Here is a 57,671-nt window from a genome sequence, read left to right on the forward strand (position 1 = left end):
CCGTTACTCGTTAGAGTTAGCCCCCTTTTGGAAAACTGGATTGATAACTAGGTTATAGTAATTTGAAAAAAGAATGCAACACAAGTAAAGACCCCTCGTTAACCCTCCCCATTCATGGGGAGGGTGCCCTCTTGGCGGGTGGGGTATCTGTCGCAAACATTTTTTGAATCGGTATTACTTCATTATGCTTGAGTTTAAGCAAGGCAATTCGCAAAGCTTGGCAGCGCTTGCATGAGCAAAACTGGCTGACTTTGAGGTAAATGTTATAACAGCATTGGAATCAAGTTAATAAGTGAGCGATTACCCTTTATATAGGTACATCGCTATCAACTGCTGTGACTTTCCTCAAAAACTGCCACCATGTCTAAACAAACTCCTGAGTATATCCATGTAGAACTGCCCACTATTCAACAACTCAGTGACATGGGTTGGCAGCATATCGAAGGTCATCAATTCGACTTGCGAGTCACCGAACGCGAAAACTTCAAGCAAGTTCTGCTCATCCAACGCTTGAAAACCGTCATCAAACGCATCAACCTAGATGACAATGGTAATCCTTGGCTCGATGATACCCAAGTCAACGCAGTGGTGAGTCAACTTGAGCGTTTAGCAGCACCAAGACTCATGGAAGCAAATAAAGCTGCTACAGAATTACTGCTTTCTGGCACAACCATTTTAGGAAAAGACGGCAAACAGCACACCGTCCACTATATTGATTTTGAGCATCCTGAAAATAACGACTTTCTGGCAATCAATACCGAGTAGATCCCGTTTGGATAACAGGCGATCGCGGTTTTATCGTTCCTGATATTGTGCTATTGGTCAACGGTATCCCCCTGGTTGTGATTGAGTGCAAAAGTCCCAACCTAGATAATCCCATCACCGCAGCAATTAATGACCTATTGCAATACTCGAACCAACGCAATAGCAGTCAACCAGAAGGCGCAGAAAAACTATTTCACTACAACCTGTTAATGATAGCCGCTTCTAGGGGACGGGCGGTAGCTGGTGCAGTGGGTGCAAACCATGAGTATTACGTTGAGTGGAAGACTGACCTCACCCCCCTAACCCCCCTCTCCCTCCGGGTATCTCCTGCGGAGACGCTACGCGTTAGCGAAGCTCCTCCGCAGGAGGCACGCCAGTCGCCTACGGCAGGAAACCCGCCTACAGCGCTGGACTCACCGCAAGCTAGAGAGGGGGAAAAGATTCCCCTCCCCGCTAGCGGGGAGGGGCTGGGGGTGGGGTTCCCCGCCAACGGGGAGAGGTCAAATACCCGACAAATGCTGATCGCCGGAATGCTTAACCCTACCAACCTCCTCGATATCCTGCGGAACTTTACCTTATATGAAACCAGTGGCGGACGCACAATTAAAATTGTCCCCCGTTACCAACAATATCGAGCAGTCCAAGAAGCAATTGATCGACTGCTACACAATCAAACCCGTTTGCAACACGGTACAGATGACCAACGCGGTGGTATTATCTGGCATACTCAAGGTGCTGGCAAAAGCCTAACAATGGTTTACCTAATTCGGAAAATCCGCACGATTCCGGAATTACGCCGCTTTAAAATAGTCGTCGTGACTGATCGCACCGACTTAGAAAAGCAACTTTCCGATACTGCTGTTCTCACAGGCGAACCGTTGCAGATAGCAAAAAAAGTCAAAAAGCTAGAACAATACCTACAACAACCAGGTGCAGGCTTAGTTTTCGGGATGATTCAGAAATGATAATGAAGAAACGCGCTTTTTAGCCCAAGCACTTTCTTATTTGGAAACCATCCGCCGCTTAGAATTTGGCGTTATCATCTCTGCGGACAAAAACGACGACCCCAGTTGGGAAGAGTGGACGAATAAAAGTAAACAAGAAGCACGCATTGAACGCTTCAAAAAATCTTTAGTACATCCAGACTCCACAAAACAGGATGGTCTAGCTTTCTTAATTGTCAAAAGTATGTTGCTGGTTGGTTTTAACGCTCCAAATGAACAAGTTTTATATTTAGACCGGGAGATGAAAGAATATGAATTGTTGCAGGCGTTAAGCGAAGCTCTGCCGAAGGCAATCGCCCGTGTCAACCGCGTTTATAACGACACGAAAAAATATGGCTAAGTCGTCGATTATTACGGTGTCAACCTTGCAGAAGCTTTAGCAATTTACGAAGAAGTAGACACAGAATCAGCCTGGTTTGATATCGCGGACGAAATACCAAAATTACGCGATCGCCATCAGCGAGTTATCAATTTATTCACTCAAAACGGCTGCACAATAGACAACGTAGATGCTTGTGTAGACATACTCAGAGATGAACGCCTGAGAGTAGAATTCAACGAATCCTTGAAAGACTTCATCGATACCCTTGATACCATTCTGCCACGACCAGAAGCACGTCATCCCTATAATTTTGTTAAGGATGCTAAAAAACTCGGCTTCATTAAAAAATCTGTTGCAGACCTCTATCGAGATGAAAAACTTAACATAGTTACAGCCAAAGAGAAGGTTAGAGCATTAATTGACCAATACATTGAAGCACAGGGAATTGACCTGAAAGTTCCACCAATTGATATTCTGTCCTTAGACTTCAAAATCCACGTTCAACGCCATCGCTCAACTAAAGCGCAAGCCGCAGAAATGGAATTCGCTGCCCGTCATCACATTAGCGTACATTACGATGAAGACCCAGTTTATTACAAAAACTTAAGCGATAAATTAACAGAGATTCTCAAATCTTTTGCCGATAATTGGCAAGAAAAAGTTCATGTTTTGTGGCAATATATCCAAGAAATTCAAGCTGGTCGTTCTACAGATGAAACCGGACTCGACCCGAAAACTCAACTTCCATTTCTCAATATTTTAGCCGAACATTCCACCAAAGAATTAACCCAACTTGCCCAAGTGACACAAGAAATTGTCGAACACATCCGCCAAGATATTCGTCGAGTCAATTGGGACAGTCTTGTCAGCCAAGAAGACTTGCGAAAGTGGATAGCAGGTTACTTGGATGATCATGATGTCGTGAGTTACGACGAATTAGAAATAGTAGCAGATAAACTTGTGCAACTAGCTCGCCGAAATCGTGATAGTTTAATTGTATGACAACAATCACCTTTGGCGACCTCAGTTTTGAAATACGCCACAGTGCAAAACGTCGTACCGTAGGTATTACCGTCGAACGTGACGGTCAATTAATCTTAGCTTCACCTCCAGAAGTGCCAATAGAAACTCTGGAGAAGATAGTCAATGATAAACGCTACTGGATTTACAGCAAACTGTTAAAAAAAGAGTCATTAAATCCACCAGTAGGTGTTAAACAATACGTTTGCGGTGAAGAATTTTACTACTTAGGACGCAGCTATCGCCTCAAATTAGTAGATGGAGTGAAAGGACAACCGCCACTCAAGTTTTACCAAAGCCGTTTTGAATTACACCGCGAAGAACAGCTACGAGGAAGAGAATGTTTTGTGAAATGGTATGGCGATCGCCTGCGTCCAATTTTAGATACACATATTGCTATGATTGTCAAGTACGTTGGGGCTTCTCCCCGCTCGGTTCAGGTACGCGAGTTAGGCTATCGTTGGGGTTCTTGTGGACACAAGGGAGATTTATATTTCCACTGGCGAGTGGCGATGCTACCACGCAGGATGATTGAGTATGTGGTGGTTCATGAAATGGTGCATCTGATTGAACCGAATCACACCAATGCGTTTTGGGATAGCGTGGAGCGGATTGTGAGTGATTGGGGCCATCGTAAGCAGTGGTTAGCTGAGAATGGAGCAAGTTATAACCTTTAGGGATGGGTGAGACGTGGCGGCGATCGCACCCTCAGAAAGCTTGTAATCAAACTCCAGTACCAACTTTTCGTTGGCGAAACCGGAATGCAAATTCTTGTGGAATAGTGGCACTGTTATTATTTGGCTTTTATTTGCTATGCTTTTTGAGAACGATTATTAATGTATCCGGCAATTAGGTTACACTTGACCATTGGACTCAACAAAGGAAAGATAAATGTCACTAAATGCCAGTGAAGAACTGATGGAGCAGAAGACAGCAAGTAAGGTAAACGAAGCAGATATGTCCGCCACCATCAGAAATTCGTTACCTTTTGGAGAAGATGTATGCCTCATAGAAGGTGAACAGGCAAAACCTGTGAGTCACCTACCTCAGTCTTGGCAAAACATTTATGCAGGGAAATCTAACACAAAGCTTTCCGATCCACAAGCATATGTGAAGATGGCACAACTTTTTCTTCAAAAAATGTCTCATGGTGATGTTGACTTATTCAATGAATCGGAAAAATTCCAACACCGCAAGCCAGCTTTTTGTGAAATATTAGGCAATCTTGGCTGGGAAACTCTTGAGTTTTATGGCGAAGATTTCCAGGTCAATAAGTATCCTAATTTTGACTTGATTGAGAAGGAACTTTCTCTGGAACAAGATGACGCTGAACGTAAGAAAATTATAGAAATTGGGAAAGCTCTGTTTGAGGAATTTGGATATGACCTTCCTGCTTCTTTTTACCACGTACACCTTGCTCCTATCTACAGAGAAGAAGTTTCTGAAGTTCGCCCATTAAGATTCAGTGAAGAGGACAGAAAGAACGCTCGCGCTTGGGATGCTTCTTTGCATGGACAAAAAGTATTTCCTATCCAACTCATGGTGCAAAGCATTTCTTCTAAGCACGGATTTTTCCAAGAGCATGGCTGTGGTTGTAACCATGCAATGGCGAGAGTTGGCGCTACTGATACCTCTTTTGATTATCAAATTCGTCCCAAAATGCGGACTACCTGGATTAGGGATTTTATTTGGACTGTATGGTATGAGTACGCCTTCTATAAATTCGTGCCAGTTACCCGTTTCTTAGTAGGTTAAGAAGCTGTATAATTACCATTTTTGAGAGACGATCATTTCAGTACTTGAAGAAGAGTATTTCTTCAGGTACTTTTTCCTAGATTGAGAATTATACAATAAAGTTATACATATCTATAGGAATCCTAAATCATTTATGAAAAATCTTGAGTAGTGTAGGGTGGGCACTGCCACTAAAACCCGAATATAGTGGGCAGGTTCTGACTGGCAGTGCCCACCTAAGTGTGTTTCAAAAATCAAATAAGATTCTTATAACTACATTTCTGTTAATAGCTAAAGGTCGAATTCCTGATTGGACAGTATTTCTTGCACTAGTCAACATCAGGAGCTATATCTATTATGGAAAATCAGTCTAAAAGAAGAAAAATATATTTTTTCTTTACAAAATATTATTGCTCATATTTGTTTGGTATTTTTTTAGTATTTATTTTAAATATCTAACATTTTTGTTAATTTATCATGTTATGCTATTACCTTGAAAAATGAAAATAAAGAATTAGGAGATAACAAATGGTAAAGCCTTCGCCACCTAGCTATCCAAGCCATTATCAAATGCTGAAAAACCTCCTTGTCGAGGCATATGAAACTGCTAATCAGGGGTTATGTGGTGATAGAGTTATCGCCTCCAGGAGCAGCGTTAAAGAAAGGCTGGAAATATGCGCAACTTGCGATAAATTTGATGCGGCAGCAAAGCGTTGTACCGTCTGTGGATGTTTTATGATGGTGAAGGCAAATCTTGAGGCTTCTACCTGCCCAGATGGCAAATGGTAAGATAATATTCCTCTTTTGTAACTACTACCAATAAACTCATGCTTAAAAGGTGAGTGGAGGTAGTACAAATATGATACCTAGATTCTTTCTTACTTTTGAATATTTGTATGGCAGTCAAACCTATTATCTCTCATCCGAATTCTTTATTAAGACAACGTTCAACTCTGGTAGAAAAATTTGATCAAGAGTTTCAAACTTTGGTTGATGATTTGGTCGATACAATGCTCGAACACGAATCGATGGCGTTAGCGGCTCCTCAGATTGGAGAGTTCAAAAGAGTTTTTGTTGTTAATAAAAAACGCATTTTAGGTGATAAGACAAGGGAGATAGAACCTAAGGATATCTTGTGCATCATTAACCCGGAAATAGTATACCAAGAATTTGTTATTGATTCAGAAGAGGGATGCCTCAGCATTCAAGGGCAGCGTGGGGTTGTCAAGCGATTTCATCAAGTCGTTCTTTCAGCATTAGACCGAGAAAATCGTGCTTTTTCCCTCACTGCTGATGAAATGTTATCCATTGTCATCCAACACGAAATTGACCATCTGGATGGGATTCTGTTTATTGATCTTCTGCCTTTACCTTGTAGTGAAGCTTCCCTCTCCTAGCCTGAGTTAGGGCATAAATAAATCTAGAGTTAGTAGATACTTCAAGCTAAGAAACTAAACGGCTGAGTTTTCATTAACTCCCGTTGTCGCTGCAAGCGGTCTTGCCACCTTAAGACTCTTGCCCACCGTTCCTCAGGAGAACTCAATTTTAGAGAAAGAATCCTGTCTAGGATGTGGTTGGAGATTCCTTCGACTTGGTCAAAGACATCAAGAGGATTCCTGCCGTAAATAGAGGGCATAAAAGGAATTTTTCCAACTATCCTGTTTGAGTATTTAGACTCGAATGCCTCAACTTCTGGGAAGTGATTGAGACACTTATTCAAAACATACACTACTGGAATTCCCAACTCTTCATCAATGGCGCGGATATCTTCTGAAATTGCCACAGAGTCGGGTGTTGCCTCAACGACTACAATTACGACATGGGTTCCTATAGGCAGACCAAATCGTCCTGAGTCCTCTCCACCGCCGCAGTCGAGAACCACAACCCCATTTGTACACAGCGCTAACCAAGCTTTTAGTGGGTTAAGTGTCGCATGAGAACAACGGGTAGAATAAAGTTCTTCTATCCGCAGCGCACTGGTTCCGACTGAGATGAGAGCAAGTTTGTCACTGAGGGTTCTTGCATATTTCTTGGTAAATGAGTCTTTTGGAGTGATGGAGAATTTTTTGACTTGATCAAACCCAGTGCTGTAGAACTCCCGATAAGTTTGCTCTGGACGGAGTCCATGAAACTCATAAAAGTCCTTCTCAGCTAAAGTGATTAGAGGAAGTTCCTGAAGTTCCTCTTCTTTATATCCAAGATAGTGGGAAGTAAGATACCGTGACAGCGACCTGTTAGGGTCTGCATCTGCAACAATCATGGCTTCTCCCAATCTCTTCAAAGATTGGATCAAACTCAGTGAGATAAATGTCTTACCTGTCCCCCCTTTGCCCATAAGAGCAATGACAAGTTCACGTTTGTGCGGTACATGAAGCTCAAGAACTGCCATTTCAATTAAATCTCGATGTATAAAAATTGTCTTTGCTAGCATAATAATAATCATTATTAAACATTAGTGTCACACCACTCTTGTTAGAGAAATCCAATAAAAAAATGTCCAACCGTCGCAAACCCCCAAAGGTGGGAGCGTAGAAACGAATGCTCGTGGAGGTGACTCGATACCGTATACGGCTAGAAATTTTTTTTCGGGCGATCGCGCTTTATATCAAGTCCGCTTAATCACCTACGATATGTCATTGCGAGTGGAACGCAGTGGAACGACGCATAAGCCCTGAGTCCTTACGGACACGCTACGCGTTCACGTTCGCGTAGCGTGCGCTCTGCGCTCAGTGTGCGCTTTGCGCTTACGGGCACGGGCACGCTACGCGAACGCAAGAACTCTGTGATTACTTCACAGAGCTATCGCTGCGTAAAGCCCTGGACAAGTATTTAGCCGGACATGATATTACTGTAACTTGTGAAGGCGGCGCTTCTGCGAGTGGGAATTTTGGATTTGCGCGATTGCGCGGAGCGCAGTGCAATCATGCAATCGCACTCGTAGCGCAGCGCCCGCGCATGGCGATCGCCATCTGCTTTTCTCCGTACTTCTCGCTTCAGCAAAGAAGAACAGCAAAAATCTGTTATGGCGTTTTTCACGCGTCCACAACAATGTCGGCTAAAACCGAATGTGTTTGTAATATTTGATTTGTAATATATTGATGTGAATTCTGATTGCAGTACCCTGGAGTTTTCCACTTCTAACAGGATGGTTTGAGCCTCCCGGGAAGCCACGGCGATTCCGTTTAACCGTTTCGAGGAACAACTGCTATATCCATCTTTGATAGTTAAAAGCCAGATGGAATAAATCAGATTTTATTTGTCTATTATAACAAAATAAAAAAAATATGAAACTATCAAACGATACATAAATTTTAATTACATAAGTTTAAGATAGCTAACAGTGGTAAACAGCCCAGGGGAAGAATTTACCACAAAAATGCAAATTTCTTGGGCATGGGGCTGCGATTGAATCAGGTTTTTACTGAAAACCTGTATCTATTTCATTATGTCATGATTGAGCATCTGAGCCTCAAAGTAGGTGTGGAATCATTGCGCGTGTTTATTGTGTGTCATATTGCTCAAAATTCAGCCTATTAATACAGTAGGTTTCAATTAAAACAGTGAACAGTGACCAGCCGCAGTGACGCCTGCGATGGTGGGGGATTTAAACCCGCCCTCCGGGTATCTCCTGAGCCCTGAGTCCTTACGGACACGCTGCGCGAACGGGCACGGCTTGAGGCCGAACGGAGACGCTGAGCGCAAAGCGCACGCTCCGCGAACGCGTTCTCCCTTAGGCGTGCGCTTGCGCTACGCCACTTGCTCTACTTGGGGAAACCCCAAGACCGCAGTGGCTCACCACCAACGCTTTCGGTGCACAGGAGTGTGGTGTTTCCCCCAACGATGAAACTGATAACTGATAACTGGTAACTGTTAAACACTCTCCACAGCGGCTTACAGAAAAAGTTATTCTGTTACAAATTGACAGAGATGAAATGTTGTAGAAGTTGCACTTTATTTAGACTGATAAACTTCAGTATAAACAGTATTTGCTGAATACATGATTTGCTGTATTCAAATAGCAAATGGTTCAGAAAATATGTCTAGGAGAACACCATGTTTGAGTATCTTCCGGCTTTGAACGACCACAATTTACCGTATCCCGATACGATTCATCCCATCGTTGTACACTTCGTAATTGCGATGGTGTTGTTTGCCTTTGTTTGTGATGTCATTGGCTTTTTCACAGGGAAATACCGTCTTTTTGAAGCAAGTTGGTGGAATATGTTTTTCGCCACAATTTCCATCTTCATCGCCATCATTTTTGGTCAGTTTGAAGCAGGCTTGGCAGAACCTTACGATGCTGTTGAGTCAGTGCTGAATTTCCATACACTGCTTGGCTGGTCGCTTTCAGGAATCCTTGCAGCCATTACAGCTTGGCGCTATGTCATTCGTATCCGCACTCCATATAAAGTACCGTTTTCGTATCTTGCAATCGGATTTATTTTGACAGTTCTAGTTGGTATACAAGTGTATCTCGGAGACAAACTTGTTTGGGTGTATGGACTGCATACAGTGCCAGTTGTTGAAGCACTAAAAGAGGGGTTGTTGCAATGAATGCTGAAGTTATTGACCAATTAAAAACGCATCTTGGCGCAAACGGATTGCCCTACGCAATACCAATTCATCCAAACTTGGTTCATCTTACCCTAGGTTTGTTCATTATTGGCATTGCCTTTGATTTTGTTGGTGTACTGTTCCACCTGCAAACTCCAGTCTTCAAATTTTTGGCAATTCCTGTCGTTCGCTCCAATTTCTTTGATGTTGGCTGGTTCAATATGCTGGCTTCAGCCATCATCACCTTTTTTACTGTAGCAGCAGGCTTTTACGAAATCATGCTGGCAGAAGCACCATCTGATCTCAAGAGTGCTTGGGGATTGCACCCGCTGGAAACAATGCTTTGGCATGGTGTCGGTGGTGTCTTCTTATTAGCGCTGATTGTTGGTATGACTGTCTGGAGAGGATTACAGCGCTACGTTTGGTGCAAGAACGAAAGCCAACAAGTGCAGTGGAGTTATCTGCTCTCTGGGGTAGCAATCATGTTGCTGATGTATCTACATGGAACACTAGGAGCGCAATTAGCTGCGGAGTTTGGCGTACATAATACCGCCGATATGTTGTTGCGATTGGGTCTTGACCCCAACACCTTGCTGAAGTAAATGATTTTAGTCCTTAGTCATTTGTACGAGTGCTAGTGACTACTAACCAATGACTAATGACTAATGACTAATGACTAGTGACTAATAACTTTTGTTGCTATGAAAATCTGGAATGTTTTGATACTAATTGTAAGTGCGATCGCTCTCACGGCTGCTAGTCTGTGGATAGGGCAGCAAGCTTATTCCTGGCTTCCTCCACAAGCGGCAGCAGAATCGCAACTGATAGATGATTTGTTTAGCTTTCTAGTCACACTGGGCGCATTCATCTTCCTGGGAGTGACTGCAACTTTGATGTATTCTGTGACTTTCCATCGCGCAGGCAAGTATGACTTTAGAGATGGTCCCCCGATTGAAGGGAATGTCACACTAGAAGTTGTCTGGACAGCTATCCCGATTTTGCTAGTGTTTTGGATTGCAGGGTATAGCTACCAAGTCTACGAGCAAATGGCAATTCGCGGTCCGATGGAGGTTGTTCACCTACATATGCCAATCGGAATGGAATCAGCGTATGCTGCGCCAGTAAACTCCCCAACTCAACCTGTAGAAAACATTGAGGTCAATGCCAAACAGTGGGCTTGGGTGTTCCGTTATCCAAATCAAGGTGTCACCAGTACCGAATTGCACTTACCCGTCAATCACCGCGTTCGGTTGGCGCTGCAATCAGAAGACGTTCTCCACGGCTTTTATATTCCTGCTTTCCGACTCAAGCAAGACATTATTCCCAAACGCAAGATTGACTTTGAATTCACTCCCGTCCGCATTGGCAAATATCAATTGACCGATTCCCAATTCAGCGGTACTTACTTCGCGACGATGCAGGCGAATGTGGTTGTTGATTCTCCTGAAGATTACGATAAGTGGCTTGCTGAAATAGCAACACACAAGCCATCCCCTGCACCTAATCAGGCAGTTGCCGAGTATACCCAGGAAACTAAGGGACTGATCAAAACTGGCTGGGCTACGGTTGAGCCTGCACAGCCTCCTGTAGTCAATTACAGCAATTAGTTAGTAGTTAGTGGTCAACAAAACAACTAAGTACAGCTTTGCATTAATTCGTAGCGTTTTGAAACGCAGAGGGACGCGGAGTCAGCGCAGAGTAACGCAGAGCCTTTCTGAAATTAATTCGTTACGAACTTGTGAAATCCTGTACTAACAACGAACAATCAACACCAAACAAAAGATAAATGACCAATATTTCTGTAAAGACTAGCAGGGTGCTGAACCGACCACGAAACTGCAGACAGGCTGGAAGCACTACTTCAGCTTTAGCACCGACCATAAGGTGATTGGCGTTCAGTATTTAGTCACCGCATTCATCTTCTTCCTGATTGGCGGTTTATTCGCCATGATTGTTCGAGCCGAACTGCTCACCCCGCAATTAGATGTCGTCGATCGCTCGCTTTACAACGGACTGTTCACGATGCACGGCACAATTATGATTTTTCTGTTGGATCATTCCGGCAAATGTGGGATTGGCGAACTATCTGGTGCCACTGATGATTGGGGCGCGAGAGACTGCGTTTCCGGTGCTGAATGCGATCGCCTTTTGGCTGATCCCGGTTGTGGGGGTCTTGCTGTTGTTCAGCTTTTTCTTACCCAGCGGCACGGCTCAAGCTGGTTGGTGGTCTTATCCTCCTGTTAGCATCCAAAATCCGTCTGGTCACTTAATCAACGGGGAATTCATCTGGTTAGTGGCAATAGCAATCTCTGGGGTATCGTCGATCATGGGCGGTGTGAACTTAATCACGACGATTGTTCAAATGCGGGCACCAGGAATGACCTTCCTTCGGATGCCGATGTATGTTTGGCCAGTTTGAGTGCTCAAATGCTGCAATTATTTTGCTTGCCAGCCTTCAGCGGGTGCAGTTATGTTTCTGTTCGACCTCTCCTTTGGCACAGCTTTTTTCACCCTTCAAGCAGGGTAATGCAATTCTTTTCCAACACTTGTTCTGGTTTTACTCTCACCCCGCCGTGTACGTCATGGCATTGCCTGTCTTTGGGATTTTCTCAGAAGTTATTCCTGCCTTTGCTCGCAAACCGTTGTTTGGCTATAAAATCGTCGCAATTTCCTCACTCTTCATAGCTTTTGTCAGCACTCTCGTTTGGGTACATCATTTGTTTGCCAGCGCCACACCCGACTGGATGCGAATGTTTTTCATGGCAACGTCAATGCTCGTGGCAGTACCAACAGGAATTAAAGTGTTTGCTTGGATGGCGACCATTTGGGGAGGTAAGTTGCGACTGAATACACCAATGCTGTTTGCTTTAGGTGGATCGCTATTGTTTGTCTTTGCAGGTATTACTGGCATCACACTCTCCTCTGTTCCGGTTGATGTTCACGTCAACAATACGTACTATGTGGTAGGTCATTTCCACTACGTCCTCTACGGCACGGTCACGATGGGAGTGTACGCTGCTATTTACCACTGGTTTCCCAAGATGACTGGGCGTATGTACCCCGAGAGCTGGGGCAAGTTGCACTTTTGGCTGGCATTTATTGGCACTAACCTCAACTTCTTTCCAATGCACCCATTAGGATTGCAAGGAATGTTGCGTCGGGTTTCTTCTTACGCTCCTGAGTATGAATTCTGGAACATTATTGCCAGTCTCGGAGCGTTTTTGCTGGGGATGTCCACTTTACCCTTCATTGTCAACATGATTGCTTCCTGGATGCATGGAAAGCAAGCTCCTAATAATCCTTGGCGAGCAATTGGACTAGAGTGGATGGTTTCTTCGCCACCTCCTGTAGAGAATTTTGAGGAAATTCCTGTCGTTGTCTCTGAACCTTACGGGTACGGCAAGTCTGAACCGTTAGTAGCTAGTGAAGCGAATGGTCATAAATAGAGGATGTGGGGTGTTGGGTGCAGTCATTTATATCGAGTCCGTCTCATTACTCACAAGACGAAGACCCCACCCCCAGCCCCTCCCCGCAAGCGAGGAGGGGGGCCGCAGGCGCAGAGGGGTTCTCAGAGAGTAATTATCGCGGTTTTCAATTGAGTGCAATACATCAAGAAATAAGAACCACAGATGAACACAGATAAATACAGATAGATTTGTACTTCCTTGAAATGAGCAGCGCTATATATAGGAGAATTCAATCAATGGACAGTTCTATCATTGCAGAACAGTTAGAGCAACCTGTGCATGAGCATAGTCACGACGAAGAAGGCAACAAGATGTTCGGCTTTGTTGTGTTCTTGCTCTCTGAGAGTGTGATTTTCTTAAGTTTTTTCGCGGGATATATTGTCTACAAGACAACGACTCCCGACTGGTTACCGACTGGTGTTTCTGGACTGGAAATTAAAGAACCTGGTATTAACACAGTGGTTCTTGTTGCAAGTAGCTTTGTGATTTACTTGGCAGAACGCGCCCTAGCACGCCACGACTTGAATAAATTTCGCCTGTTTCTTTTAGCAACGATCGCTATGGGAACTTACTTCCTAGTTGGACAGGCGATTGAATGGAGCAATCTTGCTTTTGGCTTTACCAGTGGTGTCTTCGGTGGGATGTTCTATTTGCTGACTGGTTTCCACGGTTTACACGTTCTCAGCGGCATTATATTGCAATTGATTATTTTTGCTCGCTCGTTCATTCCGGGCAATTATGACTCAGGTCACTTTGGTGTGAATGCAACATCGTTGTTCTGGCACTTTGTTGATGTGATCTGGATTATTCTGTTTGTCCTCATCTACATCTGGCAATGAATATAACGGTTCTCGTTTCGATGCAGTACGCTTTGACCCCACCCCTTACCCCTCCCCGCAAGCGAGGAGGGGCGAATGTTCCCCCTCTCTGCTTGCGGAGAGGGGGGTAGGGGGTGAGGTTCCGAGTGTCATGCAATGAACAGAGAATTGCTATATCTCCCCTACACCCGTAGGACGCCATACCTTCTTGCGCTCCTACATCCCTACATCCCTACACCCTTAAGAGAGGAGAATTCCTATGATTATTGATGACCAGCACTATGACTTGATTATCGTTGGTACAGGTGCAGGTGGAGGTACATTATTACACAAACTTGCACCCACAGGTAAAAAGATTCTCGTCTTGGAGCGAGGAAATTTCTTGCCCAAAGAGAATGAAAACTGGAATGCCGTCGAGGTGTTTGGAAAAGGACGCTATAACGCTCAGGAACAATGGTACGACATTTCAGGAGAGCCTTTTCGTCCCCAAACTAATTATTGGGTTGGTGGTAACACTAAGGTTTATGGTGCGGCTTTGCTGCGGATGCGGGAAAAGGATTTTGAGAAGGTTCAACATCAAGATGGCACCTCTCCAGAGTGGTGTGTCAAATACCAGGAATTTGAACCATACTACACAGAAGCAGAGAAGCTTTACTCTGTCCACGGTAAACAAGGAGACGATCCAACAGAACCTCCTCGCAGCGAAGATTACCCTTGTCCTCCGGTCAGTCACGAACCCCGGATGCAGCAAATTTGCGATGCTATCTCTAAGCAGGGGCTGCATCCATCACATCTGCCTCTGGGCTTAAAGCTGAATGAAAGCGATGCCGATGAGAGTTTTTGTATCCGTTGTAAAACTTGTGATGGGTTTCCCTGTAAGGTTGATGGCAAAGGTGATGCTGAGGTAACAGGAATTGTTCCAGCCCTGGAGTTTCCCAATGTCACACTAAAGACAGATGCTAAAGTCGTACGTTTACACACTACTCCGTCTGGTCGAGAAGTCAAAGCTGTCGAAGCGGAAATTAATGGACACTCTTATCTGTTCTTTGGTGATATTGTCGTGCTGGCGTGTGGGGCTGTGAACTCGGCGGCGTTGTTGTTGCGATCGCCAAATGAACAACATCCCACCGGACTTGCCAATAGTTCTGATCAGGTGGGACGCAACTTCATGAAACACCTGATGACAGCACTGGTGCAACTCAGTCCTAAACCTAACCATACTGTGTTCCAAAAGACGATTTGCGTCCACGATTTTTACTGGGGATACTCGGATTTTGAATATCCGATGGGTCATATCCAGAATACGGGTAATCTTCTTCAAGAGATGATTCTAACTGAAGCACCGCCGTTGTTGGCTCTTTTGTCAAGATTAATGCCAGGGCTTGGACTGCGGCAGTTGGCATCGCGTACAATTGGTTGGTGGTTGCAGACGGAAGATTTACCCGACCCCAACAATAGAGTGCGCGTGGATGGTTCTAAGCTGCATTTGGATTACACGCCGAATAATCTTGAGGCTCATGACCGCCTGATTTATCATTGGACAGAGGTACTTAAAGCAGTAGACAAAGATACAAACAGCCCAGTGGGCATTTATCCTTATAGCAATACGACGATTCGAGTGGTGGCACATCAGTGTGGTACTCTCCGTTTTGGAGAAGACCCTACAACATCTGTTCTCGACCTCAATTGTCGCACCCATGATGTCGATAATCTCTACGTTGTGGATGGTAGTTTCTTCCCATCGAGTGCTGCGGTTAGTCCGACGCTGACGATTATGGCTAATGCGCTGCGCGTTGGCGAACACTTGATTTCACGGTTGAATTAGGGGCAAAGTATGGGTGTGATACCAAATTCTCGTTGAATTTCAATTGAGTGTAATACAGGAGGCAGTGCGTTGCGGCACAGCATTGCTTATTGGTGTCAACTTAAGGTTCAACTGTTTATTCCACGTTAATTTACCCCACCCCCGTAAAGCTACGCTTCACGTCCCCTCCCCTTAGCAAGGGGAGGGGAGGTTTTGGCGTTAGACAAAACCGGGGTGGGGTAGAGCGAGAATTGTGAGCAAGTATAGCGCTTCTCGTTTGAATGAAGTACAAATTTATCTGTGTCCATCTGTGTCCATCTGTGGTTCTTATTTCTTGATGTATTGCACTCAACTAAGAACCGCTATATAAAGGCGTGATATGGCGTAACTACAAAGTTTTCAGCTTTGACACGTATGAGCAAAACTCTGTGCCCCTACGCGTGGTGTACGCAACAAAGCTTGCGTTGGCGGGCTGGCTATAAAATTAAAGTACTTGATGATTGTCATGACTGTAAGAAGTTGACAATTCAAGCTGGTAGGATTTACTGTTAAGTAGTGTGTTTATTGATGCATTCAGAACCTTGAAAAGTGAATACAGCGCACAAATTTTGTGGGATACGCTCGTGGGCTGAAACCCTGATTCTTTCGTTGTATCCCGCAAATAGCTTACACTATAAGCGTTTGAGGCGGTTGTTCTGGTTGGTTATTGCCAGTCATTTCTAATAATTGATAGAAAAAGTGATATCCCACAAAATTGTCGTTTGAAAGCCAGTTTTGGTAAGGGTTCTAGAAGGTAGGGTTTTCATTTCATTTCCCCGCAAGGGGACGGAAACAAAAGAATGAAGAACTTCCAGCAACTGCAATACCAATTGTTTTCATTTCATTTCCCCGCAAGGGGACGGAAACAAAAGACTACTTGCCCATGAGACACTGTATTCTTTGTTTTCATTTCATCTGTAGTTTGTAGTAAGCGCTTTAGCGCTAAAGCGCTTACTACGAAGCCGTTAAATCAAAATTGACAGGCTACTACTTATCAACCTTGCTGAAACAATTCAGACACAACTCGTGCGAATTCCTCAGTCATCCAGTCAGAACCAGTCTCTTGATACACCTGCACCAAGGACTTATAAAACCAGAATGTATCCTCCCTGCTACCGTTAAACTGACTCCAGATAACATCGCCTTGTTGTTGCCATTCTGCTAATAAGGAACGAGCATTGTGAAGTTTATCAGCAAGCGACACTCGTCGCACTGATGATGAAGCATAGCGCAGATGTTCTATGTAGCGGGTTTTGCGTTCTAGCCAAGGGGGTTTGGGTGTGGTGTCTGTTTCTGTGCAACCATCCACAATTTCCACAACTTGTTCGCCAAATAGCTGCCGAATTTCCTCACGAGTCGCTTTGCCTCCTTGGTCTTCTACGGCATCATGTAAAAGGGCGGCGATCGCCTCATCTTCATTTCCTCCTGCTTCGAGTACCAAAGCCGCCACACTTAACAGGTGTGCGATGTAAGGAACGTCGCCAAGTTTGCGAGTTTGGGTTGCGTGCAAGCGAGTGGCGTATATCAATGCTGCTTCAAATCTTTCTGTCAATTTTGTTGTATTCATTAATCGAAAATCTAAAATCATATATTATATACTTGGGATTCTTGTTGCACTTCTTTGGCAATGCTTTGTCGCAGTTCCCAAGGAAGCAAAACTTCGCCTTTTGGTCGCCAAGCGCGTAGTCGCAAACCAACATTTGTATCCCCATCTCTGTAGTAGACTTGATAGTAGGCATCATGGGGAGAACGAGAGTGGAGAACTTGTAATAACTTCTGCACTTGAGTATTTTGTTTAATTAATTTCTCTGCTTGGTGATAAGTGACTCTTTGAAAAGTTTCATGACGAAATGTTCCTTGAATGTAGCGATCATCAAATTCTCGGTCAAAGCGCAGTAACATTAATTTGGGTTGCAAGTAAAAATCAAAGCCCCAAGCTTTAGCCATTTGTTCTTCTACGTAATCGGGTTTGGGTAGGTGATGCGGGTAATGGTTGCGTAGGAGTTGCGGTAAACTAGAGTCTTTCCAATTCAGGGGTAGCATTTGGGAGATGCGATCTAGGCGGTAGTTGTACCACTCCCCTTTGTTGATGGGCGTTTGACCAAAAGCACACAGGTAGACTGCTCGTTGAACGTAGTAGACGCAGACAGGATAAACTATACATTGAACTTTTTGTCCAACTCTGGCACTTTTGTAGGTTAGTTTAACTGGAGGGACGGGTGTTTGCTCCCACAGATGTCTTAATTGGTATTGCCAATCATCTACTCTATCTAGTGTGCTTTTGGGAATGACGTAATCAACATGCAAGTTAAACCGCTGTTCCCCTACTTGCTGCGAAAGATTCTGAGCAATATTTGCCAAATCTGGATGCAGGAAATTGAAGTTGTAGGTACTGATTCTGGTAGTATCTTCTATATTTTTGTCCATCGGTCGCTCAGGAAACTGAGAAACTCGATAGTATTTTTGTCCACGACGTTTGAGCCACCCAAGTTCAGTTAAGATTTGCAAATCACCAGATAGCGATCGCCTGGTAACAGCAAACAATCGTCGTTGCAAAAGTTCATCCAAGGTTGCGTCGGGTATATCATCATGAGATTGAAGTACGCTTCGCCATTCTGTTTCTGACACTCCTGTTTTAGCAGCAAAAATCCACTCAGCTATGGTTTTGCTACATATACAATTGCGGTCGTGTAAATCGGGAATTGCATCCTCCTTGGGGTGAGTGAAGGTAAAAAAGGTTTTCCGCAAATCCACAAACGAGAAGGGTTCGCTTAAGTTCCAGCAATCATCCCTGTATAAATAGCATAGCCACGCCCATAGACGAATTGATCTGTGCAGGTTCTGCTTGAGAGAACCTCGGGCTAGCCATTGCAACAAAGGGATGTGGGGGCGATCGCTAAAAATTAGCATTCCTACTTATCGCTACTCGTTTTGAAACCTAACTTTAGCTTAACTCTATTTGGAAGATGCCCCTTCCAGCGGTGTGTAAGATAGATATATTCGCAAAACGTAGTAGAAATAATGACAACATACACAATCGAGTTAGATGGAGAAGTTTTGAAAGTTGGTTTTGGAGAACCAGCCCAAAATAACCAAATCGTCCGCGATGCTGCACGACGTTTGGAAGAAATGACAGCAACAGGAGAACTTAAAGGCGGTCCCTTACTGAAAATCAACGGGCCAGCATCTTTACCTGTAGCTTGCGTGTTAGTACATAAAGTAGCTCACTTATATGGAGCCATTGGAGTTTTTGATCCCAAATTGGGGAAGTATGTGATCTCGGTTACACACAATCCAGCATACAAATTGGGCGACTTAGTTGATTGAGGTACTGCATGGGAAAGCAATCAGTGAAAGTAGTGCTTTGTGGACCACCGCATTCGGGGAAGTCTTGCTTGAGAGAAGGTTTGAAGCAAGCGATTCGCCGCATTCCCGGCGCACCCTATCCTTATGTAATTACAGCAAACCCAGATGGTGAAGGAAGTTGGTTTTCTGACACATTCCAACGTAACGCTGCTGAAGCTAGACAGTACAAGACTGATTATAAGACAGATTTCACGCTAGAGTTTGCAGCATCAAGAGCGCAATGGGTTAGAGATTGCAGTGAACCCTTAGTTTTGGTTGATGTGGGTGGAAAAATAGATGAAAAAAATCAGTTAATTATGCAACACGCTACTCACGCGGTTATACTGAGTAATAATATGAATAAAGTTCCTGAATGGCAAGAATTTTGCTCAAACTTAAATTTGAAGATTATTGCCATTATTTATAGTAATTACGAAGGTGTTGCTGACTGCATAGAGTCAGAATCTACCATCCTTAAGGGTAGCGTTCATTACCTAGAGCGGGGAGAGGATATTTCCAGTCGCCCAATGGTGCAAGCTTTGGCGCAGTTGTTGGTGGAAATAAGTAGTGGTTGAGGAGTTCGTGGGAGCGATCGCTTCCTCTCCACAGACAAACTGTAGATTGAATACTTAGAGATAGCTTATGTATTTAGTACTTATTGAGACGTCTGGAAATCAGAACTATATCTTTTCCACAAATAAGCTCAAAGAAAATATTGGTGCTTCTGAGTTGACATATCAAGCAGGTACAAAGTGGATTTTAGAAGCCGTAGAGCAAGTGAGTAACTCTAAACTGTGGACTCGATGGAGAAACAACGACCAACTGCGAAAAAAACTCTTGAATAAACAATTAAACCAACCTATTGAATCAAATTCCAATGTCAAGGTTGAAATAATAGTAGCAGCTTCAGGTAAAGCACTTTTACTGAGTCAAGATTATGAGACTGCTAAAAAAATTATTCGATTCGTTACCCATAAAGCTTTGCGTGAAGCGCCAGGTTTAGATATCTGTGGAGTGATTTCAGAAGCTTTTAATTGGGATCAAGAAAATTTAGGAAAAGTTAATCGCCTAGTTCATCAAAAGTTTGCATTTGTTCGGTCACAAAGACCATCCCCAGATTTACGCTTTCTGCGTTTACCTGTGGTAGATGAATGCTCTACTAGCGGTTTGCCTGCTGCTCGATTAGAATATGACTCTAAAGGAGAGCCTGTAGTAAGGTCACAAGCCAGTTACAGTAAAAGAAACTATAGCTCTGACGGTTTTCATCGGATTGCAGCCCTATTAAAGCGAGAAAAGTCTAGTACTAATTTTGCTCGCAGTGTTAGAGCATTAGATGAAGAACTCAAAAATGAAGACATACCCAACGAACTGTTAGAGGATAATATAGAAGGTTTAAGCAAAAACGAAAAAATTTTTCAAAAGCTAGAGTGGTTGTCTGTAATTCATGCAGATGGCAATGGTTTGGGGGAAATTTTTCTCAACTTTGACGAACACATACAGAATCATGAATTAAATCCCTCACAAGCTAACAGAAATTATGTAGATAAACTCAGAAAATTTTCCATTGCTCTGGATTTCTGTACTGAAAGAGCTTTTCTATCGGCTCTTGAAGCTTTTAATCCTACCAAGAAAGGCTTGCTTCCAATAGTACCTTTAGTTTTAGGTGGAGATGATTTAACTGTTGTATGTGATGGGAAATCGGCTCTTGAGTTTACTCAATTATTCTTGACAAATTTTGAACGAGAAACAGCTTCATTGAGTCATAAAGATGGCATGATTCCAGAGATTGATGGAATAATTCCAGAGATTGCTGGTAAAGCATTGAAAGTACCTCGTCTTTCTGCTTGTGCAGGAGTGGCAATTATCAAACCTCACTTTCCATTTTCTGTAGCTTATGAGTTAGCCGAAAAGCTCACGATATCTGCAAAAAAAGTCAAAGAAAATGTAATTTTTGCAGAAACAGGTAAACCGTATCCTTGTTCTGCTTTAGATTTTCATATCCTTTATGATTCCAGTGATGTGGAATTTAACAAAATTCGTAGCAAGCTAGAAGTTCAAAGTAGTCAGGAAAATAATTGTCAGAAAAACGAGCAACTGCATAACAGACCATATGTGGTAACTGCTGAAGCTGAACTCCAAGGAGCAAAGGATCTGGAATGGGCTAAGTTCCATAAATGGACAAGGCTACAAGAGCAAGTTAAAGTTATTTTAGCTGATGATAAGGGAAGGCGGCTATTACCTAATAGCCAGATGCATCAGCTAAGAGCGGGTTTATTTTTAGGTAAGGATGTAGCTGATGCCCGATATAAATTAATTCGCGATCGCTACCGAGATGTAGGAATTATAACTCTTGCAGGTAGCGAAAATTCTCTTTTTCAACAAGAACCAGAATCAGGAGTTTACACTACTGGATTACTAGATGCTCTGGATGCTGCTGAATTCTTAAATACCGAGAGTGAGACTAATGAGCAAGAAAAGTAAAAATAAAAAGCATCAAAAACAATCTGTAAATTATAGTGAAAATACTCCAACAAAATCTGTCTCTACAACTGTAGATCAACCTCAAAATGTACTGCCAAAGCCTAAAAGCTCATTCATTGCTCATTTAAAGCTAATAAGTGACTGGCATGTAGGTTCTGGTGCTGGTAGAACTGGAGATATTGATAGTTTGGTGCAACGAGATAAAGATGGATTTCCCTACATTCCAGCCAAGACACTTACAGGTATTTGGCGAGATGCTTGTGAATTAGTGGCACTGGGTTTGGATAATGGCGAGGAAAATGGTGCTTGGCAAAAATGGGTAGATTATCTATTTGGAGAGCAACCTGCTCTTGCAAAAACAGCTATTGAAACACCACCTCGTCCTGCGGCGTTGTCAGTTCGTGCAGCTTACTTAGCTGAGAACTTACGTCAAGCATTGCAGCACAAACCAGAATTAAAAGATGCTCTTACTTTCGCCAAACCTGGAATTAGCATTGAGCCAGAATATGGCTGTGCTAAAAAAGATTATCTTCGATTTGAGGAAATGGTAAGAGGCGGAACTTTACTAAAGGCAAAATGTGAACTAAATTTGCCAAAAGATGAAGAACAACGACGAACAGCTTATGCTTTGTTAATTGCAGGAACTCAATTGATAGAACGTCTGGGAGGTAAAAGACGTAGAGGATCAGGGAAGTGTCAGTTAGTAGTAGAAGAAAATATAAAACCTTGGATTGATTGGATTGCATCTCACCCACAGCCATCAGAACCACCTGATTTGAAAGAAAGAGAAGAGCTTACAAATATAGAAGATTTTCTATTTACTCAAGAGAAAACTTGGTTGCAAGTAAAATTGAGAATTACTACTAAATCTCCTGTAATTGTGGCAAAACGGACAGTGGGTAATGTAGTGGAAACACTTGACTACATTCCTGGAACTCATTTACTACGCCTAGTTAGGAAAAGATTTAGCAATTTCGGAGTAGATATAAATGGGGCGATCGCTCGCGGCGATATAGTAGTCACTAACGCCACTTTAGAAGTAGATGAACAACAAGGGCAACCAGTTCCTTTATCGTTGTTTTACGAAAAACTAAGCGGTGGATTTGATAAACTTGACAAAGGAGGCAAAGTTTATAACCGTTTGGTAGAAGGTGAACCAGACGGAAAACAATTGAAAGGTTATCGAAATGGGTATATTGGCTTGACCAATAGCTCTCATTTACCTAAATATGCCAAAGTAAATCTCACTGTTGAGACTCACAACACGATAAAAGATGAATTTCAGCGTCCTACAAGCGATATCGGGGGTGTTTATAGTTACGAAGCTATTGAACCAGGAACTACTCTGCAAGCTGAACTAAAGTTGAGTAAAAGCTTAGCTGATGCACTAAGTAAAAAGAGTAAAAATAAAGAAGATTGGTATAACTGTCTCAACGGAGATGCTAGGCTTGGACAATCAAAAAAAGATGACTACGGTGGTGTCTCACTTCAAGTTATAAAACCTCCTCAACCTATAGAAAAGAATATTGAAATTAAAGATACACAATTAACAGTTTGGCTTCTTTCCAATGTTTTACTCAGAGATGAACGACTTAGACCTACAACTTCGATTGAGGATTTAGCAAAAGAATTAGGAAAACTGCTAGATGTCAAACTCAAGACAAAAGAGCAGGGTGAAAAACTTCCACTGATAACTCGAACACATCGTGTTGATTCCTGGCAAGTATGCTGGGGATTACCCCGACCTTCTCTAGTTGGTCTTGCTGCGGGAAGTTGTGTTGTTTTCCAAGTTATTGAAGGCAAGGTTGAGACTTCAAAACTAGCTCAGATTGAGGCAAGTGGGATTGGTGAACGAAAAGCAGAAGGATACGGTCAAATTTGTTTCAATCACCCCATTTTGACAGAAAAAACTTCAGAAATGCAAGCAGAGCAGAATAATAAAAAGTCTCCTTCTCAAACTTCATCAGGACATTTGATTTCCAAGAACGACGACGCCTTTTCCTACGCCCGTATTATAGAAAAAGCTGCTGGTCGAGAAGCTATCCGTCGAGCAGTCTTACGAAGTGCTGCCGATTTTGATAGCCGCAAAGACGCTTTGGGTATAGAACCAAAGAAGCCTACTATGAGTCAACTGGGGGCTTTACGTTCAGTCTTGGGACGACTGCAAACATTTACAGATCACATTTATGTAATGACTTGGCTAACAAATTTAGAGCAAACGCCAAACCGCAAAGATAAATGGATTTCAGACAGCTTACAAAAAATTCGTACACTTGTTTCAGATCAAGACGAGATTTGGAGTCAATTAAACATTAAGTTTGCAGACATAACCTTGACCAGAGATGGTGAACAATATTTAAAGGAGGAACTTTGGGCAGAAGCCGTACGAACTCTTGTAGATGCTTGTATCCGCGCCCATAAACGCTATTTAGAACAAGAGGTAACAACTCAGGAACAAGGAGAAGAATTACATGGCGCGTAAAATAGACTCTCGAATCAAGGTTAAAGGCACGTTGGTTACTGAAAGTCCTATCCATGTAGGCGGGATAAACGATTATCCTGAAGTTGATTTGGCTCTTGCGATGAATGGTCAAGGACAATATTACATCCCTGGAACCAGTTTTGCTGGAGTTTTCCGTAACTGGATGCAGATATCTGGCAATGAAAATATTGATTATTTATGGGGTTTTCAAAAAGAAAACGGAGATGGTCATGCCAGTTATGTAATTGTTGAAGATGCTCCTATTCTACGGGTAGTGGTTGAAATTAGAGACGGTGTAGGTATTGATCGCTTTTGGGGTACAGCCGCACAGCAAATCAAATATGACCGTGCCATCATACCCAGAGGCAGTAAAATTCCACTAGATATGACATTAGAAATTGCCTCTAATTCTCAAGATTGGACAAACTACAAAGCTCGGTTTGCTCACCTAATTAGAGCTTTAGAAAATGGCGAAATTCGTCTGGGGGCTGCCAAAACAAGAGGATTGGGACGGGTAAAACTACAGAATACAAGCATCCGTGAATATAACCTCTGTAGTCGTAATGGTATGCTACAAGCGCTCTTGGGTGGTGATGATGTAAAAATTACACTAGATAGCATCTTGAATGGAAATCAAACTCTTTACCAAAATCCCAGACTTACTTTTGAAATCAATTGGGAACCACAAAGTCCACTAATGGTAAAAGCCGAAGGCGATGGTCTTGCTGTAGATATTCTTCCTCTAGTTAGTGCTGTTGATAATAGTCTTACCTTTGTTTTACCTGGTAGTTCAATTAAAGGAGCTTTACGAACTCAAGCCGAACGTATTGTTCGTACTGTGCTTTCTCTGCCCACGAGAGAAGAACAAGATCCAAAGAAAAGATTTATTGAGCAACTGGAAGTACCGTTAGTACGAGACTTATTTGGTGCAACAGCTAACACTGATAAAACTGATAACAAAACTCAACTAGGTAAAATTGGCTCATTATTTGTTGATGATTGTTATGCCAATCTACCAATCAGTGCTGCTGCTTGGAGAAATATACAGGCTGCTACTAATGACCAGAATCTTAGAGAAGCACTCAATGATGCTAAACTCCAGAACACTCAGCAAGCTTTTCATGTAGCAGTTGATCGTTGGACAGGTGGTGCTGCTGATGGCTTTTTATACAGTAATTTAGAACCGATGGGTGTAACTTGGCAACCTATCCGTTTTACCTTCACACTGAATCGTCTTAAACAGCATCAAGTTCCTGGAATTTCTCTGCTTTTATTAGTTTTGCGAGACTTAGCAGAGGGTCGTATTCCTCTAGGATATGGTACGAATCGCGGAATGGGGTCAATAAAAGTGAAAAGTGTTGTTATTCACGGCTTTAATCTGGATGATTCTTTAGCAGCACTTGCAACAACACTACCTAATGGCAGCTTAAGCGAGTTGAATCGAGAACTTTTAGACAAGCTAAATTCTGCATGGATGGAGTGGATTAATGGACAAGTACAGGAAGGTGTATGATGACTACTTTATATGGACGTATTAGCAATAATATTACATTACAAGCTGCACTGAAAAACTGTGCAGTTGCACTGTTCAGTGGTTCTCAGGCTGTAGCACTTCTTTATTCTCCTACTTGTTGTCAATTTGCCATTGTTCAACCAAATGGAGATTTAACAGATGCAAATAATCAATCTTTAGACCTTAAGAATGTTTTTGAAGCAAGAGCATTTAATCAAACTTGTGAATTACGTTGGCTGAATGAATTGGATGGAAAAGGTAGAGCAGTTTTAATTTCTGAACAAGATATTGCAGGTTACTTATCAGAGGATATTTCTGATTTGAAAGCATTAGATACAATTTCCCAATCCTATATTTTGTGGGGCAAAGGAGTTAAAAGTGTATTAAGTCCTGGATGGGGAAAACTAGCTGCTGCTCGTATTGGCTCTATTAGTGTTCCTGTCACTGGTTTGTCTACTGATAAGCAGCGAGTGTATTTGAAGTCTATTGAGTATCTAAAAGACATTGATGATTACGGCAATTTTGCAGTAGTAGAAGAAAGATTAATAGGACTAGAGGTTAAGTCATGGTTACAGGTAAGTTAATTGTCATTAATAACAGAACTCTGCGAGTCCAGTTTACAAATGCAAAAGGGAAAGACGTTACTTTTAATATAAAAGAATCTGAGTTATCAGCATTTATAGCACAAAAAAAGAAAAGTGCGATCGCACAGTTAAATGGTTTAGAAGTAGAGTTAGAAGAAGTAGGAGGTCAACCCAAACAGATACGCGAAAAAGGTAAAGCTTTTGAAGCTCTTGAATCTGTTCGTACATCTAGTAATTCATCTGCAACAACTCCTGTAGGCGACTTTCACAACCCTTACAACTTTGTTCCAGCACTTCCACACAATACAGATATTGTTCAAAATAGTGAACTAGGCGATCGCACTCCTTGTAGTCACGGTTCATATTTAGATAGATACTGGAGTGGCAGAATATCTGTGACTTTGACTACCGTGACACCATTACTGATTCCAGATGCAGCCAATGCAAGGGAAGTAGAAGGTACAAATGGTCATAAAAGCTATCCAATTCGGTTAGTAAATGGTAAACCATACTTACCTGCAACTTCAATTAAGGGGATGTTGCGATCAGCTTATGAGACGGTGACAAATTCTCGATTTTCGGTGTTTGAAAAACATGAAGACCGTTTAGCCTATAGAATGCCTGTAAAAAATAGTGATATTTTTCCAGCTAGGGTTGAGCGTAGAGATGATAACTTAGTTTTGAGAATTCTGACAACTGGGTTAGTAGGTCATGCAGGAAAGTTACCACGTTACCAACAAAGTAGCAATCGACTTGACAAGGGAGAGAGTGAAGCAGCAGTTAAATATAATGACTCTAGTCTACCTCAACATGGAGATGCAGTCTGGATAAGACTAAACCAAGGAGTAGTAACCAGGATTAGGAAATGGACTCCAATTTGCCCAGGTGGGGGTGAATGGCTGAAGGGATGGGTTCTGGTTACAGGTGCAAATATCAATGGTAAGAAATACGAGCGAGTTTTTGTTGAGAGTAGTGACAATCAAGATATAATAACCGTCACAAATGAGATGAAATCTCTTTGGCAAGAACTTATTAAAAATTACCAAGAAACTCACGTCAAGGATTTAGAACAACGACGTAGAAATAATCAACAACCGCAAGAGTATCTTGGCAATGAACCAGGAAGAACGGGATGGTCGCGTCATATATATGAAGCTAGTGAACTTGAATTAAAAGAAGGAACTTTATGTTATGTCGAGCTTAGCAATAATCAAGTTACTGGGCTATTTCCCGTTTCTATTTCTCGCCGTTTATATACTGTTTCCCCTCAAGAACTACTAGATACTACTCTGCAACCTGCAACAGATATTAATCATCTTTCACCAGCAGAGCGGGTTTTTGGATGGGTCAATCAAAATGGTAATGGTTCTTATAAAGGAAATCTGCGTGTTAGTGTAGTTCAGTGTGATTCGGATGATCCTGTAGAGGAGTTTACAGAAAGTAGTCTTCCTCTTGCTATCTTAGGACAACCAAAGCCACAACAAGCTAGATTTTACATTGCTAAAGATGACCAAGGGACACCATTAGATCCAGGTTTAGCTAAGCAAGATGGCTATCGCAGCAATTATAGCTTAAGAGGACGTAAAGTTTACCCTCACCATGCCAAATTGCCTGCACAACATTGGGAAAATCCTACTGAAGATAGGACACAAACAGATCAAGCAGGTCATTTTCAGGAGTATCGCAGACCCAAAATAAACGGTCAAGAACAACGGGATGATCAAAATCGCTCAATTCAAGCTTGGGTAAAACCTAATGTTAGTTTCAGCTTCGATATTGATGTCACTAATCTTTCCGATGTTGAACTCGGCGCACTTCTATGGTTGTTATCACTTCCTGAACATTATTATCACCGTTTAGGTGGGGGAAAACCTTTAGGTTTTGGGAGTGTCAAGTTAGAGATTAACTGGGATAAAACTGACCTTCGTAAAGGAGAAGCTTGGCGCAAGTTCTACTTTTGTTTAGACTCAACTCCTAATTTATCGCCTAAGGAAGCACAGACATCAATCAAAGTTTTTCAAGATACCGTAACACAGGTTTACGGCAAACCTTTTGATGAAGTTGGATTTATTCAAGCATTTTGTCGCTGCGTACAAGGCTTTGATGACAATAAGCCCATCCACTATCCCAGAAAGCGTCAGCAGTCTGGACAAAACCTTGTTCCACCCCATCCAGAAGGGAAGGCTTTTGAATGGTTTGTTGAAAATGAACGAACAGGAAACTCTGGTGGTCCCAAAGTTTCATTACCTAATTTAGTCAGTGACTATGGCTTACCTCTACTACCATAAAACCAACTGAGTTCAAAGGATGTACTAATGAGAAAAATTATTACCTTTTTAGGCGATCGCGGCGCACTCCAAACTACCTACATCTACAAAGATAATCTCTATATTGGTGGAGTTTTTGCCGAAGCACTGCGCCAGTTTTGCGAATACGACATGATGTTAGTTTGTGTAACAGAGAAAGCCAAAGAAACTACTTGGTCTGTACTAGAGCAATTAGGAGATTCACGCATCAAGCCAATTGATATTCCCACTGGCAGAACAACTGATGAAATGTGGCAAACTTTTAGAGTTATCACTGAAAATGTCGATGAAGGCGATAGTGTAGTTTTTGATATGACTCACGGACTGCGATCGCTTCCATTTCTTGTCTTCTTATTTGCTGCTTACCTCAAAGCTGCTAAAAACGTTACGATTAAAGCTATTTACTATGGAGCATTAGAACTAGGTAATTCTAGAAATGGTGTACCTGCACCAGTAATTGATTTATCAGAGTTTGTCGAAATGCTCGATTGGCTAACAGCAACTAATAGCTTTGTTGAAATAGGAGACGGACAAGCATTAGCTAGTTTGCTTCAAAAAGCTGTTCCATCCAAAGAGGAGCTAAGTAACAATCCATCTACCAGACCTGTGAGAAAGCAGCTAGAAAATGCCGCTAAAGCAATCGAAACTATTTCATTAGCCTTGAGTATTACTCGCCCAATTGAGACGATGAAATCAGCGACTCAGCTAGAGGAAACTTTGACACAAGCCACACCAAGCTTTGAGCAACGCGCCAAACCTTTTGTTCTTTTGGTAGAAAGAGTTGTTAAAGAGTACGGACAATTTGCTTTAGAAAACCCAAGTGATGAAGCAGCATTAGCTGATAATTTACGGCTACAGTTACAAATGATTGAATGGTATATTGATCGAGACAAAGTGGTACAGGCAGTAACTTTGGCACGTGAATGGCTAGTTTCTGTTTTAGTGCTACAGTTTGGTTTAGGAAATTTCATGTTTGACAATAAAAATCTTCGCAAGCTGGTGGAAAATTCTCTAAATAATGCAAGTGAAAAGCGAAAAAAAAATCCGTGTACCACAACTCCCAGCATTTACGATGAGCAGTTCGAGCCATTACCACAAGCAGACGAATTGGCGAAACTCTGGGGACAAATGACTGAACTGCGTAATGATATTGCTCATTGTGGTATGAATTCTAATCCTCAACCTGCAATAAGGCTTAAGCAAAGGGCTGTATTACTCAATGATTCATTGCAAAAAATTGGTCAGGCATTACTAACAGATGGAAATAGGTAAGCGTGGCTGAGGCGTAGTTAGACTGGAAAATCACAAGACGCAGAACTCACATAGAATTGTGTCGCGTACTTTTCCAGAACTCACGCTGAGTGTCCAGCAGGTTTTGGCAGCATGATAGAGTCACGCAATAATTACAGAGGTATTGGCGCAATTGTCAAAGATTTTCAAGTTCTAGTAGACCTTATGAATGAAAAAGTTTTTGCTAAAGTTTGTTGAATCATACTCTTCATCCCAACAACAAACTTAATAAATTGCTCTTTTAAAGACTGATTAATTGGAAAACCTTTTTCTCGCATCTCTTTAATGACATCCATCAGCCCCTGTTTCATGCCTGGCTCTTGTTCAAGATACCTGGGCAGAGAATTTGCCAATTTTTCAATCAGAGCCGATACTATCAAAATAGTCTCTTCACGGTTGATTTCTGGGTCAATATATCGTTTAACAGCTTGCTGATACTTATCAATTGCATCTATTAAAGCTTTGGATTCATGAAAGTGAACCAATAAAGGCTCGTTGTCCCTACTCAATTTATTCGAGGTATTTTGTTCTCCTGAAGTTTGTGGCTCCAAATATGGTTTTTCTTCCATCTTATTAATGTTTTCCTATTATCATGAAAATCAGAGTTTATATGCGAAAATTCAAAAAAATGCATTAATGTCTCTTGAATTTTTGCTATTTCTATATATTAGAATTAATGGCTAATCATAAATCTGATAATTCATAAGTATTCCCAATGAAATAACTCAATTTTGCACTCGTTGTATTATTAAAAAGTGTTTTTCATGTTAACCGAATGAACCTCTAGTTAGTTCTTAGTGTCAGTTAAATAGTTTTATGCAAGAAACATTATTTCTTCACAGACGTTGAGTATAAGTATAAATACTCTCCATAAGGAACGGTAGAAAAGTTGGAAAAGTGCCTTTTCCACTAGATAGAAAAACCCCTGCCTGACAAAATGACAGTGCAGGGAGTATTCGTGATTGTTGTTGCAGCATATGTTATAGTTCTCAGCTCCAACAAAGGGAATTATGCAAGATTTGCTATTTCTTTACAAAACTTAATATTAAACTTCGGCTTAACCAAGGCGGGCGAGAATTTCCCTTCCTCATATGAAACAAATCTGAAACGCAAGCAACAGAAATTAGCGAAGAAGCAAAAGGGGAGTAAGTCACGGCGGAAATTTGAACTCTCCACGCTTTGAAAAACGTGGATTCTAGACTGTTGTTACGACCTGGGCTAAAAGCCGCACTCCGTAACCTTGTCTCGTGTTTTTTTGTAAAACACGTTGACGAGGGTAAGACAGCCCTACCCGCCTCGACCCCAAGGGGCTGTGCAGCACTTTCCTTCCTTCCAACCTTGAAGATTTTACGTGTTGAAGGCAACAATTAAGTTCTTCTCAACACAACCCCATATCTATGCGCTGTCGCGCACGCTACGCGAACAGTTGTGAGGGTAGGGCTACCAACACGTTTGTTTTTTGGAGTTTTTCATCCTGTGTTAGGATGACTCTATTATAATACCAATTTAAGGTCATGCAGAAACTAACTGTTAGGTTTTCAGACAAAGAGCATCAAGATTTGACAAAACTTTCTGAAAAAACAGAGCGTTCACTCAATGATTTAATCCGAGAAGCTGTTAGACAATACACTGAAAGAGAAACAACAAGTTAAAACTTGCTGTGTCGGATTTCATCCCCTGGTTGAAAACACAGATGTAGTTTTCCTCCGTGCGTCAAACTACATCTTCCCTTCGGGACGCTACGCGAACAGGGGTTCTCATCCTTCCACTATGTTTTGATAGAAAAGTTGTTGCCAAAGTGGGATAGTCGTACTGAACTGCAACAAATATGCTTGCCTAAACGGTTTAGTTTCAATTTGATGTACATACAACCGTTTAGAGCGATCGCTTTAATTCCCAAAATCATAAATAAATATCAAAATTATCAAAAAATTTATCATTGCCAATGGGTTTCATTATCTTTAAAATTTCATTCGGCTATTGTGAACAATTCGCGTATATGGCGATCGCCTTTTCAACTTACCGCTAAAAAAAGAAGCCCTGGTTACCTTGACCAGGGCTTTGAGAATACTTCGTATTAACGACAATCAAGACAGAGCTTATTCATGTAAGGTGAGTGAAAACAGCTCCCCCCAGACTCCCAGCCACTGTGATAGCAATCAACAGGTTAGTGAAAAATTTACCCAATTCAGCATTTCTTCCCAGTGCTTTATCTTCCTGACCGCCGGTGAAAAATAATGACCAAGCTTGATTAGCGCTGATGACTTCAAAGTTGTTGAAATCAGGTCTAAACACAACAGGTCCAAGTAGCTCCGCTTTAGGAAAGTCAAAGTCAGTTCTCATCGTTATTTCTCCAAATTTGATTTATATAGATAGATTGATTAATTTCTAAGAATTCAGCTTTATATTTACAAGCTACTGAGCCACCCAATCAAACCGTGTCCGGTAAGAACTTCGAGCGCGATCAGTGAGACAAAGCCAATCATTGCCAAACGCCCATTGAGCTTTTCAGCATACTCAGTGAAGCCAAACTTCTGGGTTTCGTCCACGTAAATCTTGGGTTCAATTGCGTAATTGTTCAATCGATTCCCTTCTTCTACTATGTAGCTGCGTGCCGTCATGGTTTTTTTCTTTTTTCTCTTTGTTGTTAACAATAGTAAAGCTTTGTAAAGAAATTTTGCAATAGCTTGACAGAGTTATTGAGTAGTATAAACAGTAATAATTTTATAGGGAATTCCGTACTTGACTAAAATAAATTGCCTTGATCTGGGCTACATATGCCCCTGTTGTTGCCTTTCGATTGGCATCTTTGCAATCACCCGGTCTCGGTTCAATGCTTGGTAATTGTTATGCTAGTTGATCCCGGAGTCACCGCAATACAGTACGGGAACGCCATGTTCATCCTTCAAAGATCTCCTCTAGCCGTTTATAGGGGGGAAATTAGCCCCCGATCTTCGGGGGGTTGGGGGGATCAAGTCTTATCCGAACCGTATTGACATCGATTGTTACAAAAGTAATGGAAATTGAACAAGGCTAAAAGCATGACAGAAAAGGTAAAACCGCGTAAGCAATTTGCTCAGCATTGGCTCAAAAGTGAAAAAGCGCTCAACGAAATTATTCAAGCTTCCCAATTACAATCAACTGACTGCGTCCTGGAAATTGGTCCTGGTACAGGTATCCTGACTCGCCGCTTATTACCGTTGGTACAATCTTTGGTGGCGGTGGAAATAGACCGAGACTTGTGCGAGCGATTGACAAAAGAATTCGGACGCAAAGAAAATTTTTTACTTGTGCAAGGAGATTTTCTAGAGCTAGATTTACCATCCCTTTTAAAACCATTTCCAGCCTTCCAAAACCAGAATAAAGTTGTTGCCAATATTCCCTACAACATCACAGGACCAATTCTAGAAAAACTACTGGGTACAATTGCCAACCCAAACCTTGAACCTTATGACTCGATAGTGCTATTGGTACAAAAAGAAGTTGCTCAAAGGTTGGCAGCAAAACCAGGGTCAAAAACTTTTGGGGCGCTATCAGTACGAGTGCAGTATTTGGCAGAGTGCGAGTTGATTTATACTGTACCAGCCGGAGCATTTTACCCACCACCCAAGGTAGACTCAGCAGTGGTGCGCCTCGTTCCACGCCAATTTGAACCACCAGCCACAGACACGCGACGGTTAAGAAACTTTGGTGAAGTTGGGATTCGGGGAAAAACGTAAAATGTTACGAAATAATTTGCAATCGGTTGTAGAACGCGATCGCCTGTCACAATTGCTGGAAAAATTAGAGATAAATCCTCAAGCCCGCGCTGAACAACTCAGCGTTAGCCAATGGGTAGCTCTAGCAAATGAGTTAGGAGATTTGTCTTGACGCTTTCATGAGAGTGCGTCTGTACAAAAGTCCTAAGAACTTACGTAACCACTATAAAATGCGTTCCTACACCCTAATAGCCCCTGCCAAAATCAACTTACACCTGGAAATCATTGGCGATCGCCCTGATGGATATCATGAGTTAGTTATGATACTCCAAAGCATCGACCTAGCGGACGAAATTCATTTAGAAGCAAGCGACAATCAAAGGATAGGCGTTCGTTGCATCCATCCGGAAGTTCCCATAGACAATAGTAATATTGCATACAAAGCAGCCGAACTGATGGCGGCAGAGTTTCCAGATGTCTTTGCCAGGTATGGCGGTGTCAACATCACCATAAACAAGCGCATACCTGTTGCAGCGGGGTTAGCTGGGGGTTCGACGAATGCAGCAGCAGTGTTGGTAGGGATAGATTTACTTTGGAAGCTAGGACTGACTCAGTCAGAGTTAGAGGAATTGGGAGCGCAATTAGGTTCAGATGTGCCGTTTTGTGTCGCTGGCGGAACGGCGATCGCCACAGGAAGAGGTGAGCAACTTTCTGTGCTTCCCAGTTTAGACAACATATATATAGTATTGGGTAAATATCGTAGCCTTGCAGTGTCTACCCCTTGGGCATACAAAACCTATCGACAACAGTTTGGTGATTCCTATCTAAAAGATACCGGCAGCTTGTCAGCCCGTGCAGCAGCTATACATTCCGGACCAATAGTAAAAGCTATCCTAAATAAGGACGCAACCGAGATTGCTCAAAAGCTGCATAATGATTTAGAGCGCGTGGTATTACCAGCATACCCACAAGTGTTGCAACTGCGGCAGACATTTGCAAGTGCTGGTGTTTTGGGGACAATGATGTCTGGTTCTGGTCCGAGTGTATTTGCAATCTGTGACTCGCAACAGCAGGCGGAAAAAGTTAAACTTCAAGTGAGGGAGACTATTCCTGATGAGGATTTAGAATTGTTTGTGGCACGGATGACATCACATGGGGTTCAAGTGGCATCATCGATGTAAGGATTAAGATACGAACCGCAAAGACGCAAAGGACAAAGAAGGTTTTATGAGTGACGAGAATGTAAAGCAGCAACCAGATATTCAAGCGCAGGTTCAACCAACTCCGTTACGTTGTTTAACTGGAGCGGTGATTTCCGGGGGACTTGGGTATGCAGCGTACTCTCTGATGATTGCTATAGCCACAACTTTTGCCACTAAACCTATTCATTCAGATAACCCGATGGTAGTGAATATCGGCTCTGCGGTGCGTACCTTAGTTGTAGGTGTGATTGCTTTGGGAACTGGGATATTTGGGATAGTGGCGGTTGGGTTGCTGGCGTTAGGGGTACAGTTGTTGGTGCAGCAGTTGACACAGAAGAGCTGATGCGGCGTAAATTTGAGCAAAGCGAGTATGGTGACATTGCAACTCAAACAAATTCGAGTTCCACTCCTTTCAGCGGGTGCTGCTGGAAGATATTAGTTGGCAAGAATTTGAGGCAATTCTCAACGAGTTGGGGGAACACCGCAGCAGTCGAGTTGCATATAGGCAAGGCACATTAGAGATTATGGTTCCACTCCCAGAACGTGAGAGAGCCAAAGTCATTATTGGAGATTTAGTAAAAATCTTACTAGATGAACTTGACCTGAATTGGGAGTCATTTGGTTCAACCACCTTTAAGCGCGAGGATATGACCGCAGGTGTTGAACCAGATGATTGCTTCTATATTAAAAATTATCTAACTCGCGCTTGAAGACCCCCGCTATAACTGTACCCAGTGTCTTCGGCGGGATGAAAGGCAGTTAAGAATAGGGGCTCAATACCCCTATTCTTAACATTTAAAGATGTGTTATTGCCCAGTAAATGCAGTACTATAAAGGAATGCTGACACTTACCCACCGTTACCGAATCTATCCTAGTGCCACTCAAGAACAGCAGTTCATTGCGTGGATGGAAGTCTGTCGAGGCACGTACAACTACGCCCTTCGAGAGATAAAGGATTGGTGTGACAGCCGTAAGTGTTTGATAGATAGATGTTCCATAGAAAAAGAGTACATCCTTTCTTCTGAACTGAAGTTTCCGGGCGAAATTCAGCAGCTTAACAACTTGCCTAAAGCCAAGAAGGAATTCCCCAGATTGGGTGAAGTTCCTTCTCAAGTTCTCCAACAAGCTCCACACGCAGTTGCACGTTGCCTGGAAATACTTTCAAGCCAGAGGATTTGGGTTTCCTCGGTTTAAGAAGTTTGGGCAATTCAAGTCATTGCTGTTTCCCCAGTTTAAAGAGAATCCAGTAACAAACGTTCATATTAAACTGCCCAAAATTGGAGCAATCCCCATTAACTTGCACCGACCCATTCCCACAGGGTTTGTGGTTAAGCAGGTACGAGTCTTGAGGAAGGCGGACTACTGGTACGCCTCTATCTCCCTGCAATGTGATGTCAGCGTTCCTGACCCTACCCCACATGGACATCCTATCGGAGTTGACATTGGGTTAGAAAAATTTTTAGCAACCAGCGATGGTGTTCTTGTAAAGCCGCCGAAGTTTTTTAAACAACTGCAAAGCGAGCTGAAATTGCTGCAACGCAGACTGGCTAGGAAACAACAACGGTCTAAAAACTACGAGAAACAACGTCTTAAAGTTGCTCGACTTCATCATCAAATTGACAATACAAGGAAAGACTTTCACTACAAACAGGCACACGCCCTTTGTGATGCTGGCGATATGGTGTTTATGGAAGACCTAAATTACCGCACCAGTGCCAAAGGAATGTTCGGAAAACATATGCTTGATGCTGGGTTTGGTCAGTTTAGAACCATCGTCAAATATGTGTGCTGGAAGCGTGGAAAGTTTTTCAGAGAAGTCGATGCAAGAGGGACTTCTCAGGAATGTCCCGAATGTGGTGGTGAAGTGAAAAAAGACCTTAGCGTTAGAGTTCATAGCTGCCCTCACTGTGGATACAAAACAGATAGGGATGTAGCCGCAGGTCAAAATATTAGAAATCGAGGGATAGCCCTCATTAGTACCGCAGGACTTGCGGGAATGGAAACTGCCTGTGCAGACGATCTACCGGGGACTGGTGAAAATCAGTCTAGGCAAGTGTCGAAATCTCGTAAGAGAAAAACCAGGAAATCTTCAAAGTGATTTGGAGAAGCCCACACTATACCGCTTACGGTTAGTGTGGGAGGATGTCACAAGCTGATGATTGGCACAGATAGGATAAACCTAAATGTTGACCCTCCTCCTGACCTAGCAATTGAAATAGATGTCACCTCAAAAACCAAAATTAGTGCTTATCAAGCGTTAAGAGTACCTGAAATTTGGCGCTACGAAAACGGTAATTTGGAAATCAATCTCCTGCAAGGTGAGCAATACATTAAGTCCCAAACGAGTCTCACTTTTCCTAATTTTCCAATCATTGAAGAGATTTATCGATTTGTGGAGATGAGTCGAACAATAGGAACAACTCCAGCACTCAGGGAATTCCGAAAGTGGGTTAGAGAAATGATTAGCAGACTGTAGGTAAAATGCATCTGGTAACTACGTAAATAAGATGAGTTAGCTGACGCTCTCCAGTCCGATTTAAGAATGAACGATAAGTGCGTTGACAGTTGACGAATTACTGAAATTCCGGTCAATAGTCGATAGCCTACTGTCAACAAATCCAGCAGTCAATGACTGCCTTGACGAAAAAAACTGCAATTTTCGACACGTATCTGCTGATAAGTCTTTATTTTCTTAACATAATGTGAGTACTTACTTCAATAAATTTGACTTTAAATAACATTTTTTAACTTTGAATTACGTAATGATTAAATAATCGTGATAGTTGAAAGAATTTGATTTAATACCAAAACCAAACAAGAGTAGAGCTTGTGATTGATGAACTGAAAAAGGCTAAACTCATAGACTGCTTGCTAGATGGTAGAAAACGGAGGCATTTATGCAGATGATTCACTGGCAAATCAAGCTAGTTAAGTTCTGTAAAGAAGCTTATGGTTACCTCTGTAACAAAAACAGTCCTCAGGAGCCAGCGCCCTGCGGAGGAGACTCGCGTTGAGGAGCCACTGCGTCCTTGGGGGTTCCCTCCGAGTCCCGCAAGTGGCGTGCAACTAACGTTGCTGAGTATTCAGTACTAGGTGTGTCATCTATTAAATTGACAAAGCTTTTCTCAGGAAAACTTTTTAAAACATTTTTAAGAGGCATTAATGAGTATTAATACCACTGAAAAAGGTGTCATCTTAATCGTGGATGACAATAAGGCACATATAGAACTCTTGCTCAATTTGTTAGATAATGCTGGCTTTACAGTTTTAATGGCTGACAATGGGGAAAGAGCAGTGGAAATAGCAGAATCTGCCTTACCAGACCTGATATTATTAGATGTATTAATGCCGAAAATAGACGGTTTTGAAACGTGCCGTCGCTTGAAAACAAATCCAGCTACCCAAGATATTCCTGTCATTTTTTTGACTGCTCTTGCACAGAGGGTAGATAGGGTCAAAGGTTTGAATATTGGCGCAGTGGATTACATCACCAAACCCCTAGAGAGTGAAGAAGTTTTAGGAAGAGTTAATATTCACTTACGTCTGCAAAACCTTACGAAAAGACTAAAAGAGCAAAATGAGCATTTGGAGAAGGAAATTTCTAAACGCAAGCGTTCAGAACAAGAACGCTCGCAAGCTTTTCAAGCACTCCAAGAAAGTGAGGCTCGGTTTAGACGTTTGGTTGAGTCTAATATCGTTGGGATCATTTTGGCAGACTTAAGCGGCAAAATCACAGAAGCAAACGATGCTTTTCTCCAGATGGTGGGATATGAGCGCAAAGAACTGCTGTCAGGAAAATTGCATTGGAAGGAAATGACTTCCCCAGAATATCGGAGTGCAGATGAAAGGGCTATAGCACAACTCATCAATTCTGGAGTGTGTACTCCTTTCGAGAAGGAATACATTCGCAAAGATGGTCGTCGTGTTCCTGTACTTATTGGTATTGCCCTTCTAGAAAAATCTCAACAAAGCATAGTTGGTTTTGTCTTGAACCTTACACAACACAAGCAAGCAGAACAGAAAATCCGCGAACAAGCTGCTTTGCTCGATATTACGACAGATGCGATTCTTGTACGAGACTTAGATCACCAAATCCAATTTTGGAACAAAGGGGCTGAAAATCTCTACGGATGGAACACAGAAGAAGCGATCGGCAAAAATGCCAATGAACTTCTCTATCGACAGGAAACTTTATCTCAACTTGAAGATATCCAAACAAGCTTGATTGAACATGGTTCATGGCAGGGTGAATTGAGCCAGGTACACAAAGACGGCAAGGAAATTATCGTTCAAAGTCGCTGGACACTCATGCAAGATGAGCAGGGACAACCTAAATCTATCCTGACAGTCAACACCGACATTACAGAGAAAAAACAACTCGAAGCGCAATTTCTGCAAGCACAGCGCATGGAAAGCCTTGGCACCTTGGCAAGCGGTATTGCCCACGACTTAAATAACGCGTTGACACCGATGATGATGACGGTTCAACTTTTACAGACACAACTGTTCGATAAACAGGGCAAGCAGTGGCTTTCTATACTGGAAAATAACGTTAGACGTGCGGCAGATTTGGTAAAACAAGTGCTGTGGTTTTCACGAGGTCATGAAGTTAACTTCACGACTTTGCAGGTGAGACACTTAATTTTAGAAGTTGAACAGATTCTTAGACAGACATTTCCTAAAGCAATTGATATCTGCGTAGATATTCCCACGCCAAATCTCTGGACAATCTCTGGTGATGCTACCCAGTTACACCAAGCGCTCATGAATCTCTGCATTAATGCTCGTGATGCCATGCTAGAAGGTGGTGTTTTGCGGATTGTCGCTAAAAATATGTGGATTGATACGCAGCAAATACGTAAAAATCTTGATGGTAAAGTTGGTCCTTATGTTGCTATCACCATATCTGATACAGGAACAGGAATTCCCAAGGAAATAATAGATAGAATCTTTGAACCATTTTTTACAACAAAAGAATTGGGTCAAGGTACAGGTCTTGGTCTTTCTACAGTCATGGGTATCGTTAAAAGCCACGGCGGTTTTGTGAACGTAGTCAGTGAAATCAGAAAAGGAACAGAGTTTCAGGTGTGTTTACCAGTTAAGCAGACAGTGGAAGCAGATGAGATATTAACAGGGCACAACGAGTTACTGATAGGACATGGAGAATTAGTTCTCCTTGTTGACGATGACGACTCAATTCGTGAAATTACTAAAAACTTGTTGGAAAGAAATGCCTACAAAGTTGTTGTTGCTCGTGACGGCATCGAGGCTGTGGCATTGTATACACAACATCAGCATGAAATTAGTGTCGTGTTGCTTGATATGATGATGCCCTCTATGGATGGTTCAACGACTATCCGCATCTTGAAAAGAATGAACCCAAAAGTCAAAATTATTGGCGTTAGCGGGTTAGTATCAAACCATGAAATAATTAAAATTGTTGGTGATAGCATCACAACCTTTTTGTCAAAGCCTTTTACCTCAGATGAATTGTTAAAAAATTTACAGCTAACTCTCAACACAAACTAGTACAAAAAGGCAGAAGGCTTTCAAAAGCATAAACTACAAACTACATGGTAGGGGCACAGCATTGCTGTGCCCTCCAGAGCCAACCTGTATCCTAATCAATTGAAAACTGCTGTAAAAAACCAGATTTCTAAATTCAGTAGATGACACTGAAATTTACTCAGCACTCAGTACCGAAGCAAGGTGGGTAGGGCGAGACAGATAGGGGCAATGTCCTCCAGGCAATTCTATGGCATCAACCCCCAAACGTTTGCGTGCAGCGTATCGCGACCATACAGGAGAAATTGTCCGGTCATCAGTGCAGACAATATACGTGTACTCCACATCCGGGAAAGCTTGCAGGGGAGTGACCTCGAAAATGTGTGCCATTGATTGTTGATTCCGTAGTTTGGAGATTGCCCAACGCGCCACATCAGGTTCACAGTCGTGAAACAGAACTTCCATTGCTAGTGCTTCGTTCCCTGAAGAGTCTTTGCCAAGCGCAGCGCCAAGCACAGCTGGGTTGTACATATCAGGCTCATCACGGAACTGCTCGAACTTACTCGCCTCTGGCAGTTCGTAACCTAGTGCTTTAAGGGCATTGGGATCAACCTCATCATAGAACTGGTCGAGGACACTTGTTCCTACATGCGGAATGAGCGCGGCGAGGAACACTAGCCGACGGACTCGACGTTGGGTGGCGACAAGGGGAATAACAGTACCAGCCATCGAGTGACCGACTACTACCACGTTGTCTTCATCTTCTGGTATTGCCTGAACTACTGCATCTGCAAAATCGGACAAAGTGGCGGAGGGGTCTTCAATAGGCAGATCCATTGCCACTGTTTTGTGACCTCGTGCTTCTAGTTCGGGAATCAACAAATCCCAACACCACGCGCCTTGCAAAGCGCCGTGAACTAAACAAAAAAGACTCATACAACCTCCTTTAAAATCGTAATCTGGATGCCCTATTGTGTGACTTTGATTTCATGAATGTTCCAAAATTTGTGAGCAATGGGGGCATATTTGGCGGAGTATTTGATGCCTTGGATGCGATCGCGCACAGCCATCATTTCCAAGCGGTTAATCAAGTAAATACACGGTAAATACTCCTGAGCAAGCCGCTGAGTTTCGGCATAAACTGCTTTACGCTTTGCTTGATCAAACTCTTGTGCAGCTTGGCTGTACAGCTTGCCGATTTCTGCTTCCCAATCAGCTACCTCCCTACCTTGTATAGGCTTGTGTCCCGCTTGAGGGCTTAGATTAAACAAAGGACCTCCGTTTTGGGCAGTCCAGACACCTGCTAAATCGTTCGGTTCTAAACTGCTAAGAAAACTTCCAAAAGAAGTTTCCCAATCTTGGGAGTTAAAGAGCTTGTCTATAAGAGCATTATTTACCATTGTGACGAAATCGACTGCAATACCAATTTTGCTCAAGTCTTGTTTAATCTGCGATCCTATTGCGTCTGTTGTTTTGCTTCCCGCACCAGTAATTAAAGAGAAGCGAACGCGGTTGTCAAGAGCATCTAGTAGCTGATTTTTGTCGTTGTACTTAAATCCAGCTTTTAGTAGTAGTTCCTTCGCTTTTTGTGGATTGTAATCGTAAACTTTTAACCCTTCGGTGGGTGAAAGATAATAAGGACTTTGCGCGAGAATTGGAGAATTTTCTAGTTTACCCAAGCCCTGAAACGTGTTGTTAAGCATGGTTTGACGGTCGATGGCGTAGGCGACAGCTTGTCGAAATTCTACTGTATTAAACCAACGCGACTTTACTGGATCGACCAATGGTTTTCCATCTCTTGTCGCTTTATTCAGATTGAAAACAAGAAACTCTGGTCGGAAGCTAGGTTGCGCATAGATTTTGTAATTTCCCTGCTTTTCCTGCCGCTTCAGTAAAGAAAAGTGTTGCGGCTCCAGCGCTTCAACATCCAACCCGCCAGAACGAAATTGGAGCAAGGAAGTATCGGTCGATGCCACAATTTGCCAAACAATCCGTTCAATATAAGGTTGGGAATTGCCTTGAGCATCTTTGCGCCAGTAGTAAGGGTTGCGCCGGAACACCAAACGTTGACCAATATCGTAACGCTCTAGTATATAAGGACCGTTAGCGATCAGTTGATCGGGAGGAGTATCGGTGCCCCACTTGGTTATAAACATCGGCTTCCCCTCTTGGTCTTTCGTTTTCACCGATGCTTGGAGAGCATGGGCGGGTAAAACTTCAGCAGCTGTAATACCCAAGAAAGGAACATAGGGTTCTGGTAGAATAAATTCAATCCGATGCTCATCTAATTTGCGAACCTTGGGCAATGCCCTACTTTCACCAATCCGGAATGTATCAATGAGAACTGTGGGAATCTCTTGGTTAAGGTAAATATCTTTGTAGGTAAACACCACATCATCTGCTGTTAGAGGCTTACCATCAGACCATTTCAACCCATAACGCAAGTTAAAAACAATCCGTAATTTGTCGTCAGAAATTCGCCAAGATTCGGCTAAGGCTGGTTCAACTTTACCAGTTACTGGGTTTTCTTTGACCAACCCCTCATAAGTCAAGCCAAAAATATTAACTCCAGCTTGATTGAAGGCAGTGTTAAAGGTTTGGGGTTCGCCAAGGATAGTACTTACTAATTGATTAACTGGAGCAGATTGTGTTTGAAAGTGAGCTGAGTTGTAAGCGAAAACTATAAGTGCTGTTGTCACAATCAGGATGATTGGTAACCAAAAACGCCGGATTGGGGAAAGGATTGTAGTGAAACATTTCATACAAGCTTGGTCAAAATAGTATCTTCAGTTGCGTAGTCCAGTAACCAAGGTTCCGCCAACTTCTCAGGTTCCTTTGGTGGATGAGTCCGCTCCCAGTCTATAGTTCGTTGCAGTGCTTCCTCTGGGGGTACAACTTCCTTGTATCCCAACTCTTGGCGGATGCGAGTTGAGTCTACAAACCAGTGTTGCTCTGTGTTCACCGGCAGTTTCCACTCTACTGGTAACTTGTCTTTAGATACAGAAATTACCTTACCCTGCCATCGTGCGACCTTGCCAACTCTAGTTATCCGTTCAGCCTCGGAAAACACCTCTGCGTCGGCGACATGATAAATCCGACCCTTTGCCTGTTCATGACACACTGCTAGAGCGATCGCATATGCCACATTCTCCACATATCCATACGAGCCTCGCCACTCAGCAATACTCTCTTCCAACACAATAGCAGGGCGGTTATCATCTATGCGTTGTAAGTAGGGAAACAAGCGGTGTCGAATATCTCCTGGACCATAGACCATTGGTAGCCGTAAAATCGTGCCAGGTAAGTCAGGATCTGACATGACCACCCGTTCAACTAGAATCTTTTCGTAATCAACTGGCGCGTCTAGAGGTCTATTTGGCATCTCCCGAAAAGGATAAAGTGAAGAGCGCAGAGGCGAATCTTCAGTTAAGGGTACCGGAACAAGTTCAGATTCCCTGCCCAAAATCACGCCATAGGCACGATACACATCCATACTGCTGATAGCAACAACACGTTGGGCAATACCCTTAAACGTGTTCATCAGTGTCCGTGCATCCTGTTCAGTGTAGGCAAACATATCCAGGACGACTTGGGGCGAAATCTCCTCAAACTTGTTTTTGAACTTGTCTAGGTGAGTGCGTTCACCCAAAATGCGATGCACATCTGATGGTAATTCAACTATGCTTTTTCCTCGATGGAATACAGTCACCTCATAACCCATACCACAGAGGCGACGAACGACAGGAGGACCAATAAAGTTAGTGCCACCAATGACTAGAATTTTCATCTTTGAAATCCTGTTCATCAATCAGTTTTTTATCTAAGCACCAAGACGCCAAGGACACTAAGAAGTTTTGTGTCTTTACATCTTTGCATCAAGTAAATTCAAAACAAATATCAGCCTCCATTCAACTGATTGTCAATGTGGGAGTTGGTTGAACATTAGACTTCTTGCATTCATTGCAAAACAAAGAATAATTAACCACAGATGGACACAGATGGAATCAAAGAAATGCAATCTTGTCTATTGAACAGAGGTAGGCGTTTTCAGGATAACACCGTCAATTAAGCCGTAAGCCTTTGCCTCTTCAGCACTCATGAAAAAGTCTCGGTCTGAATCACGTTCAATCTTCTCTAATGGTTGACCAGTATTAGCAGCTAATATCTTGTTGATAGTTTCTTTGGTACGCAAAATTTCTCTAGCTGCAACCTCAATATCACTAGCCACTCCCTGAGCGCCTCCTGAAGGTTGATGAATCATAATCCGAGCATTTGGCAGAGCATATCTTTTGCCCTGAGTACCTGAAGAAAGCAAGAATGCTCCCATTGAAGCGGCAAAACCGACACAGGCAGTACAAACATCACAACGAATTTGATTCATGGCATCGTAAACAGCCATTCCTGCTGTTACTGAACCTCCAGGACTGTTAATGTATAATGTGATGTCTCGTTCTGGGTCATCAGCATCCAGAAACAACAATTGCGCAACTATCAAATTAGCCGTTTCATCTGTGACTTCACTCTTCAAAAATACAATTCGCTCTGCAAGTAAGCGCGAATAAATATCAAAGGCTTTGTCTCCTTTGTCTGATGGTTGAATAACCATTGGAATGCTGAGTTGAGGATTGTTCATAGCGTTTTTCTCCAAATAGTAGACAAATTGAAATCAACCTAACTGCCCAAATAGCTAGGATATTTACAAAATTATTTTTCTGAGCAAATTTCAAGTAGGGAGCTACTGAAAAACTCCCATCTTACCAAGACGAATCGTCAATATTTCGACAGATGTGATTGCTCTATGAGGACCATTTTTAGTGTTAGCAGGTGTCAACCAAAATGTTCCTGGTGTGCATTCATGCCCCCCTGTTTCGATAGTTCCATGAAGAACATAGACCATCACAAGGATGAAAATGAACTGGAATTACAGTGCCAGCAGCCATTTGTAATTTATGGATTGAACCTTGTGCTACTGGTTCCGCCAATGACAGTATTTTTGTTCCTGGAAGTTGCTCAATTTCCTGCCACTGTCCAGTGTGAGTGTCAACAAAATTTTGTTCAGTCATATTTCATTGCTCAAGTTTGAAACTTATCTCACCAAAGTTTGTAATGCTAGAAGCATCAACTTTTACAGAGATAATTTATCTGTGTTCCATAAGTGTGCAGATGTGGTTCTAAATATTCATTAATCATGCTTTTGTAAGAAGACTATTATTTTCTTCACGAGAGAACTTGTGGCAATGTATGTTCAAGTTTGTACTCCCACCTACCACAGAGATAGGAAGTAAGAATCACGCTCGTCGATGCCTGAAATTCTATACCTCTTGACCAATAATTGGACAATTGATGTTCGCCACTCGTTCTTATAAAAGTTCTTGTTTGCAAGGCAGATGCTGATTTTATCTGTGCAAGTGACTTTTTATATAGAGCAGTTGTTGTCGTTTGCTCATGCACAGACTCACCTTGCCACGGTTCTCGCGATCCAGTCATGGCGGTTTCTAGAATTCTATGTTGCAAGCGCACCTGAGTACCGCCTTCTTGTGGTTCCAAAATCCAGGTGACAATGGAAGGCTGAGGCATGAATTTATCCTGCCAAGTGTAGGAAAGCCGCTTTGGCTCTTCTAGTTCAATGACTTCGCAATCAATACTTTCATCGAGTCCTGGCAGTGTAGACTCCTGAAATCGGAATTTGTGTCCTACACGCGGCTCAAAGTCATTTTCCATCAACCATGCAGCTAAGGCGCGACGGTTGGTGAGTACCTGCCAAACTCGTTGTGGCGGATATGGATAAAAAACTTCCTTGTTCAAGTTTCGGAGCATGAATCTTCCTCCAAATAGTTGCTTAGGGCATCCAGTTTTTCTTGCCAGAACTGTTCGTAATGTGCAATCCAGTCAGAAATCTGCTTAAGAGGCTCCGGGTTCAGGCGATATAACCGCTGTCGCCCTGCTTTTCGCATTTGTACTAATCCTACTTCACAAAGCACTTGTAAGTGCTGAGAAATCGCTGGCAAGCTCATGGCGAAAGGCTCAGCCAACTGTTTAACTGGTTGCTCACCAGTACGTAACTGATCCAATATCGCCCGTCGTGTTGGATCTGCGATCGCTGCAAAAACATCAGCACTGGCAGCTAGTCTACTCATAATTTGCAGAAGTATAGAAAAATCTTCCTAAGCTACTGCTTTATTCGGTGTTACCCGGATTGGGGCAACGACTAGCCCCTTGATTCCATGCCCGTATAAGTTTAGTATTGCTTTTTTGCCAATATTTAAAAGGGTGTTCATATTTGCGTTGATTCCTCTGCCATTGCTGGCAATGTGCCGTTCAACTGGTTGTATCATTAGCGCCATCCTTATATTTAAGCTAATGCTTAACTATTTTTATGATAGATAAGTATTTGCTTAAATGTCAAGAAGAAAGGTAGAAGATAGAAAGCACAGGTATAAAAATAATCAGTAGGGGCAAGAAAGCCACCACCCAGAAGCATCGGTGTGTCGTGTGATGCTGATTTGAACGGAGCGAAAATGATTGCGTTATTGGGGCAGTCTGTAAACCTGCCTGGAGGCTCGAACGGTCTGTGCTGTAATCTCAGCACGGACTCTTCAGGGCTACTGAAAGCCCACACTGTACCGCAAGGTCAGTGTGGGTAGTTTACTCCACATATCAATCTCTTGTATTTTGATGCGGTCCTGCAATTCGTAGCGCTTCACAAAGTCTTCGGCGATCGCACATACTGTAGGTCGCTCAAGGATAACTGCTTGTAAACCTTCGTGCCAAAGCAATTTCATGCTCATGAGTTTTGAACAACTCTTGTTCGCCGTAAAGTTGCGAGGAATTTGTAATTACAGCGTTGTATAGACTGTCGAACGAGTGACATCCTCCTGCATCAAATCAAAGATTATGATGCAGGCTTCCCAAAATCACTTCTGAGAAAATTTCCTGGTTTTTCCCTTACGGGGTTTCGACACTTGCCTAGATTGAGTTACCTCAATCCCCGGTAGCCCGTCTGCGCAGGCAGTTTCCATTCCGCCAAGCCCTGGCGTACTAACTAGGGTAATGCCCCTATTTCTAATGTTTTGACCTGCTGCTACATCCCTGTCAGTTGTATATCCGCTGCGGAGGACAACAATGGATTCTAACAGCTAGGTCTTTTTTGACTTCACCCCCGCATTCAGGACACATTTGAGAAGTCCCTCTGGCATCAACTTCCCCAAAGAACTTTCCTCTTTTCCAACACACATATTTGACGATGGTTCTAAACTGACCAAACCCAGCATCAAGCATATGTTTTCCAAAGATTCCTTTGGCACTGGTGCGGTAATCCAAGTCTTCCATGAAGACCATGTCGCCAGCGTCACAAAGAGCGTGGGCTTGCTTAAAGTGAAAATCCTTCCTTGTATTGTCAATTTGGTGATGAAGTCGTGCAACCACTAGGCGCTGCTTCTCGTAATTCTTAGACCGTTTCTGTTTTCTAGAAAGCCTGCGTTGCAGCAATTTCAGCGAGCTAAAGCAGCTTCTTGAAAAACTTAGGCGGTTTTACGAGAGTACCGTCACTGGTTGCCAAAAACTTTTCCAATCCGATATCAACTCCAATGGGATGACCATGAGGATCTGGATCAGGGATACTGACATGACACTGAATATTGAGTGATGCGTAGCATCGGTCGGCTTTCCTCATGATTCTCACTTGCTTGACAACGAACCCATTAGGAATAGGTCGATGCAAGTTGATAGGAATCATTCCAATCTTAGGCAATTTGATATGCAAATTCGTTACTGGATTTTCCCTAAACTGAGGAAACAGCAACGACTTAAATTGTCCATACTTTTTAAATCGGGGAAAGCCAAATCCTATGCGTTGAAAATATTCCCATCCGCGATGCAGTTGCTTAATAGCTTGCTGGAGTACCTGAGAAGGAATTTCACTCAATTTGGGAAAGTCTTTCTTGGCTTCTGGCAAGTTGTTAAGCTGATTGACCTCATTGGGAAATCTCAAGACGGCAGGAAGGATGTACTCTTTTTCCAAGGAGCATCTATCAATCAAACATTTGCGACTATCACACCAATCTTTTATCTCTCGAAGTGCATAGTTATATGCCAATACGGTTCAGTTAGTGGTGTTTAGTTTTGTTAAGATCCCCCAACCCCCTTAAAAAGGGGGCTTAGTCCCCTCCTTTTTAAGGAGGGCTAGGGAGGATCAATCCTTAACTGAACTGTATTGAGTTATATGCGCCTCGACAAATTTCCATCCACTCAATCAATGTCTGCTCTTGACTGGTGCTTGGATAGATTCGGTATCGATAGTTAAGTGTTAGCATGGAATGAACTATAGCACATTTACTAGAGATTGGCTTTAGTGGTGGAGTTTCTACATACAAACATTGCGCTGAACCTACTTTAATGGATGAATGGTACCTAAAATTGAGGCAAGAAGGGCAGGCTGAACACTTGTTAAAGTTATATGATTATGATGGCAAATTATTAAGTGATAAAATCTCCAGTGCGACAATTATGACAGTAGGAGATAATAGACTAACGATTGTCTCACGGCTATATGACTAGAACTTATTGTGCAAGTTAATTATTGGATTATACTCATTATCTGTATGTAAATCTATGAAGTAATCTTCAAAGCTTGCGTATTTTCGTAAGGGTTCTACTTCTGGTATGTTTTCATGCCAATAGTATACTAGGTATAGTTTACGAGCGATCGCATTTAAATCTTCTATGAGAATTCTCAGCCCTTCTTCATCTCCACGCTCCAACTTCCTTGCTAGAGCAATTTTGATTCCTGTAGTTTCAGCAAGCCATCTCGAAAGTGCCTCTCCACGAATTTTGACAATTCCAGTTTGAAGGGCACCTGACAATGCTAAATGATTAGCTAGGCGAACACAGTCACGAGCTGTTAGTCTGTAAGCTCTTTGTTGTCTAACAACCTTTTTTTTTCTCATATTCATGAGTAAAGGTTTTATTTTAGCTTTGCAACTGGAAGTTTTGAGGTGAGAAATGGATTCTTTTGAGGCATGATTAGATAAGTCTTCTGTAATTAGAGTTGGGCTAGTTACTTCAGCAGCAGTTAACATCTGCTCTCGCTTATTCTCTTCCCCAAAGTTTTGCTCAACAAAATACTTTCGATACAACTCGCAAGATACAGTACATTTATTCCCTTGAAATTTCACTAACCCTATACTTTCTAATTTGTATGCCAATATATGGTTGAGTTCCAAACTGCCTGCGGTAATCACCTGTTGAAGTGCTTTTGCTAATTCAACGTTCTGTTGCAAAAGTGCTAAATGTTCCTGCAAGTAAGCCCTATAAATTCCGTTAATTGTGGGAGCTTCTTGTAATAACTGATCTAAATTTGTTTGGGGATCATTAACAAGATGATAAAGTGCGAGCCTTAGTAAATACGGATGTCCTCCCACCATTGCTTGTAGAGAGCGAGCATTCTGTATTCCTACGGCATCTGTCCAATCTAGTCCATGGCGTTGTGCTAAATCCTGAATTTGCTCTAAATTAAACTCAGGTAACTGAATCACTAGCCCGACGTTAAAAGGAGATTGATTGACATCTAATTGAATAAAAATTTCTGTAGAATAAACAACAACGAACCGAAGTTTTTGCAGTCCCTCATTTTGTTTAGTCTCCTCATGCCACGAACGTAGCAGTGATAAAAATTCAGAGGCAAGTTTGGGATAGTCAAAAATCCGATTTACCTCTTTCAGAGCTAAGACTACGGGAACGTCTATTTGTGATAACAGATAACTTTGTAAATAGATTGTACAGCTCATCTTACTACCAAGGTCTTCATCCCAATAATCATCGAGCATTGGTTGTAGCTGTAGCTGCCAGCTAATGTTAGCACAAAACCAGCGCAAAAATTTATCAAGGGAGGAGAAAACGACCTCGTCTGCTTGCTGAAAATCCAAACTTACAGTGCGGTAGCCAAGACAGACAGCGTGATCGATAATCCGTAGCATCAAGGAAGTTTTACCCGTTTTGCTAGGAGCCTTAATGCGGATAATACACCCTGGTTTTGTGATTTCTGCGTAGGCTAGTTTTTCAGATGGGAAGCGAGAAATGTAAAATTTGGAATTAAGCGGTACGGGACCACTGGGAAATTCAATAGATGTAGCTTCAGATGTAGCTTCGCTTTGGTGACTAAATTTCTCAATTAACTGCCGTTGCTCCAAACTGAGGGGACGTGGCTCTAAAGTTGAGCGAAAGTTATGTTTGGTAATTGGTTCTCCAAAGAAATCACTCAATAATGACCACACTCCAGAGGCAACTTTCCTAAGATGTGAGGCTCTATAGTGTATGTTGCCTGCCATGGTAGTGTAAGTTTTTCCTTCCCAAGAAGAATGTAGCACCACTTCTTGAAGGGGCGTTAAAACAGTCTGCTGGCTGGCATTGAGTAGCTGAATCACTTCTTCAATTGTCATACAAGTTGCCTTTAAAAGCTAATCCTCAGTAAATATATAGAAACCTGATTTTCACTCCAGAGGCTGGTTAGTTTTAAAGAAAGTATTGTCTAGTGAACTTTTTTTGTCACTAACACAGTACTATCAAGGGCGGTGCCGTTTATTGGGCACAAGGATGCACGTCCCGTTGGTGAAATTCAAGTGGCTTTGAGATAGCTAAAAACTTTCATTTATTAAAGTTCGTTAGAGGATGTTTGGAAAGTTGGAATGCGAGACATCATCAAAATCCTCTCAAACCTAACCCCCCTAACCCTTCCCACCTCTTTTTAACCCTCCCCTAAAACCGGAGGGAAGCGGAAAAACTTTTTTTATTGGAATGGGGGGTTTCAAAGCCTCTCCTCCCACAGGGGGAGAGGAATGGAAGTGGGGTTCTTCAGTAAACTTTGCGACTTTTCAAACATCTTCTTAGAAAAGAAAAACAACTTTATCTGCATTCCACAAAAATTTTCTCAATTTTATTAGCAACACGCAAGGACAGTTAAGACAGTTAAGACAGTTAAGCAAATAATTAGCTAACAATAAGCAATATTATTCTTTTTACATAAAATTTATTAAGATACTTTATAGATTGACAAAAATATTACTATATACTAAAGCCCGAATTTTGTGCTTAATACTTTTGACACCTCTTTGCCCAATACGGTTGGGTTAAGCTGTAGGCGGTCTTAAGTAAGGAAAACGAGAGTGTTTCGTTTTTTTACTCCTACCCCCTTGTGTATCGGTTTCTTGGACAGAAACTTAGCTCTAGTTTTTTGACAAGGGGATTACTTCTTCCCTCTAGTGGCTGTATCTGCTCCCACGCGAATTTCCCTCACGCAAGCGTGAAAACAAAAGGAATTTCTTCTGGCTGAAGGCCTCACTTTACCTGGTTTTACGCTTAACCGAACTGTATTGCATTACCTTCGCTTGTCACGAATGTGTCAAATACAAGTATTGACAAAAAATAAAAATCATGAAACTGCTATACTGATTGGAATATAGCGGTTTTTATATTAAGCTTTTTGAGAAAAATCCTGAAAATATTGTGCTTATTTTTACCAAATTATCTTTAGCCCTCGGATAACATGAGTACAAAATGTATCCTCTTTTTGAAAGATTAGGGAACATTTTTCTCTTGACAAAGCTTGATTGATTGCAAGTAGAATAAATTACGAAATATAAAAATTTCAAAAAAAGCGCAAAGTTAGTTTGACATCGATAACTAGTGTTTCCCCACGGCGATAGAGTTTGGTATCATTTGTACTTCATGAGCTCTACATCTATGACGAGTGGTAGTTTGTCGCAAAATGCCTTTCAAGCATCACGAATAGACCCTTCTGCTTTTAAGAGAATTCTAAATGGTCTAATCTCCAATTCTCCCTTGACGAATTTTCAAAACTCTTGATTTTTAAAATAACTGGCTGAGTATATTGTTGAAATCCTTAAAAGACGGATGCGACTTATGGATGTGGGCGTTCTCCTATAAGTAGGTGACCATGTATTTGTCGCCTCCCCACATTCAGCTTGTTCCGGAAATTACAATGTCCAGCAGTTTTTTCATCAGTAGGAGGTGCCAGGTAATGTCATATCTTGAAATCTCACTCATCCGTAGCGATCGCGCTACTCAACCCAGAGCTCACCTCAACCAAAAGTTAATTGGTGAGTATGCTGAAGCCATGACAACAGGAGTAAAATTTCCTCCTGTGACTGTTTTCTACGACGACATCAATTACTGGCTGGCAGATGGATTTCACCGATTAGAGGCGGCTTTAAAGACGGGAGCTTCTAGCATTGCAGTAGACATTCGACAAGGAACCTACCGAGACGCGGTTCTTTATTCAGTTGGTGCTAATGCGAAACATGGATTGAGGCGCTCCAATACTGACAAGAGGAGAGCTGTGCTGACATTACTTGCTGATCCTGAATGGTCACAGTGGAGCAACAACGAAATAGCGAAGCAATGTTGTGTTGCTGAAGGGTTAGTACGTAAGCTCAAGGAGGAACTATGTTCGTACAAAACGAAGATAGACTCTGCATATGCCAAAAAGTATGGCATTGATGAGGACACTTTGAAGAAGGCGCAGCAAAGGTTTATCGCTCAACCGCAAGAGCGCATAGCTCAACGCTGTGGTACAACTTACATTATCAATACTGCCAATATTGGTAAACGAAACAAAACAATAGTTTCCATCGATTCCACCGAAAAGTCCTCCCTTGTTGAAGTCCTGAAAGCAGAATCTACTGTTGAAATAAACGGTAGTGCAGACCAAACTCGAGAGCACTTACTTAATGAAGCACAGATACAGACGCCAATGCTATTTGATAGCAACTTCATTTATCACAGAGATTTTGATAGTCCTAAATTTTCCGAGGTTTCTGAAATGAAGTTGCCAAGTGCAGTTGGAGTCCATGTCTTAACTCCTTATACAGACAAATTTTTTCATCAAGAGGACTTGAGCTCAATAGCACCCTTAAAACATTTTGAGGTGGGCGATAACATCTGTATCCAGCATTCATACAACAGTGACATTGAAAACACTTGGATAAACAAAACTCCAAATATGTGCCACGTGACGACTGACAAACTACTTGAAGTGGATGTTGAGGGACAACAAACACAAAAGTTTATGGTCAAACCAGATTGTGTGGAACAACTAGAGCCACAAGTCGAAAAGACACAGGACGACAAACTAGAATCTGAAGCTACTGAGGAATTTTATCAGCTAAATACAAACGTCCGCGTTATCAACATCAAACAGGAAAGTCAACAACAGGTTGAGAAAGTCGTTCAAACTTTTGAGGTCACTTTCCCTGGTGCTTGTATCGAGATTGAAGGTTGTCCAAATACACTAGTTCTACTGTTTCAGCAAATGCATGACAATCCTAAGTTTGCTGAAGAAGTCTTGCGACAGGCATACTTACCGGAAGAAAGGCAGAGGGCAGAGGGCAGCTATGCTGAAGGAAAGATAGTAACTTTTATACAAAGGTAAGTCCTCTGTGCTCTGCCATATGGTAAGACAGCCCCCTACCTTATGGATGGAGACAAATAATAGAGTGCAAACTTTATTAAATCCCCCACTTTTAAGCGTGGGGATGCCCTTCTGCCTTCTGCCGCGCGTACTTCTGCCTTCTTAACGGAAGAAAGGCAGAGGGCAGAGGGCAGCTATGCTGAAGGAAAGATAGTAACTTTTATACAAAGGTAAGTCCTCTGTGCTCTGCCATATGGTAAGACAGCCCCCTACCTTATGGATGGAGACAAATAATAGAGTGCAAACTTTATTAAATCCCCCGCTTTTAAGCGTGGGGATGTCCCTTCTGCCTTCTGCCGCGCGTACTTCTGCCTTCTTAAGTAGACACAACTTAGAGCCTGTCGCTTAAGAAACAATACAGTTCAGTTAAGAATGTTTGTAGGTTGAGCAAACCCGTGGGGTTACCCAACTAACACGTTGATAATGTTGGGTTTCGTTGCTTTGCGCAATCGCCCAAAGGGCAGTGGGCACCAATCGCCTACGGCGGGTGCTCCGCACCAATGCCCTTTGGGCACGCTGCTTTGTGTTGGCACAAGCCTCCGCAGGACTTACGCACCTTGCGCGCCTTTCTTTGGGAGCATCGCACATAAAAGCAGTGCCCTGAGTTCCTCCGGAATACGCTGCGCGTACCCCGTTTCGGGGGCGCTTTGCCCTTACGTGCGATTGCACCCTACTAAAATTAGCCAGTTGAAACAATAGACCTCTTGCAAAAATGCTTGAATTGTCATGTTTACCGAGTGAGAACATCTCTGGAGATTCTGAGTCCCTTCGGGACACGCTACGCGAACGCTACACTGCGTTTCGCTCAGAATGACATTCACGTTTTTTGACTTTTGCAAGAAGTCTAATGAAATAAGGTTTTGAGATGTTTGTTGTTAAGAACGAGCCAGAAAATGAATAATTTCTGCGCTCGGAAATGAGCAGATTTTAGACTGGTAATATTAATGCCCCCAGAAAGTACCTGACTAACACTCTTTCATCACTATGTAGAGAGAAAAATTATGCCCTAATTTGGAAATCCACGTTTTTTCAAGGTTGCGGCGCTTTATTCCTAACAAAGAAGCTAAAACATTAGTCAATTGATAAAAGCCTTAGTAAATAAGGATTTTATATTTTTCTCTAGCGACAGTGATGGAAGAACGCTAACCCACAAATTGTGAAAATCACCTGTTTATATTTCAATACGGTTGGTGTTAGCGCCAAAAACCTTAAACTGCGTAGGTTGGGCCCTTGGAACGAAACCCAACATTTTTCGTGGTTTGTTGGGTAACACGAGCGTTCAACCCAACCTACGATTATCCTTAACAGCAACCGTATTGGTTTATATTTTTCTTGATTAAGGCGAAATCTTTTTTGGGGAAGTCGAAAGATTTTAACCAGACGTATGGTGTGCTCCACGAAAATGCGTTTGGTTGATAGTTCTTTGTTTTAATGTAAAGAAGTGAAGTAACGAGTCATTAACTTAAGTTATGTTGGTTCTGGAAAAAAATAAGATTTTCTATGTTCAAAAATATTTTTTATCCCCTATACTAGTGGAAGATTACCATTTCAAATTCCCGTCAAAAGTTAAGCACTAAAAATTTAAGCACATAGTGCGTTGTTGCCAGTAAGGTGTAAGAGCAACTTGTTTTATATTTCGAGTGAAACAGTTTCTAAATACAGACTTCCATACTCTCCTTATTTAGGAAAAATTTCAAAAAACAAAAGCTATAAAGCTTAGGAATACTATTTAGATCTGCACACATAATTATGAAACTTCCTGATGGTCCTCGGATGCCAATCTGGCTACAGACAATCCAGCGGATTGCACGTCCCTTTGAATTTTTTGATGAACTGGGGAAACAGTACGGTGACGCTTTCACGCTAGGAGATAGAAACAATTCTCCAACCGTGTATTTGAGTCACCCTCAAGCGATTAAAGAAATCTTCTCTGCCGATCCAAATTTGTTTGAAAGTGACCACCCGATTCAGGCCGAAACGATTGTAGGAAAGTATTCTGTGGCGATGGCAGACGGCGAAGTTCATAAACGCCAGCGCCGTTTGCTGTTGCCCCCTTTTCATGGGGACCGGATGCGGGCCTACGGTCAACTCATTTGTGATATCACCCAGCAAGTGATGGCTAGACGGACGATTGGTGAAACCTTCCTAGTTCGTCCAGTCATGGAAGAGATTACCCTACGTGTGATGCTGCAAGCCGTTTTTGGTCTGCATCAAGGACCGCGTTACGAGCAATTAAGAGAATTGTTCGGTTCATTCTTAGAGACAGTCGACTCTACCCTCAAGGCAAGCTTGCTGTTTATTCCTGCCCTTCGATGGGACTTGGGTTCTTGGAGTCCGTGGGGAAAATTTGTCCGCCTGCAAAAGCAAATTGATCAACTGCTTTACAGCGAAATCCAAGAACGACGGCAGTCAATGGATTCTGAGCGTACTGATATCCTTACCTTATTGCTAATGGCTCGCGATGAAGCAGGTCAGCCCATGACTGATGTGGAATTGCGCGATCAACTCATGACGTTGTTGTTTGCAGGTCATGAAACTACTGCGAGTGCATTGGGCTTAGCCCTGCATTCGCTTCACTATCACCCACAGATCAACAGCAAGCTCGAGAGTGAGCTTGACACTATCGGCATTGATACCGACCTAAGCTTAATCGCCAAGTTTCCCTATCTCACTGCGGTTTGTCAAGAAACACTGCGCTTGTACCCAGTGACTGCTCATACTAATCCTCGCAAGCTGAAAGCACCATTGGAAATTATGGGTTACCAGTTTGATCCAGGTACAGTACTGATAGGCTTGTCTTATCTAACTCACCAACGTGAAGATTTATACCCACAGCCGAAGCAATTTAACCCAGAACGCTTTCTTGAGCGGCAATTTGCCCCGTACGAGTATTTGCCTTTTGGAGGCGGCTACCGTGGCTGCATTGGCATGGCATTTGCCCAGTTTGAAATGAAATTAGTCCTAGCTACGATTTTATCGGGCTGGCAACTGGCTCTAGTAGAGCAGCGCCCGATCAAGGTTGTACGCCACACCGCAACCTACGCTCCTCCATCTAGTCTGCGAATGGTTGTGACAGGTCAACGTCAGTCTCAAAAGGTTCTGTCTACAGTCTGATCCGGCAACCAGCTAGCAGGTAACTCAAATGTGATTTTGTACGGCTTAATTCGTACTGTACTAATTTCTACCTACTGACAGCGGACAGGAAAATTTTTCGACAGTTTTGGATACCTGTAGAGACTGTACTGTACGGTCTGTACCAACCGATTGTTAATGTCCCACTGTACTAGTTAAAAACATCATTCAGATAGAATATTGGGTCTGTTGAGCAACAGTTGGCAAAATAATCACTTCAACAGTAGTCTATTACTTTTTACACAAGGGAACACAAGGCAAAGCTTATGAAACTTCCTGATGGTCCTCGGATACCAAACTGGCTACACACAATCCAGCTTATTGTACGTCCCTTTGAATTTTTTGATAAACTGGCACAACAGTATGGTGATGCTTTCACGATAGGAGATAGAAACAATTCTCCAACTGTGTATTTGAGTCACCCTCAAGCGATTAAAGAAATCTTTTCTGCCGCTCCAAATTTGTTTGAAAGTCGTCAGATAACTGAAGTTGAAACGGTTGTAGGGAAGTACTCCCTGGTGGTGACCGACGGCGAATTTCATCAACGCCAGCGTCGTCTCCTCATACCCCCCTTTCATGGGGAGCGTATGCGGACCTACGGCCAACTGATTCGTGATATCACCCAGCAAGTGATGGCAAAATGGACGATTGGTGAAGCTTTCTCAGTTCGTCTAGCTATGCAAGAGATTACCTTACGTGTGATGCTGCAAGCCGTTTTTGGTCTGCATCAAGGACTACGTTACGAGCAATTAAGAGAATTGCTCTGTTCATTCTTGGATACAATCAGCTCGACCCTGAAAGCAAGCCTGCTGTTTATTCCTGCCCTTCGATGGGATTTGGGTCCTTGGAGTCCGTGGGGAAAATTTGTGCGCCTGCAAAAGCAAATTGATCAACTGCTTTACAGCGAAATCCAAGAACGACGGCAGTCAATGGATTATGAGCGTACCGATATCCTTACCCTATTGCTAATGGCTCGTGATGAAGACGGTCAGCCTATGACTGATGTGGAGTTGCGCGATCAACTTATGACGCTGTTGTTTGCGGGTCATGACACCACTGCAAGTACATTGACATCAGCCCTGCACTCGATTCACTATCATCCACAGGTCAAGAGCAAGCTCG

Annotated in this window: 51 protein-coding genes and 3 pseudogenes (1 of these 54 running past the window's edge); 34 read left to right on the plus strand and 20 right to left on the minus strand. The window is 42.5% G+C overall.

The genetic code is table 11. The annotated features are described in order from the left end of the window. Positions 1–360: 360 nt before the first annotated feature. The 8 genes from V5G28_RS35920 (at position 361) to def (ending at position 6,242) form a co-directional block, all read left to right on the plus strand. Positions 361–765: a type I restriction endonuclease gene (locus tag V5G28_RS35920; RefSeq protein WP_332990214.1), complete on the plus strand. Its 405-nt coding sequence runs from the start codon at positions 361–363 to the stop codon at positions 763–765. Between the two features lie 47 nt (positions 766–812). Further along, positions 813–1,730 carry a type I restriction endonuclease gene (locus V5G28_RS35925; RefSeq protein ID WP_332990215.1) on the plus strand — a complete coding sequence of 306 codons (918 nt, stop codon included), beginning with the start codon at positions 813–815 and terminating at the stop codon, positions 1,728–1,730. A 40-nt stretch (positions 1,731–1,770) separates the two neighbouring features. Further along, positions 1,771–2,109: a type I restriction enzyme subunit R domain-containing protein gene (locus V5G28_RS35930; protein ID WP_332990217.1), complete on the plus strand. Its 339-nt coding sequence runs from the start codon at positions 1,771–1,773 to the stop codon at positions 2,107–2,109. Positions 2,110–2,334: 225 nt separating this feature from the next. Then, positions 2,335–3,093: a type I restriction enzyme endonuclease domain-containing protein gene (locus V5G28_RS35935; RefSeq protein ID WP_332990219.1), complete on the plus strand. Its 759-nt coding sequence runs from the start codon at positions 2,335–2,337 to the stop codon at positions 3,091–3,093. Further along, on the plus strand, positions 3,090–3,788 hold the full coding sequence (locus V5G28_RS35940; protein WP_332990221.1) for a M48 family metallopeptidase: 699 nt from the start codon (positions 3,090–3,092) through the stop codon (positions 3,786–3,788). The genes V5G28_RS35935 and V5G28_RS35940 overlap by 4 nt, the downstream gene beginning before the upstream one ends. 214 nt (positions 3,789–4,002) lie before the next feature. Beyond that, entirely contained in the window at positions 4,003–4,866 is an 864-nt protein-coding gene (locus V5G28_RS35945) for a hypothetical protein (RefSeq protein WP_332990223.1), read from the plus strand. Positions 4,867–5,373: 507 nt separating this feature from the next. Next, positions 5,374–5,634 (plus strand): hypothetical protein, encoded by a 261-nt coding sequence (locus V5G28_RS35950; protein ID WP_332990226.1) that lies wholly within the window; start codon positions 5,374–5,376, stop codon positions 5,632–5,634. 107 nt (positions 5,635–5,741) lie between these two features. Then, the gene (gene def, locus V5G28_RS35955; RefSeq protein ID WP_332990228.1) at positions 5,742–6,242 is read left to right on the plus strand and encodes a peptide deformylase; all 501 of its coding nucleotides are present in this window, start codon (positions 5,742–5,744) and stop codon (positions 6,240–6,242) included. A gap of 41 nt (positions 6,243–6,283) precedes the next feature. Here the strand turns inward: def and V5G28_RS35960 are convergent, their stop codons facing one another. Further along, a complete protein-coding gene (locus V5G28_RS35960) occupies positions 6,284–7,276 on the minus strand; it encodes a nucleotide-binding protein (RefSeq protein WP_336231555.1) in 993 nt (330 codons plus the stop codon). Between the two features lie 398 nt (positions 7,277–7,674). Next, complete coding sequence (locus V5G28_RS35965) at positions 7,675–8,016, minus strand: hypothetical protein (RefSeq protein ID WP_332990232.1); 342 nt, start codon at positions 8,014–8,016, stop codon at positions 7,675–7,677. 882 nt (positions 8,017–8,898) lie between these two features. On the opposite strand from V5G28_RS35965, the gene V5G28_RS35970 reads away from it, so the two are divergent. The 6 genes and pseudogenes from V5G28_RS35970 (at position 8,899) to V5G28_RS35995 (ending at position 15,509) form a co-directional block, all read left to right on the plus strand. Next, entirely contained in the window at positions 8,899–9,399 is a 501-nt protein-coding gene (locus tag V5G28_RS35970) for a DUF2231 domain-containing protein (RefSeq protein WP_332990235.1), read from the plus strand. Beyond that, positions 9,396–10,001: a DUF2231 domain-containing protein gene (locus V5G28_RS35975; protein WP_332990238.1), complete on the plus strand. Its 606-nt coding sequence runs from the start codon at positions 9,396–9,398 to the stop codon at positions 9,999–10,001. Before V5G28_RS35970 ends, V5G28_RS35975 begins: the two co-directional genes overlap by 4 nt. 99 nt (positions 10,002–10,100) lie before the next feature. Then, a complete protein-coding gene (locus V5G28_RS35980; RefSeq protein ID WP_332990241.1) occupies positions 10,101–11,006 on the plus strand; it encodes a cytochrome c oxidase subunit II in 906 nt (301 codons plus the stop codon). 340 nt (positions 11,007–11,346) lie between these two features. Then, positions 11,347–12,845, plus strand: a pseudogene (locus V5G28_RS35985) (cytochrome c oxidase subunit I). A gap of 257 nt (positions 12,846–13,102) precedes the next feature. Next, positions 13,103–13,705 carry a cytochrome c oxidase subunit 3 gene (locus V5G28_RS35990; RefSeq protein WP_332990243.1) on the plus strand — a complete coding sequence of 201 codons (603 nt, stop codon included), beginning with the start codon at positions 13,103–13,105 and terminating at the stop codon, positions 13,703–13,705. Between the two features lie 238 nt (positions 13,706–13,943). Further along, complete coding sequence (locus V5G28_RS35995) at positions 13,944–15,509, plus strand: GMC family oxidoreductase (RefSeq protein ID WP_332990247.1); 1,566 nt, start codon at positions 13,944–13,946, stop codon at positions 15,507–15,509. A 1,012-nt stretch (positions 15,510–16,521) separates the two neighbouring features. Here the strand turns inward: V5G28_RS35995 and V5G28_RS36000 are convergent. Both V5G28_RS36000 and V5G28_RS36005 read right to left on the minus strand, forming a co-directional pair. After that, the gene (locus V5G28_RS36000) at positions 16,522–17,094 is read right to left on the minus strand and encodes an HD domain-containing protein (RefSeq protein ID WP_332990249.1); all 573 of its coding nucleotides are present in this window, start codon (positions 17,092–17,094) and stop codon (positions 16,522–16,524) included. Between the two features lie 17 nt (positions 17,095–17,111). Continuing rightward, entirely contained in the window at positions 17,112–18,437 is a 1,326-nt protein-coding gene (locus V5G28_RS36005) for a TIGR03985 family CRISPR-associated protein (protein WP_332990252.1), read from the minus strand. Positions 18,438–18,548: 111 nt separating this feature from the next. On the opposite strand from V5G28_RS36005, the gene V5G28_RS36010 reads away from it, so the two are divergent. From V5G28_RS36010 to csx2, 8 genes are all read left to right on the plus strand, one after another. Continuing rightward, entirely contained in the window at positions 18,549–18,854 is a 306-nt protein-coding gene (locus V5G28_RS36010; protein ID WP_332990255.1) for a CRISPR-associated protein Csx3, read from the plus strand. 8 nt (positions 18,855–18,862) lie between these two features. Continuing rightward, positions 18,863–19,447 (plus strand): hypothetical protein, encoded by a 585-nt coding sequence (locus tag V5G28_RS36015; protein WP_332990259.1) that lies wholly within the window; start codon positions 18,863–18,865, stop codon positions 19,445–19,447. Positions 19,448–19,514: 67 nt separating this feature from the next. Next, on the plus strand, positions 19,515–21,353 hold the full coding sequence (locus tag V5G28_RS36020; protein WP_332990262.1) for a hypothetical protein: 1,839 nt from the start codon (positions 19,515–19,517) through the stop codon (positions 21,351–21,353). Beyond that, entirely contained in the window at positions 21,337–23,835 is a 2,499-nt protein-coding gene (locus tag V5G28_RS36025) for an RAMP superfamily CRISPR-associated protein (RefSeq protein ID WP_332990265.1), read from the plus strand. The genes V5G28_RS36020 and V5G28_RS36025 overlap by 17 nt, the downstream gene beginning before the upstream one ends. Next, positions 23,825–25,348, plus strand: a complete 1,524-nt coding sequence (locus V5G28_RS36030; RefSeq protein WP_332990268.1) for an RAMP superfamily CRISPR-associated protein — start codon at positions 23,825–23,827, stop codon at positions 25,346–25,348. The genes V5G28_RS36025 and V5G28_RS36030 overlap by 11 nt, the downstream gene beginning before the upstream one ends. Beyond that, entirely contained in the window at positions 25,345–25,932 is a 588-nt protein-coding gene (gene csx19 / locus V5G28_RS36035) for a type III-D CRISPR-associated protein Csx19 (RefSeq protein WP_332990272.1), read from the plus strand. Before V5G28_RS36030 ends, csx19 begins: the two co-directional genes overlap by 4 nt. Beyond that, entirely contained in the window at positions 25,914–28,220 is a 2,307-nt protein-coding gene (locus tag V5G28_RS36040; RefSeq protein WP_332990276.1) for a TIGR03986 family type III CRISPR-associated RAMP protein, read from the plus strand. Before csx19 ends, V5G28_RS36040 begins: the two co-directional genes overlap by 19 nt. A gap of 27 nt (positions 28,221–28,247) precedes the next feature. Continuing rightward, the gene (csx2, locus tag V5G28_RS36045) at positions 28,248–29,510 is read left to right on the plus strand and encodes a TIGR02221 family CRISPR-associated protein (RefSeq protein WP_332990278.1); all 1,263 of its coding nucleotides are present in this window, start codon (positions 28,248–28,250) and stop codon (positions 29,508–29,510) included. Positions 29,511–29,674: 164 nt separating this feature from the next. Here csx2 and V5G28_RS36050 read toward each other — a convergent pair whose 3' ends face one another. After that, on the minus strand, positions 29,675–30,097 hold the full coding sequence (locus V5G28_RS36050; protein WP_332990280.1) for a hypothetical protein: 423 nt from the start codon (positions 30,095–30,097) through the stop codon (positions 29,675–29,677). A gap of 945 nt (positions 30,098–31,042) precedes the next feature. Between V5G28_RS36050 and V5G28_RS37005 the strand changes: the two genes are divergently transcribed. Continuing rightward, positions 31,043–31,180 (plus strand): ribbon-helix-helix protein, CopG family, encoded by a 138-nt coding sequence (locus V5G28_RS37005; RefSeq protein WP_442994328.1) that lies wholly within the window; start codon positions 31,043–31,045, stop codon positions 31,178–31,180. A 451-nt stretch (positions 31,181–31,631) separates the two neighbouring features. On the opposite strand, the gene V5G28_RS36055 is transcribed toward V5G28_RS37005, so the two are convergent. After that, positions 31,632–31,871 carry a hypothetical protein gene (locus V5G28_RS36055; protein WP_332990282.1) on the minus strand — a complete coding sequence of 80 codons (240 nt, stop codon included), beginning with the start codon at positions 31,869–31,871 and terminating at the stop codon, positions 31,632–31,634. 65 nt (positions 31,872–31,936) lie between these two features. Then, positions 31,937–32,149 carry a chlorophyll a/b-binding protein gene (locus V5G28_RS36060; protein ID WP_096563015.1) on the minus strand — a complete coding sequence of 71 codons (213 nt, stop codon included), beginning with the start codon at positions 32,147–32,149 and terminating at the stop codon, positions 31,937–31,939. Positions 32,150–32,569: 420 nt separating this feature from the next. Here V5G28_RS36060 and rsmA point away from each other — a divergent pair. From rsmA to V5G28_RS36100, 8 genes and pseudogenes are all read left to right on the plus strand, one after another. Beyond that, positions 32,570–33,398 (plus strand): annotated as a pseudogene (gene rsmA, locus V5G28_RS36065) (16S rRNA (adenine(1518)-N(6)/adenine(1519)-N(6))-dimethyltransferase RsmA). A 58-nt stretch (positions 33,399–33,456) separates the two neighbouring features. Next, entirely contained in the window at positions 33,457–34,407 is a 951-nt protein-coding gene (gene ispE, locus V5G28_RS36070; RefSeq protein ID WP_332990285.1) for a 4-(cytidine 5'-diphospho)-2-C-methyl-D-erythritol kinase, read from the plus strand. A gap of 46 nt (positions 34,408–34,453) precedes the next feature. Then, positions 34,454–34,771 (plus strand): DUF3082 domain-containing protein, encoded by a 318-nt coding sequence (locus tag V5G28_RS36075; RefSeq protein WP_096563019.1) that lies wholly within the window; start codon positions 34,454–34,456, stop codon positions 34,769–34,771. A 27-nt stretch (positions 34,772–34,798) separates the two neighbouring features. Next, a pseudogene (locus V5G28_RS36080) lies at positions 34,799–35,123 on the plus strand (Uma2 family endonuclease); the annotation flags it as partial. A gap of 143 nt (positions 35,124–35,266) precedes the next feature. Continuing rightward, the gene (locus V5G28_RS36085; RefSeq protein WP_336231556.1) at positions 35,267–35,623 is read left to right on the plus strand and encodes a helix-turn-helix domain-containing protein; all 357 of its coding nucleotides are present in this window, start codon (positions 35,267–35,269) and stop codon (positions 35,621–35,623) included. After that, the gene (locus V5G28_RS36090; RefSeq protein ID WP_336231557.1) at positions 35,568–36,527 is read left to right on the plus strand and encodes an RNA-guided endonuclease InsQ/TnpB family protein; all 960 of its coding nucleotides are present in this window, start codon (positions 35,568–35,570) and stop codon (positions 36,525–36,527) included. Before V5G28_RS36085 ends, V5G28_RS36090 begins: the two co-directional genes overlap by 56 nt. A gap of 57 nt (positions 36,528–36,584) precedes the next feature. Next, a complete protein-coding gene (locus V5G28_RS36095) occupies positions 36,585–36,905 on the plus strand; it encodes a Uma2 family endonuclease (protein ID WP_332990296.1) in 321 nt (106 codons plus the stop codon). Positions 36,906–37,591: 686 nt separating this feature from the next. Next, positions 37,592–39,958, plus strand: a complete 2,367-nt coding sequence (locus V5G28_RS36100; protein WP_332990299.1) for a response regulator — start codon at positions 37,592–37,594, stop codon at positions 39,956–39,958. Positions 39,959–40,111: 153 nt separating this feature from the next. Here the strand turns inward: V5G28_RS36100 and V5G28_RS36105 are convergent, their stop codons facing one another. The 13 genes from V5G28_RS36105 to V5G28_RS36160 all read right to left on the minus strand — a co-directional run bounded on the left by V5G28_RS36105 (position 40,112) and on the right by V5G28_RS36160 (position 50,370). Beyond that, on the minus strand, positions 40,112–40,870 hold the full coding sequence (locus V5G28_RS36105; protein ID WP_096563022.1) for an alpha/beta fold hydrolase: 759 nt from the start codon (positions 40,868–40,870) through the stop codon (positions 40,112–40,114). A 32-nt stretch (positions 40,871–40,902) separates the two neighbouring features. After that, positions 40,903–42,696: an ABC transporter substrate-binding protein gene (locus V5G28_RS36110; protein ID WP_332990305.1), complete on the minus strand. Its 1,794-nt coding sequence runs from the start codon at positions 42,694–42,696 to the stop codon at positions 40,903–40,905. Continuing rightward, positions 42,693–43,721, minus strand: a complete 1,029-nt coding sequence (locus tag V5G28_RS36115) for an NAD-dependent epimerase/dehydratase family protein (protein ID WP_332990308.1) — start codon at positions 43,719–43,721, stop codon at positions 42,693–42,695. Before V5G28_RS36115 ends, V5G28_RS36110 begins: the two co-directional genes overlap by 4 nt. Before the next feature lie 237 nt (positions 43,722–43,958). Beyond that, positions 43,959–44,567, minus strand: coding sequence for an ATP-dependent Clp endopeptidase proteolytic subunit ClpP (clpP, locus tag V5G28_RS36120; protein ID WP_332990310.1), 609 nt, complete (start codon positions 44,565–44,567; stop codon positions 43,959–43,961). Between the two features lie 220 nt (positions 44,568–44,787). Beyond that, complete coding sequence (locus V5G28_RS36125; protein WP_332990312.1) at positions 44,788–44,997, minus strand: hypothetical protein; 210 nt, start codon at positions 44,995–44,997, stop codon at positions 44,788–44,790. 154 nt (positions 44,998–45,151) lie between these two features. Next, positions 45,152–45,751, minus strand: a complete 600-nt coding sequence (locus tag V5G28_RS36130; protein ID WP_332990314.1) for an SRPBCC family protein — start codon at positions 45,749–45,751, stop codon at positions 45,152–45,154. Next, a complete protein-coding gene (locus tag V5G28_RS36135; protein WP_041033416.1) occupies positions 45,736–46,071 on the minus strand; it encodes an ArsR/SmtB family transcription factor in 336 nt (111 codons plus the stop codon). Before V5G28_RS36135 ends, V5G28_RS36130 begins: the two co-directional genes overlap by 16 nt. A gap of 27 nt (positions 46,072–46,098) precedes the next feature. Next, complete coding sequence (locus V5G28_RS36140) at positions 46,099–46,269, minus strand: hypothetical protein (protein WP_332990320.1); 171 nt, start codon at positions 46,267–46,269, stop codon at positions 46,099–46,101. A gap of 267 nt (positions 46,270–46,536) precedes the next feature. Beyond that, positions 46,537–46,722, minus strand: a complete 186-nt coding sequence (locus V5G28_RS36145) for a hypothetical protein (RefSeq protein ID WP_332990322.1) — start codon at positions 46,720–46,722, stop codon at positions 46,537–46,539. 304 nt (positions 46,723–47,026) lie between these two features. Continuing rightward, positions 47,027–47,422 (minus strand): RNA-guided endonuclease InsQ/TnpB family protein, encoded by a 396-nt coding sequence (locus V5G28_RS36150; protein ID WP_332990325.1) that lies wholly within the window; start codon positions 47,420–47,422, stop codon positions 47,027–47,029. 10 nt (positions 47,423–47,432) lie between these two features. Next, positions 47,433–48,029, minus strand: a complete 597-nt coding sequence (locus V5G28_RS36155) for an RNA-guided endonuclease InsQ/TnpB family protein (RefSeq protein WP_332990327.1) — start codon at positions 48,027–48,029, stop codon at positions 47,433–47,435. Positions 48,030–48,132: 103 nt separating this feature from the next. Then, a complete protein-coding gene (locus V5G28_RS37010; protein ID WP_442994329.1) occupies positions 48,133–48,246 on the minus strand; it encodes a helix-turn-helix domain-containing protein in 114 nt (37 codons plus the stop codon). Between the two features lie 240 nt (positions 48,247–48,486). Further along, positions 48,487–50,370, minus strand: a complete 1,884-nt coding sequence (locus tag V5G28_RS36160; RefSeq protein WP_332990330.1) for an AAA-like domain-containing protein — start codon at positions 50,368–50,370, stop codon at positions 48,487–48,489. 1,598 nt (positions 50,371–51,968) lie between these two features. Between V5G28_RS36160 and V5G28_RS36165 the strand changes: the two genes are divergently transcribed. The 3 genes from V5G28_RS36165 to V5G28_RS36175 all read left to right on the plus strand — a co-directional run. Next, positions 51,969–53,378 (plus strand): ParB/RepB/Spo0J family partition protein, encoded by a 1,410-nt coding sequence (locus V5G28_RS36165; RefSeq protein ID WP_332990332.1) that lies wholly within the window; start codon positions 51,969–51,971, stop codon positions 53,376–53,378. 1,788 nt (positions 53,379–55,166) lie between these two features. After that, a complete protein-coding gene (locus V5G28_RS36170) occupies positions 55,167–56,531 on the plus strand; it encodes a cytochrome P450 (RefSeq protein ID WP_332990334.1) in 1,365 nt (454 codons plus the stop codon). A gap of 284 nt (positions 56,532–56,815) precedes the next feature. Further along, on the plus strand, positions 56,816–57,671 hold the 5' portion of the coding sequence (locus V5G28_RS36175; protein ID WP_332990336.1) for a cytochrome P450. It continues 509 nt past the right edge of the window; the window shows 856 of its 1,365 coding nt (coding positions 1–856); it begins with the start codon at positions 56,816–56,818; its stop codon lies beyond the right edge, outside the window.

Source organism: Scytonema sp. PRP1, assembly GCF_036697665.2.
Classification (GTDB): domain Bacteria; phylum Cyanobacteriota; class Cyanobacteriia; order Cyanobacteriales; family Nostocaceae; genus Kalymmatonema; species Kalymmatonema gypsitolerans.

Excerpts from the sequence above, each read along its gene's own strand:
- V5G28_RS35920 (WP_332990214.1), top strand. The coding sequence starts at position 361 with ATGTCTAAACAAACTCCTGAGTATATCCATGTAGAACTGCCCACTATT.
- V5G28_RS35940 (WP_332990221.1), top strand. The coding sequence starts at position 3,090 with ATGACAACAATCACCTTTGGCGACCTCAGTTTTGAAATACGCCACAGT.
- V5G28_RS35945 (WP_332990223.1), top strand. The coding sequence starts at position 4,003 with ATGTCACTAAATGCCAGTGAAGAACTGATGGAGCAGAAGACAGCAAGT.
- V5G28_RS35950 (WP_332990226.1), top strand. The coding sequence starts at position 5,374 with ATGGTAAAGCCTTCGCCACCTAGCTATCCAAGCCATTATCAAATGCTG.
- def (WP_332990228.1), top strand. The coding sequence starts at position 5,742 with ATGGCAGTCAAACCTATTATCTCTCATCCGAATTCTTTATTAAGACAA.
- V5G28_RS35960 (WP_336231555.1), bottom strand. The coding sequence starts at position 7,276 with ATGCTAGCAAAGACAATTTTTATACATCGAGATTTAATTGAAATGGCA.
- V5G28_RS35970 (WP_332990235.1), top strand. The coding sequence starts at position 8,899 with ATGTTTGAGTATCTTCCGGCTTTGAACGACCACAATTTACCGTATCCC.
- V5G28_RS35975 (WP_332990238.1), top strand. The coding sequence starts at position 9,396 with ATGAATGCTGAAGTTATTGACCAATTAAAAACGCATCTTGGCGCAAAC.
- V5G28_RS35980 (WP_332990241.1), top strand. The coding sequence starts at position 10,101 with ATGAAAATCTGGAATGTTTTGATACTAATTGTAAGTGCGATCGCTCTC.
- V5G28_RS35990 (WP_332990243.1), top strand. The coding sequence starts at position 13,103 with ATGGACAGTTCTATCATTGCAGAACAGTTAGAGCAACCTGTGCATGAG.
- V5G28_RS35995 (WP_332990247.1), top strand. The coding sequence starts at position 13,944 with ATGATTATTGATGACCAGCACTATGACTTGATTATCGTTGGTACAGGT.
- V5G28_RS36000 (WP_332990249.1), bottom strand. The coding sequence starts at position 17,094 with ATGAATACAACAAAATTGACAGAAAGATTTGAAGCAGCATTGATATAC.
- V5G28_RS36005 (WP_332990252.1), bottom strand. The coding sequence starts at position 18,437 with ATGCTAATTTTTAGCGATCGCCCCCACATCCCTTTGTTGCAATGGCTA.
- V5G28_RS36010 (WP_332990255.1), top strand. The coding sequence starts at position 18,549 with ATGACAACATACACAATCGAGTTAGATGGAGAAGTTTTGAAAGTTGGT.
- V5G28_RS36015 (WP_332990259.1), top strand. The coding sequence starts at position 18,863 with ATGGGAAAGCAATCAGTGAAAGTAGTGCTTTGTGGACCACCGCATTCG.
- V5G28_RS36020 (WP_332990262.1), top strand. The coding sequence starts at position 19,515 with ATGTATTTAGTACTTATTGAGACGTCTGGAAATCAGAACTATATCTTT.
- V5G28_RS36025 (WP_332990265.1), top strand. The coding sequence starts at position 21,337 with ATGAGCAAGAAAAGTAAAAATAAAAAGCATCAAAAACAATCTGTAAAT.
- V5G28_RS36030 (WP_332990268.1), top strand. The coding sequence starts at position 23,825 with ATGGCGCGTAAAATAGACTCTCGAATCAAGGTTAAAGGCACGTTGGTT.
- csx19 (WP_332990272.1), top strand. The coding sequence starts at position 25,345 with ATGATGACTACTTTATATGGACGTATTAGCAATAATATTACATTACAA.
- V5G28_RS36040 (WP_332990276.1), top strand. The coding sequence starts at position 25,914 with ATGGTTACAGGTAAGTTAATTGTCATTAATAACAGAACTCTGCGAGTC.
- csx2 (WP_332990278.1), top strand. The coding sequence starts at position 28,248 with ATGAGAAAAATTATTACCTTTTTAGGCGATCGCGGCGCACTCCAAACT.
- V5G28_RS36050 (WP_332990280.1), bottom strand. The coding sequence starts at position 30,097 with ATGGAAGAAAAACCATATTTGGAGCCACAAACTTCAGGAGAACAAAAT.
- V5G28_RS37005 (WP_442994328.1), top strand. The coding sequence starts at position 31,043 with ATGCAGAAACTAACTGTTAGGTTTTCAGACAAAGAGCATCAAGATTTG.
- V5G28_RS36055 (WP_332990282.1), bottom strand. The coding sequence starts at position 31,871 with ATGAGAACTGACTTTGACTTTCCTAAAGCGGAGCTACTTGGACCTGTT.
- V5G28_RS36060 (WP_096563015.1), bottom strand. The coding sequence starts at position 32,149 with ATGACGGCACGCAGCTACATAGTAGAAGAAGGGAATCGATTGAACAAT.
- ispE (WP_332990285.1), top strand. The coding sequence starts at position 33,457 with ATGCGTTCCTACACCCTAATAGCCCCTGCCAAAATCAACTTACACCTG.
- V5G28_RS36075 (WP_096563019.1), top strand. The coding sequence starts at position 34,454 with ATGAGTGACGAGAATGTAAAGCAGCAACCAGATATTCAAGCGCAGGTT.
- V5G28_RS36085 (WP_336231556.1), top strand. The coding sequence starts at position 35,267 with ATGCTGACACTTACCCACCGTTACCGAATCTATCCTAGTGCCACTCAA.
- V5G28_RS36095 (WP_332990296.1), top strand. The coding sequence starts at position 36,585 with ATGATTGGCACAGATAGGATAAACCTAAATGTTGACCCTCCTCCTGAC.
- V5G28_RS36100 (WP_332990299.1), top strand. The coding sequence starts at position 37,592 with ATGAGTATTAATACCACTGAAAAAGGTGTCATCTTAATCGTGGATGAC.
- V5G28_RS36105 (WP_096563022.1), bottom strand. The coding sequence starts at position 40,870 with ATGAGTCTTTTTTGTTTAGTTCACGGCGCTTTGCAAGGCGCGTGGTGT.
- V5G28_RS36110 (WP_332990305.1), bottom strand. The coding sequence starts at position 42,696 with ATGAAATGTTTCACTACAATCCTTTCCCCAATCCGGCGTTTTTGGTTA.
- V5G28_RS36115 (WP_332990308.1), bottom strand. The coding sequence starts at position 43,721 with ATGAAAATTCTAGTCATTGGTGGCACTAACTTTATTGGTCCTCCTGTC.
- clpP (WP_332990310.1), bottom strand. The coding sequence starts at position 44,567 with ATGAACAATCCTCAACTCAGCATTCCAATGGTTATTCAACCATCAGAC.
- V5G28_RS36125 (WP_332990312.1), bottom strand. The coding sequence starts at position 44,997 with ATGACTGAACAAAATTTTGTTGACACTCACACTGGACAGTGGCAGGAA.
- V5G28_RS36130 (WP_332990314.1), bottom strand. The coding sequence starts at position 45,751 with ATGCTCCGAAACTTGAACAAGGAAGTTTTTTATCCATATCCGCCACAA.
- V5G28_RS36135 (WP_041033416.1), bottom strand. The coding sequence starts at position 46,071 with ATGAGTAGACTAGCTGCCAGTGCTGATGTTTTTGCAGCGATCGCAGAT.
- V5G28_RS36140 (WP_332990320.1), bottom strand. The coding sequence starts at position 46,269 with ATGATACAACCAGTTGAACGGCACATTGCCAGCAATGGCAGAGGAATC.
- V5G28_RS36145 (WP_332990322.1), bottom strand. The coding sequence starts at position 46,722 with ATGAGCATGAAATTGCTTTGGCACGAAGGTTTACAAGCAGTTATCCTT.
- V5G28_RS37010 (WP_442994329.1), bottom strand. The coding sequence starts at position 48,246 with ATGCTAACACTTAACTATCGATACCGAATCTATCCAAGCACCAGTCAA.
- V5G28_RS36160 (WP_332990330.1), bottom strand. The coding sequence starts at position 50,370 with ATGACAATTGAAGAAGTGATTCAGCTACTCAATGCCAGCCAGCAGACT.
- V5G28_RS36165 (WP_332990332.1), top strand. The coding sequence starts at position 51,969 with ATGTCATATCTTGAAATCTCACTCATCCGTAGCGATCGCGCTACTCAA.
- V5G28_RS36170 (WP_332990334.1), top strand. The coding sequence starts at position 55,167 with ATGAAACTTCCTGATGGTCCTCGGATGCCAATCTGGCTACAGACAATC.